The organism is Frigoribacterium sp. AP1 (genome assembly GCF_056680555.1).
In genome coordinates this window covers 1,352,356-1,406,527 of sequence record NZ_CM155288.1, presented here as the reverse complement: position 1 = coordinate 1,406,527, position 54,172 = coordinate 1,352,356, and the positions used below count along the sequence as shown (strand labels likewise).

Annotated in this window: 56 protein-coding genes (2 of these 56 running past the window's edge); 23 read left to right on the top strand and 33 right to left on the bottom strand. The window is 72.6% G+C overall.

Annotated elements, in window-relative coordinates; translation table 11 throughout:
• Both AC1MBW_RS06720 and AC1MBW_RS06715 read left to right on the top strand, forming a co-directional pair.
• Window positions 1-204 carry the 3' end of a hypothetical protein gene (locus AC1MBW_RS06720; protein WP_480025912.1) on the top strand. It extends 957 nt beyond the left edge of the window, so the window shows 204 of its 1,161 coding nt (coding positions 958-1,161); its start codon lies off the left edge, out of view; its stop codon occupies window positions 202-204.
• Window positions 205-367: 163 nt separating this feature from the next.
• Entirely contained in the window at window positions 368-1,423 is a 1,056-nt protein-coding gene (locus AC1MBW_RS06715) for a zinc-dependent alcohol dehydrogenase (RefSeq protein WP_480025911.1), read from the top strand.
• A 62-nt stretch (window positions 1,424-1,485) separates the two neighbouring features.
• On the opposite strand, the gene AC1MBW_RS06710 is transcribed toward AC1MBW_RS06715, so the two are convergent.
• The 5 genes from AC1MBW_RS06710 to AC1MBW_RS06690 form a co-directional block, all read right to left on the bottom strand.
• Window positions 1,486-1,917, bottom strand: coding sequence for a hypothetical protein (locus AC1MBW_RS06710; RefSeq protein ID WP_480025910.1), 432 nt, complete (start codon window positions 1,915-1,917; stop codon window positions 1,486-1,488).
• A gap of 96 nt (window positions 1,918-2,013) precedes the next feature.
• Window positions 2,014-2,325, bottom strand: a complete 312-nt coding sequence (locus tag AC1MBW_RS06705) for a Dabb family protein (RefSeq protein WP_480025909.1) — start codon at window positions 2,323-2,325, stop codon at window positions 2,014-2,016.
• A gap of 97 nt (window positions 2,326-2,422) precedes the next feature.
• A complete protein-coding gene (locus AC1MBW_RS06700) occupies window positions 2,423-2,635 on the bottom strand; it encodes a hypothetical protein (protein WP_054145755.1) in 213 nt (70 codons plus the stop codon).
• 124 nt (window positions 2,636-2,759) lie between these two features.
• On the bottom strand, window positions 2,760-3,038 hold the full coding sequence (locus AC1MBW_RS06695; protein WP_480026084.1) for an aquaporin: 279 nt from the start codon (window positions 3,036-3,038) through the stop codon (window positions 2,760-2,762).
• A 179-nt stretch (window positions 3,039-3,217) separates the two neighbouring features.
• On the bottom strand, window positions 3,218-4,054 hold the full coding sequence (locus AC1MBW_RS06690) for a helix-turn-helix transcriptional regulator (protein ID WP_480025908.1): 837 nt from the start codon (window positions 4,052-4,054) through the stop codon (window positions 3,218-3,220).
• Between the two features lie 177 nt (window positions 4,055-4,231).
• Here AC1MBW_RS06690 and AC1MBW_RS06685 point away from each other — a divergent pair, with 177 nt between their 5' ends.
• Window positions 4,232-5,173, top strand: coding sequence for an SDR family oxidoreductase (locus AC1MBW_RS06685; protein WP_480025907.1), 942 nt, complete (start codon window positions 4,232-4,234; stop codon window positions 5,171-5,173).
• Window positions 5,174-5,293: 120 nt separating this feature from the next.
• On the opposite strand, the gene AC1MBW_RS06680 is transcribed toward AC1MBW_RS06685, so the two are convergent.
• The gene (locus tag AC1MBW_RS06680; RefSeq protein WP_480025906.1) at window positions 5,294-5,929 is read right to left on the bottom strand and encodes a hypothetical protein; all 636 of its coding nucleotides are present in this window, start codon (window positions 5,927-5,929) and stop codon (window positions 5,294-5,296) included.
• A 124-nt stretch (window positions 5,930-6,053) separates the two neighbouring features.
• On the opposite strand from AC1MBW_RS06680, the gene AC1MBW_RS06675 reads away from it, so the two are divergent.
• A complete protein-coding gene (locus tag AC1MBW_RS06675; protein ID WP_480025905.1) occupies window positions 6,054-7,499 on the top strand; it encodes a sugar porter family MFS transporter in 1,446 nt (481 codons plus the stop codon).
• Between the two features lie 51 nt (window positions 7,500-7,550).
• Here the strand turns inward: AC1MBW_RS06675 and AC1MBW_RS06670 are convergent, their stop codons facing one another.
• The 3 genes from AC1MBW_RS06670 to AC1MBW_RS06660 form a co-directional block, all read right to left on the bottom strand.
• The gene (locus AC1MBW_RS06670; RefSeq protein WP_480025904.1) at window positions 7,551-8,036 is read right to left on the bottom strand and encodes a tetratricopeptide repeat protein; all 486 of its coding nucleotides are present in this window, start codon (window positions 8,034-8,036) and stop codon (window positions 7,551-7,553) included.
• Between the two features lie 149 nt (window positions 8,037-8,185).
• The gene (locus AC1MBW_RS06665; RefSeq protein WP_480025903.1) at window positions 8,186-9,178 is read right to left on the bottom strand and encodes an AraC family transcriptional regulator; all 993 of its coding nucleotides are present in this window, start codon (window positions 9,176-9,178) and stop codon (window positions 8,186-8,188) included.
• Window positions 9,179-9,421: 243 nt separating this feature from the next.
• Window positions 9,422-10,357, bottom strand: coding sequence for an NmrA family NAD(P)-binding protein (locus AC1MBW_RS06660; protein ID WP_480025902.1), 936 nt, complete (start codon window positions 10,355-10,357; stop codon window positions 9,422-9,424).
• A 423-nt stretch (window positions 10,358-10,780) separates the two neighbouring features.
• Here AC1MBW_RS06660 and AC1MBW_RS06655 point away from each other — a divergent pair, with 423 nt between their 5' ends.
• A complete protein-coding gene (locus AC1MBW_RS06655) occupies window positions 10,781-11,161 on the top strand; it encodes a hypothetical protein (RefSeq protein ID WP_054145244.1) in 381 nt (126 codons plus the stop codon).
• A 135-nt stretch (window positions 11,162-11,296) separates the two neighbouring features.
• Here the strand turns inward: AC1MBW_RS06655 and AC1MBW_RS06650 are convergent, their stop codons facing one another.
• Together AC1MBW_RS06650 and AC1MBW_RS06645 are read right to left on the bottom strand one after the other, a co-directional pair.
• Window positions 11,297-11,980 (bottom strand): DUF6199 family natural product biosynthesis protein, encoded by a 684-nt coding sequence (locus AC1MBW_RS06650; RefSeq protein WP_480025901.1) that lies wholly within the window; start codon window positions 11,978-11,980, stop codon window positions 11,297-11,299.
• A 250-nt stretch (window positions 11,981-12,230) separates the two neighbouring features.
• Entirely contained in the window at window positions 12,231-13,535 is a 1,305-nt protein-coding gene (locus AC1MBW_RS06645) for a PP2C family protein-serine/threonine phosphatase (RefSeq protein WP_480025900.1), read from the bottom strand.
• 213 nt (window positions 13,536-13,748) lie between these two features.
• Here AC1MBW_RS06645 and AC1MBW_RS06640 point away from each other — a divergent pair, with 213 nt between their 5' ends.
• Together AC1MBW_RS06640 and AC1MBW_RS06635 are read left to right on the top strand one after the other, a co-directional pair.
• Entirely contained in the window at window positions 13,749-14,378 is a 630-nt protein-coding gene (locus AC1MBW_RS06640) for a bifunctional 4-hydroxy-2-oxoglutarate aldolase/2-dehydro-3-deoxy-phosphogluconate aldolase (RefSeq protein ID WP_480025899.1), read from the top strand.
• The gene (locus AC1MBW_RS06635; protein ID WP_480025898.1) at window positions 14,375-15,406 is read left to right on the top strand and encodes a sugar kinase; all 1,032 of its coding nucleotides are present in this window, start codon (window positions 14,375-14,377) and stop codon (window positions 15,404-15,406) included. Before AC1MBW_RS06640 ends, AC1MBW_RS06635 begins: the two co-directional genes overlap by 4 nt.
• A 72-nt stretch (window positions 15,407-15,478) precedes the next feature.
• Here the strand turns inward: AC1MBW_RS06635 and AC1MBW_RS06630 are convergent, their stop codons facing one another.
• The 3 genes from AC1MBW_RS06630 to AC1MBW_RS06620 form a co-directional block, all read right to left on the bottom strand.
• Complete coding sequence (locus tag AC1MBW_RS06630; protein WP_480025897.1) at window positions 15,479-16,579, bottom strand: nuclease-related domain-containing protein; 1,101 nt, start codon at window positions 16,577-16,579, stop codon at window positions 15,479-15,481.
• Window positions 16,580-16,644: 65 nt separating this feature from the next.
• Window positions 16,645-17,844 (bottom strand): chromate efflux transporter, encoded by a 1,200-nt coding sequence (gene chrA, locus AC1MBW_RS06625; protein WP_480026083.1) that lies wholly within the window; start codon window positions 17,842-17,844, stop codon window positions 16,645-16,647.
• Window positions 17,845-18,035: 191 nt separating this feature from the next.
• Window positions 18,036-18,731: a GNAT family N-acetyltransferase gene (locus AC1MBW_RS06620; protein ID WP_480025896.1), complete on the bottom strand. Its 696-nt coding sequence runs from the start codon at window positions 18,729-18,731 to the stop codon at window positions 18,036-18,038.
• Between the two features lie 71 nt (window positions 18,732-18,802).
• Between AC1MBW_RS06620 and AC1MBW_RS06615 the strand changes: the two genes are divergently transcribed.
• Genes AC1MBW_RS06615 through AC1MBW_RS06605 form a run of 3 tightly spaced genes read left to right on the top strand, consistent with a single transcriptional unit; the run spans window position 18,803 to window position 22,718 of the window.
• Complete coding sequence (locus AC1MBW_RS06615; protein WP_480025895.1) at window positions 18,803-20,137, top strand: amidohydrolase; 1,335 nt, start codon at window positions 18,803-18,805, stop codon at window positions 20,135-20,137.
• A gap of 35 nt (window positions 20,138-20,172) precedes the next feature.
• Window positions 20,173-22,017, top strand: coding sequence for an alpha/beta hydrolase (locus AC1MBW_RS06610; RefSeq protein ID WP_480025894.1), 1,845 nt, complete (start codon window positions 20,173-20,175; stop codon window positions 22,015-22,017).
• A gap of 11 nt (window positions 22,018-22,028) precedes the next feature.
• Window positions 22,029-22,718 (top strand): hypothetical protein, encoded by a 690-nt coding sequence (locus AC1MBW_RS06605; RefSeq protein ID WP_480025893.1) that lies wholly within the window; start codon window positions 22,029-22,031, stop codon window positions 22,716-22,718.
• A gap of 385 nt (window positions 22,719-23,103) precedes the next feature.
• Here the strand turns inward: AC1MBW_RS06605 and AC1MBW_RS06600 are convergent, their stop codons facing one another.
• The 4 genes from AC1MBW_RS06600 to AC1MBW_RS06585 form a co-directional block, all read right to left on the bottom strand.
• The gene (locus AC1MBW_RS06600) at window positions 23,104-24,555 is read right to left on the bottom strand and encodes a PTS ascorbate transporter subunit IIC (protein WP_480025892.1); all 1,452 of its coding nucleotides are present in this window, start codon (window positions 24,553-24,555) and stop codon (window positions 23,104-23,106) included.
• Window positions 24,555-24,857 (bottom strand): PTS sugar transporter subunit IIB, encoded by a 303-nt coding sequence (locus AC1MBW_RS06595; RefSeq protein WP_054145253.1) that lies wholly within the window; start codon window positions 24,855-24,857, stop codon window positions 24,555-24,557. Before AC1MBW_RS06595 ends, AC1MBW_RS06600 begins: the two co-directional genes overlap by 1 nt.
• Window positions 24,854-25,309 carry a PTS sugar transporter subunit IIA gene (locus AC1MBW_RS06590; protein ID WP_480025891.1) on the bottom strand — a complete coding sequence of 152 codons (456 nt, stop codon included), beginning with the start codon at window positions 25,307-25,309 and terminating at the stop codon, window positions 24,854-24,856. Before AC1MBW_RS06590 ends, AC1MBW_RS06595 begins: the two co-directional genes overlap by 4 nt.
• Window positions 25,310-25,417: 108 nt before the next feature.
• The gene (locus AC1MBW_RS06585; RefSeq protein ID WP_480025890.1) at window positions 25,418-26,149 is read right to left on the bottom strand and encodes a GntR family transcriptional regulator; all 732 of its coding nucleotides are present in this window, start codon (window positions 26,147-26,149) and stop codon (window positions 25,418-25,420) included.
• Between the two features lie 251 nt (window positions 26,150-26,400).
• Between AC1MBW_RS06585 and tkt the strand changes: the two genes are divergently transcribed.
• Window positions 26,401-28,467: a transketolase gene (tkt, locus tag AC1MBW_RS06580; RefSeq protein WP_480025889.1), complete on the top strand. Its 2,067-nt coding sequence runs from the start codon at window positions 26,401-26,403 to the stop codon at window positions 28,465-28,467.
• 132 nt (window positions 28,468-28,599) lie between these two features.
• Here the strand turns inward: tkt and AC1MBW_RS06575 are convergent, their stop codons facing one another.
• The gene (locus AC1MBW_RS06575; RefSeq protein WP_480025888.1) at window positions 28,600-29,760 is read right to left on the bottom strand and encodes a BMP family lipoprotein; all 1,161 of its coding nucleotides are present in this window, start codon (window positions 29,758-29,760) and stop codon (window positions 28,600-28,602) included.
• A 257-nt stretch (window positions 29,761-30,017) separates the two neighbouring features.
• Window positions 30,018-31,634, bottom strand: coding sequence for an ATP-binding cassette domain-containing protein (locus AC1MBW_RS06570; RefSeq protein ID WP_480025887.1), 1,617 nt, complete (start codon window positions 31,632-31,634; stop codon window positions 30,018-30,020).
• A 544-nt stretch (window positions 31,635-32,178) separates the two neighbouring features.
• On the opposite strand from AC1MBW_RS06570, the gene AC1MBW_RS06565 reads away from it, so the two are divergent.
• Window positions 32,179-32,670: a hypothetical protein gene (locus AC1MBW_RS06565; protein ID WP_480025886.1), complete on the top strand. Its 492-nt coding sequence runs from the start codon at window positions 32,179-32,181 to the stop codon at window positions 32,668-32,670.
• A 63-nt stretch (window positions 32,671-32,733) separates the two neighbouring features.
• Here AC1MBW_RS06565 and AC1MBW_RS06560 read toward each other — a convergent pair whose 3' ends face one another.
• The gene (locus tag AC1MBW_RS06560; RefSeq protein ID WP_480025885.1) at window positions 32,734-33,150 is read right to left on the bottom strand and encodes a hypothetical protein; all 417 of its coding nucleotides are present in this window, start codon (window positions 33,148-33,150) and stop codon (window positions 32,734-32,736) included.
• A 218-nt stretch (window positions 33,151-33,368) separates the two neighbouring features.
• Between AC1MBW_RS06560 and AC1MBW_RS06555 the strand changes: the two genes are divergently transcribed.
• Both AC1MBW_RS06555 and AC1MBW_RS06550 read left to right on the top strand, forming a co-directional pair.
• Window positions 33,369-34,022 (top strand): DnaJ family domain-containing protein, encoded by a 654-nt coding sequence (locus tag AC1MBW_RS06555; RefSeq protein WP_480025884.1) that lies wholly within the window; start codon window positions 33,369-33,371, stop codon window positions 34,020-34,022.
• Window positions 34,023-34,307: 285 nt separating this feature from the next.
• Complete coding sequence (locus AC1MBW_RS06550) at window positions 34,308-35,312, top strand: C40 family peptidase (protein WP_480025883.1); 1,005 nt, start codon at window positions 34,308-34,310, stop codon at window positions 35,310-35,312.
• Between the two features lie 506 nt (window positions 35,313-35,818).
• On the opposite strand, the gene AC1MBW_RS06545 is transcribed toward AC1MBW_RS06550, so the two are convergent.
• Entirely contained in the window at window positions 35,819-37,462 is a 1,644-nt protein-coding gene (locus AC1MBW_RS06545; RefSeq protein ID WP_480025882.1) for a SulP family inorganic anion transporter, read from the bottom strand.
• A gap of 100 nt (window positions 37,463-37,562) precedes the next feature.
• Between AC1MBW_RS06545 and AC1MBW_RS06540 the strand changes: the two genes are divergently transcribed.
• Window positions 37,563-38,030 (top strand): MerR family transcriptional regulator, encoded by a 468-nt coding sequence (locus AC1MBW_RS06540; RefSeq protein WP_480025881.1) that lies wholly within the window; start codon window positions 37,563-37,565, stop codon window positions 38,028-38,030.
• Between the two features lie 10 nt (window positions 38,031-38,040).
• On the opposite strand, the gene AC1MBW_RS06535 is transcribed toward AC1MBW_RS06540, so the two are convergent.
• Window positions 38,041-39,111 carry a glycoside hydrolase family 6 protein gene (locus tag AC1MBW_RS06535; RefSeq protein ID WP_480025880.1) on the bottom strand — a complete coding sequence of 357 codons (1,071 nt, stop codon included), beginning with the start codon at window positions 39,109-39,111 and terminating at the stop codon, window positions 38,041-38,043.
• 323 nt (window positions 39,112-39,434) lie between these two features.
• Here AC1MBW_RS06535 and AC1MBW_RS06530 point away from each other — a divergent pair, with 323 nt between their 5' ends.
• Window positions 39,435-40,727: a peptidoglycan DD-metalloendopeptidase family protein gene (locus AC1MBW_RS06530; protein ID WP_480025879.1), complete on the top strand. Its 1,293-nt coding sequence runs from the start codon at window positions 39,435-39,437 to the stop codon at window positions 40,725-40,727.
• Between the two features lie 10 nt (window positions 40,728-40,737).
• Here the strand turns inward: AC1MBW_RS06530 and AC1MBW_RS06525 are convergent, their stop codons facing one another.
• From AC1MBW_RS06525 to AC1MBW_RS06515, 3 genes are all read right to left on the bottom strand, one after another.
• Window positions 40,738-40,998, bottom strand: a complete 261-nt coding sequence (locus AC1MBW_RS06525) for a Txe/YoeB family addiction module toxin (protein WP_480025878.1) — start codon at window positions 40,996-40,998, stop codon at window positions 40,738-40,740.
• Window positions 40,995-41,246 carry a type II toxin-antitoxin system Phd/YefM family antitoxin gene (locus tag AC1MBW_RS06520; RefSeq protein WP_054145051.1) on the bottom strand — a complete coding sequence of 84 codons (252 nt, stop codon included), beginning with the start codon at window positions 41,244-41,246 and terminating at the stop codon, window positions 40,995-40,997. The genes AC1MBW_RS06525 and AC1MBW_RS06520 overlap by 4 nt, the downstream gene beginning before the upstream one ends.
• A gap of 66 nt (window positions 41,247-41,312) precedes the next feature.
• Window positions 41,313-42,218 (bottom strand): LysR family transcriptional regulator, encoded by a 906-nt coding sequence (locus AC1MBW_RS06515; RefSeq protein WP_480025877.1) that lies wholly within the window; start codon window positions 42,216-42,218, stop codon window positions 41,313-41,315.
• Between the two features lie 71 nt (window positions 42,219-42,289).
• On the opposite strand from AC1MBW_RS06515, the gene AC1MBW_RS06510 reads away from it, so the two are divergent.
• Window positions 42,290-43,261, top strand: coding sequence for an EamA family transporter (locus AC1MBW_RS06510; RefSeq protein WP_480025876.1), 972 nt, complete (start codon window positions 42,290-42,292; stop codon window positions 43,259-43,261).
• On the opposite strand, the gene AC1MBW_RS06505 is transcribed toward AC1MBW_RS06510, so the two are convergent.
• On the bottom strand, window positions 43,251-43,727 hold the full coding sequence (locus AC1MBW_RS06505) for a GNAT family N-acetyltransferase (protein ID WP_480025875.1): 477 nt from the start codon (window positions 43,725-43,727) through the stop codon (window positions 43,251-43,253). The two genes, AC1MBW_RS06510 and AC1MBW_RS06505, sit on opposite strands and share 11 nt — an antisense overlap.
• A 213-nt stretch (window positions 43,728-43,940) precedes the next feature.
• On the opposite strand from AC1MBW_RS06505, the gene AC1MBW_RS06500 reads away from it, so the two are divergent.
• Complete coding sequence (locus tag AC1MBW_RS06500; protein WP_054145055.1) at window positions 43,941-44,618, top strand: ScbR family autoregulator-binding transcription factor; 678 nt, start codon at window positions 43,941-43,943, stop codon at window positions 44,616-44,618.
• Between the two features lie 44 nt (window positions 44,619-44,662).
• Here AC1MBW_RS06500 and AC1MBW_RS06495 read toward each other — a convergent pair whose 3' ends face one another.
• The 4 genes from AC1MBW_RS06495 to AC1MBW_RS06480 all read right to left on the bottom strand — a co-directional run bounded on the left by AC1MBW_RS06495 (window position 44,663) and on the right by AC1MBW_RS06480 (window position 48,423).
• Window positions 44,663-45,550, bottom strand: a complete 888-nt coding sequence (locus tag AC1MBW_RS06495) for a hypothetical protein (protein WP_480025874.1) — start codon at window positions 45,548-45,550, stop codon at window positions 44,663-44,665.
• 89 nt (window positions 45,551-45,639) lie between these two features.
• A complete protein-coding gene (locus AC1MBW_RS06490; protein WP_480025873.1) occupies window positions 45,640-46,377 on the bottom strand; it encodes a response regulator in 738 nt (245 codons plus the stop codon).
• Entirely contained in the window at window positions 46,374-47,633 is a 1,260-nt protein-coding gene (locus AC1MBW_RS06485) for a sensor histidine kinase (RefSeq protein WP_480025872.1), read from the bottom strand. The genes AC1MBW_RS06490 and AC1MBW_RS06485 overlap by 4 nt, the downstream gene beginning before the upstream one ends.
• Window positions 47,634-47,802: 169 nt before the next feature.
• Complete coding sequence (locus AC1MBW_RS06480) at window positions 47,803-48,423, bottom strand: superoxide dismutase (protein ID WP_480025871.1); 621 nt, start codon at window positions 48,421-48,423, stop codon at window positions 47,803-47,805.
• 175 nt (window positions 48,424-48,598) lie between these two features.
• Here AC1MBW_RS06480 and AC1MBW_RS06475 point away from each other — a divergent pair, with 175 nt between their 5' ends.
• Together AC1MBW_RS06475 and AC1MBW_RS06470 are read left to right on the top strand one after the other, a co-directional pair.
• Window positions 48,599-49,177 carry a molybdopterin-dependent oxidoreductase gene (locus AC1MBW_RS06475; RefSeq protein WP_480025870.1) on the top strand — a complete coding sequence of 193 codons (579 nt, stop codon included), beginning with the start codon at window positions 48,599-48,601 and terminating at the stop codon, window positions 49,175-49,177.
• The gene (locus AC1MBW_RS06470; RefSeq protein ID WP_480025869.1) at window positions 49,174-50,136 is read left to right on the top strand and encodes a ferredoxin reductase domain-containing protein; all 963 of its coding nucleotides are present in this window, start codon (window positions 49,174-49,176) and stop codon (window positions 50,134-50,136) included. Before AC1MBW_RS06475 ends, AC1MBW_RS06470 begins: the two co-directional genes overlap by 4 nt.
• Before the next feature lie 244 nt (window positions 50,137-50,380).
• Here AC1MBW_RS06470 and AC1MBW_RS06465 read toward each other — a convergent pair whose 3' ends face one another.
• Window positions 50,381-51,058, bottom strand: a complete 678-nt coding sequence (locus tag AC1MBW_RS06465) for an SDR family NAD(P)-dependent oxidoreductase (protein ID WP_192118255.1) — start codon at window positions 51,056-51,058, stop codon at window positions 50,381-50,383.
• Between the two features lie 192 nt (window positions 51,059-51,250).
• On the opposite strand from AC1MBW_RS06465, the gene AC1MBW_RS06460 reads away from it, so the two are divergent.
• Both AC1MBW_RS06460 and AC1MBW_RS06455 read left to right on the top strand, forming a co-directional pair.
• Window positions 51,251-51,712 carry a DUF3817 domain-containing protein gene (locus tag AC1MBW_RS06460; protein WP_480025868.1) on the top strand — a complete coding sequence of 154 codons (462 nt, stop codon included), beginning with the start codon at window positions 51,251-51,253 and terminating at the stop codon, window positions 51,710-51,712.
• An 81-nt stretch (window positions 51,713-51,793) separates the two neighbouring features.
• The gene (locus AC1MBW_RS06455; protein ID WP_480025867.1) at window positions 51,794-52,639 is read left to right on the top strand and encodes a tryptophan-rich sensory protein; all 846 of its coding nucleotides are present in this window, start codon (window positions 51,794-51,796) and stop codon (window positions 52,637-52,639) included.
• Window positions 52,640-52,801: 162 nt separating this feature from the next.
• Here the strand turns inward: AC1MBW_RS06455 and AC1MBW_RS06450 are convergent, their stop codons facing one another.
• Entirely contained in the window at window positions 52,802-53,839 is a 1,038-nt protein-coding gene (locus tag AC1MBW_RS06450) for an aldo/keto reductase (protein ID WP_480025866.1), read from the bottom strand.
• 181 nt (window positions 53,840-54,020) lie between these two features.
• Here AC1MBW_RS06450 and AC1MBW_RS06445 point away from each other — a divergent pair, with 181 nt between their 5' ends.
• Window positions 54,021-54,172, top strand: partial view of a helix-turn-helix transcriptional regulator gene (locus AC1MBW_RS06445; protein WP_480025865.1) — the beginning only. The gene runs 898 nt beyond the window's last position; 152 of the gene's 1,050 nt are visible here — the first part of the coding sequence; its start codon is at window positions 54,021-54,023; the stop codon falls past the right edge of the window.

Here is a 54,172-nt window from a genome sequence, read left to right as displayed (position 1 = left end):
CTCCAGAGCACGGGACTTGGACACTGGGATTACCTACGGGGTGGTGCCGGATGGCGTGCAGCTGATGAGCTCCCGCGATCGATCATCGTCGATAAAGTCTTCGCCAGTATTCTCGCGGAGCTTGTCCGTCGTGACGTCACGACTGAGGAACATTGGGGGCCGGAAGTACTCGCGCTGCCGCTCTGGCACATTGGCCAGGGGTAGGCCTCATCGCGATCGCTTTCGCGTCTTCCGGCGCAATTCGATGACCCCTACCAAACAAGTCCATTAATGCTGAGCAGCCCCACGACCTGAGGTTGTGGGGCTGCTTCTGAGGCGGCTCCGGCAGACTGAGCAACACCTGTCGCCCACGTCTAGCTTGGTGGGCATGACCGATCTGCCTGCCCGCACCCGTTTCGCCACCGTCGACGCCGAGCGCTCGGTCGCCTTCGCCGAGGTCGACCTCAAGGCTCCGGGGGAGCAGCAGGTCGTGGTGCGCATCCGCTACACGGGGGTGTGCGCGACGGACACGCACGGGTGGGCGTCCGGTGGGCTCATCCCCGCCGCGGTGTTCGGCCACGAGTGGACCGGCACCGTCGTCGCCGCCGGCAGCCGGGTCACGACCGTCGCCGTCGGGGACCGCGTCGTCGCCAGCGTCGGCCCGCCCTGCGGCACGTGCGCGATGTGCCGCGCCGGACACCCCGACCACTGCGACACCGCCTTCGCCGAGGCCAACGGCGTCTCGCCCGACGCCCCCACCCACGGAGCCTTCGCCCAGCACGTCACCGTCCACGAACGCCGCGTCCAGCGCGCCCTCGACGGCCTCACCGACGAACAGCTCGGCCTCGTCGAACCCACCGCCGTCACCTTCCACGCCGTCCGCCGGGCCGGCCAGCGCCTCGGCTCGGTCGTCGTGGTCCAGGGCGCCGGCCCCATCGGCCTGCTCACCGCCCAGCACGCCCACCACGCCGGTGCCGGAGCCGTCGTCATCGTCGAACCGATGGAGGCGCGGCGCGAGACCGCCCGCCGCCTCGGCTTCACCGACGTCCACGCTCCCGGCGAGGGTTTCACGGCTCGCGTGCTCGAACTGACCGACGGGCTCGGGGCGGACGTCCTCTACGAGTGCACCGGCGCCTCCTCGCTATTCCAGTCGAGCGCCGAGCTGGTCCGCCGCGGCGGCACGCTCGCTCTGCTCGGCTACCCGATGACCACCTCGGAGGTGTCGTACGGCGACTGGCAGAGCCGCGAGCTGACGGTCATCGGCAGCCTGGCCTACACGCACTCCGACTTCGTCGGTGCGATGCGTGCGCTCGCCGACGGCTCGGTCGAGGCGGGGCCGCTGATCACGGGGACGGTCGGGCTGGACGAGCTGCCCGGGTTGCTCGTGGAGCTGGACAGCGGGAAGACCGAGCACGCGAAGGTTCTGGTCGCGCCGAACGGGTGAGCGGTGGCGGCTGAAGCGTCAAACCGATCGTGTCTCGAGGAGCCGACCCGCACCTCCTCGGATCACTGCTGGTCGGGCACGCAGGCGTAGTCGTCGCCGAAGGCCTCGGTGACGCGACGGATGGCCTCGGGGGTGCCCCACTGCTCGATGTGTTCGCAGGCGTGGTCGGCCCGGGAGGCGTACATGCCGAAGGCGCCGACGTCGACGTAGCCGTAGTCGTAGCGTTCCGAGGGGCGTCCGCCGGCGCCGGGCTCGTCGGGCAGGTCGATGACGAAGCCGTCGGGGAAGCGCAGCTCGACCCCGTGTGGTGCACAGGTCGGGAGGGTCTCCGTCGTGAGGTCGGCCACGATCACCGGGTCGTAGGTGGTGCAGTACGGGAGGCGCGCGTCGGAGCCGGACAGCACGAGCGGCACGTCCGGATCGGCCCGCACCGCGAGCACCAGCAGCACCGACACGACGAGCAGCGCGGTGACGATGCCGGCCAGGACCTTCATGAGGTGACCGTACCGCCGAGCCGGTGGCCGCGATCGCGGGGGAGGGAGGAACCACAGGAGGCGCTGGTCACCTGCCCCGCGCCTCCTGCGCTTGCGCTACGCCTGGACGTCGAAGACGACGACGCGGGCGGACGCGTCACCGAGGTAGCTTGCGACCGGCTGGTGCGAGGGGTGGGGCAGGTAGCCGTCCCGCGCCGCGGGGTCGCGGAAGCGCACCACGAGCATCCAGTCGAAGCCGGCCTCGAGCTGCTCGGGGCTGACGCTGCCGCCACTCGACACCGACAGGACTCCGTCGATGCCGGTCAGGTGCTCGGTCGACAGCCGCGTCGCCTGCTCGGCCACGTCGGCCGGGGCTCCCTCGGCCCACTCGACCAACACCACGTGCACGATCTCGTTCGTGTCCGCCATCCGCGCATCCCCTCGTCTGCGACGCCACCGGACGCGGCACGCCACGCGATCCTCACATGCACGATCGTCGCCCGCCCGGGACGAGACCGCAGGGACGTCAGGAGGTGAGGTCGACGTCCTGGAGGGACTCACGCCGGAGGGCGCGTCGGCGGCGGTACAGCAAGAAGTCGAGGAACAGCAATGCTGCCCCGACCGCCGCCAGGACGGTCCCCATCGTTTCACCGCGGACGGCGATGACGACACCGCATCCCAGGATCACCACGTGGATGATCGCCTGAACCGACGGGTCCTGAATCCAGCGCATCACCATGCCCGGAGCCTACGGCCCGTAGACGGCACCGTCCGGCCCGAGGTGCGACCGCGGGGAGCAGGGGACCGCAGGAGGCGCGGGTCACGCGACCCGCGCCTCCTGCGGTCCTTGCCGCTCGGGCCGGTCAGGCGCGGCGACGCAGGACGCGGTGGGCGAGGCCCGCGAGGGCGGCGCCGACCAAGGGCGCCACGAAGAAGACCCAGACCTGCGCCAGCGCGTCGGGTCCGCCGTACAGGGCCGCCGCCAGCGAGCGGGCGGGGTTCACCGACGTGTTGCTCACCGGGATGCTGATCAGGTGGATCAGCGCCAGGGTCAGGCCGATCGCCAAGGGTGCCAGGGCCTTGTACTCATTTTTGGCGGTTACCGAGAGGATCACGCCGACGAACACGGCCGTCAGCACGATCTCGGTGACGAGGACGGCTCCGAGGCCGAAGCCGCCGGGTGACGACGCCCCGAAGCCGTTCGACGCGAAGCCCGAGTCACGGGCCGCGGCGAAGTACCCGGCGGGGCCGTCGGACCTGGTGGGCCTGGTTGCACCCGTCTTAGATGGTCTGGCCGCCGGGCCAGGTGCTGACCGAGGCGTCAGCCCAGGGGCTGTGAGCCGATGACCGAGAGCAGCTGCAGCTTCTCGTGGCTCTCGGTCCCCGGCGCCGCCGTGTAGACGAGCAGGTAGTGCGACTGCTCGGGGTCGACCAGCGTCTGGCAGGTCAGGTGCAGGTCTCCGAGCTCGGGGTGCACGAAGTGCTTCGACGCCCTCGGACGCAACCCGATCTCGTGGTGGTCCCAGACGGCACGGAACTCGTCACTGACCTCGAGCAACTCGTCGACGATGCGCCTCGCCCGCGACCCCGGACCTCGACGCGTCGCGACGTCCCGCAGCCCGGAGACCCAGAGGCGCGACAGGAAGTCGTGGTCCTCGTCCGCGTAGAGACGGCGACTGCCGGCGTCCGTGAACCACCGGTAGCCGATGCTGCGCTCGAGACCCGTCAGACCGGCCGTGTCACCGGTCAACGCCACCCCCAGGGGCGTCTGCCGCAGTGTCTCGCCGAGCTCGCTCGTGACCTCGGCCGGGGTGTCCCCGAGCCGGTCCAGGATGCGAAGCAGACCAGGGCTGATGTGGTCACCCGACGGTGGACCGACCGGCGGCTGGTGCCCGGCGAGGCGGAAGAGGTGGTCGCGCTCGCCGAGGGCGAGATGCAGACCCTGTGCGATCGAGGCGATCATCTGCTCGGACGGCTGCGGGCCCGTGCCCCTCTCGAGCCTGGCGTAGTAGTCGGGCGACATGTGGCTGAGCGCCGCGACCTCTTCACGGCGCAGTCCGCTGGTCCGACGCCGTCGACCCCGGGGCAGCCCGACGTCCTCGGGCTGCAGCGCACCACGTCGACGCAGCAGGAAGGCACCCAACGCGTCTCTGTCCATGCGTCAGTTCTAGCGCCTCCTCGGCTCGATCCGGAGACCGCAGCCAGGACTCGACGAGTCCTGGTTGTCACGTCGCGATTCCCTCAGAGTCGTCTGCACCACCACCATCTGCGACCGGCCGACCGACCGCGCCGCCACCGGACGCACGACCACCCGCCCCAGGACCAGGAGCCCAGCATGCCTCGCAGACCCGTCTCTCTCACCCTTCCCGACCTGACCGGGAGGCGCGCCGTCGTCACCGGCGGCAGTGACGGCATCGGCCTGCGCATCGCGGCACGGCTGGCGGCCGCCGGCGCCGACGTCGTGCTCCCGGTGCGCAACGCCGTCAAGGGGGACGCCGCCGTCGCCACGATCCGGCGTGAGACGCCGGCCGCCCGGGTGTCGACGCGACACCTCGACCTCTCGTCGCTGGCCTCGGTCGCCGACCTCGCCGACGAGCTGCTCACCGACGGCCGGCCGATCCACCACCTCGTCGCCAACGCGGGGATCATGACGCCGCCCGAACGGCAGACCACGGACGACGGGTTCGAGTCGCAACTGGGCACGAACCACCTCGGGCACTTCGCGCTCGTCTCACGGCTGCTTCCGTTGTTGCGAGCCGGCCACGCCCGCGTGACCTCGCAGATCAGCGTCGCCGCCGACTCGAACGCCGTCAACTGGGACGACCCGAACTGGGAGCAGAGCTACGACGGCATGCGCGCCTACAGCCAGTCGAAGATCGCCCAGGGCCTCTTCGGCCTCGAGCTCGACCGGCGCAGTCGCGCCCTCGGGTGGGGCATCACCAGCAACCTCTCCCACCCGGGGGTCGCCCCGACCGCCCTGCTCGCCGCACGCCCCGAACTGGGCCGGACCGGCGACACGGTCAGCGTCCGGGTGATCCGCGTGCTGTCGGCCCTCGGCATCACCGGCACCCCGGATTCGGCGGCCCTGCCCGCCCTGTACGCCGCCGTCTCGCCCGACTCCGAGCCGGGCGGGTTCTACGGGCCCTCGGGGCCCGGACACCTCGGTGGGGGCCCGGGTCCCCAGAGGTTGTACCGCAACCTCACCGACGCGGACGCGGCTCACCGCAGCTGGCAGCTCTCCGAACGGCTCACCGGGGTCACGTTCGCGACGTCCTGATCGCGCGCCGCGTCCGCGGTCGGCGTGGGGCGCCGTGTGCGAGGCGGGGGCCGACGAGGGTCGCAGCGGCGATCACCACGAAACCGGTGACCAGCACGACCAGCAGGTCGGCCATCTCCATCAGTCGTCGACCAGGATGCGGAGGGCCTCGACGAGCGCTCGGTTGCCCGCGCGGAGGGCGGCGACCTCGGCCTCGAGGGCGGTGAGGCGGCTGTCGGCGGGTGCGGGTGCGGGTGTGGGAGCGGATGCGGACTCGGGGTCCGGAGTGGGTGCGGGTGCGGGCTCGGGCTGCGGCTCGGGTTCGCTCTCGGGTGTCGGCTCGGGCTCGGGGGCAGGATCGGACACCGCCCAGGGGTCCTGCTCGGGCTCGGGCTGCGGTTCGGGCGCGGCCTCGGTCTGCGGCACGCCCTCGGCCTGCGGCACGGAGTCCGCGTCGGGCTCGGGTCCGCTCTCGGGCTCCGGAGGTGCGGCGGACTGCGGTGCCTCGATCGCCTCGTCGTCCGCGGGGGACTCGACCCGCGCCTCCTTGGTGGTCTTGACGACCTGCGAGAACTTGGGCCGGGGCTTCCGCTTCGGCTTCGCGGACTCGGGCGACGCCTCGTCGACCCAGTCGCTGAGGGTCTGTCGCGGGACGTTGAACTCTTCCGCGACGACGGTGAGGACGTTGCGGTCGGTGGGGTTAGTCATCCGCCGCTGCAACACGCGGGCCGTCGCGGCCTCTCGCGTCTCGTCGTCGTACCACTCGTCGAAAGGCATGCTCCGATTCTAGGGAGCGCGAACCGCAGGAGGCGCGGGTCACCTGACGCGCGCCTCCCCGGAACCGACGGCGTCGCGGTCCTCCGGGACAGGGCAAGCTGGGGCCACAACCGACGGAGGAATCGTGGTCACCAACGCAACGGGCGCGTCGCCCCGGGCTGCCCTGCCCGCCCTGGTCTCGGGGCCGCACACCAGACGACTGGGCGTCGTCGCCGTCATCGCGACCTTCGGCGGGCTGCTCTTCGGCTACGACACCGGCGTCGTCAACGGCGCGCTCGACTCGATGGAGACGAGCCTGGGCCTCACCCCGACGACCGAGGGCGTCATGGTCTCGGCGATCCTCGTCGGCGCGGCTTTCGGGGCGTTCTTCACCGGACGGGTCTCGGACGCGTTCGGACGCAAGCCGACCATCAGGTTCCTGGCGGTCGTCTTCTTCCTCGCCGCGCTCGCGTGCGTCCTCGCCCCCTCGTGGGAGTTCCTCACCGGGGCGCGCTTCGTCCTCGGCCTCGCCGTCGGCGGTGCTTCGGTCACGGTTCCCGTCTACCTCGCCGAGCTGGCCCCCACCGAGCAGCGCGGCGGGCTCGTCAGCCGCAACGAGCTGATGATCGTGTCCGGGCAGCTGGCCGCCTTCACCATCAACGCGGTCATCGGCAGCGTCTGGGGCGAGCACGGGGACGTGTGGCGCTACATGCTGGCCGTCGCCGCGCTGCCGGCGATCGCCCTGTTCGTCGGCATGTTCCGCGTGCCCGAGAGCCCCCGCTGGCTGATCGCCCAGGGGCGGGACGACGACGCGCTCGCCGTGCTGAAGCAGATCCGGTCGGACGACCGGGCCGAGGCCGAGATCGCCGAGGTGCGCGAGCTGGCCCACGAAGCCGAGGTGGCCAAGAGCGCCCGCCTGCGTGACCTCGTCGCCGAGCCCTGGCTGCGCAAGCTGCTGCTGATCGGCCTCGGTCTCGCCGTCGCCCAGCAGTTCACCGGCATCAACTCGATCATGTACTACGGCACCCAGGTGCTGCAGCAGTCCGGCTTCTCGCAGAGCGGTGCGCTGATCGCCAACGTCGGAGCCGGCGTCATCGCCGTCGTCGCCATGCTCGTGGCCCTGCGCGTCGTCAACCGGATCGGCCGTCGCACCCTGCTGATGGCCGGATTCGCCGGCGTCGCGGTCTTCCACCTGCTGATCGGGCTCGCGTCGACGTTCATCCCCGAGGGCATGGGGCGGGCCGTCGTCGTGCTGATCTTCGTGATCGGGTTCGTGGGCACCATGCAGGGCACCATCGGCCCGCTGGTCTGGCTGATGCTCAGCGAGATCTTCCCGCTCAAGCTGCGCGGCGTCGGCATGGGGCTGACGGTGTTCGTCCTCTGGATGACCAACTTCGCGGTCAGCCTGCTCTTCCCGATCGTCGTCGCCGGCATCGGCATCTCGACGACGTTCTTCATCTTCGCGGCGCTCAACGTCGGGTCGTTCGTCTTCGCGGCGACCCGGGTGCCCGAGACGAACGGCCGCTCGCTCGAGCAGCTCGAAGAGGACTTCAGCACCGGGTCGGTGCCCGTCGGAGGTCACGCGCGGTAGTGCGGGTGGCGGCTGCGGCCGGGTCTGCGCGTCGCACGGGCAGCGGCCGGCTCAGCGCTCGGTGAGCGCGGCCGCGTAGGCCCGGACCGAGCGGTGGTACCGGGGCAGGTTCGGCTCGACGGCCTCGATCGCGACCCGGAGGGCCTCGTCGGGACGGCCCGCGCTGTGCAGGGCGAGCGCGAGGAAGACCTTCGGTGCGGCTCCCGTGGCGGGGTGCTCGGGGGCGGCGCGCAGCATGGCGACAGCCTCGTCGACGCGGCCGAGGTTGCGCAGGGTCGAGGCGTGCTGCACGACCATCTGCGCGGCACGGGTCGGATCGACGGCATCGAGGCCGGCCTCGGTCGCCGCCGCGTAGTGCACGTGGGCCTCGGCCTCACGGCCCCCGGAGTCGTGCGCACCGCCCAGCTCGAACTCGCCCAGCGCGGGGTGAGGGGCCTCGGCGGCCAGCGCCGTCATGCGCTCGATGCGCTGCTCGTCGTCGACGGTCTCGTCGGCCCAGAGGGCGGCGACTCGGTCTTCCCAGGCCTCGGTGCTCATGCGGCCACGGTAGCGCGCTCCTCGACCGAGGCGACCCGCGCCTCCTGAGGTCTGGTCCGGTCCGCGCGCGTCAGGCCCGAGGGGTGCGGGCGGCGGAGCGTGCCCGCCGCACGGCCGCCGCCCCGTGGCCCCTGATTCTCGGCCACGGCTCAACGGCCGGACGAGGCGCGCAGCGTGTCGGAGGGGCGCTCGCCGAACCGGTCGGCGTAGGCCGCGGCGAAGCGGCCGTGGTGCGTGAACCCCCAGCGCGCCGAGACGTCGGTGACGCTCGACCGCCCGGGTCCCGCGGCGACCAGGTCGTCGCGCACCCGCTCCAGACGCAGCCGTCGCAGGTAGGCCGTCGGTGTCGTGTCGAGGGTGCGACGGAAGCCCTCTTGCAGGCTGCGGACGCTCGTGGCGGTCGCCACCGCCAGGTCGGCCACGCTCCAGTCGTGGGCCGGATCGGCGCGCAGCAGCTCGATCGCGCGGAAGACCGCCCGACCGCCCGACTGCGGCACGGGAGCGTGCAGCGCCTCGGAGTGGTTGTGGCCCTGGGAGAAGAGCAGGGCGTGGACGAGCGCCCGCTCGAGGGCGCGGACGGCGAGGGGGTGCTGCAGGACACCGTCGGTCCGTCGGGAGGCCTCGTCGACGACCCGGACGGCCTGCAGGACGACCTGCCCACCCGCCGTCAGGTCGAGCGCCGGGTCGAATTCGAGCGGGGCGACGGAGGTCGACTCGAGCAGGTCCTCGAGTTCGCGCTGCAGCTCGGCTCGGGGGATCATCAGCGCGATCTGCGCGAAGCCGTCGCCGCAGTCGAGGTCGACAGGTCGGCCTGGCATGAAGACGCCGCCCGACCGCTGCGTCGCGTCGACTCGTCGCCCGCCGGCCGCGCACAGGGCAGCTCGACCCGCCGTCGGGATGTCGACGTGGTAGTTGTCGGGCTCTGACGTCCGGATGCGGACGGCCCGGTCGAACCTCATGAAGCCCATGGTCAGCCGTCCCGTTCTCACGGCGTTGAGCTGCAGGCCGAGGGGGGCGGATGCGCTCGCCTCCGGGAACTCGACGGGCAGGAAGGCCTCGCCGAGCACACGACGGGCGTCGTCGGCGCCGTGGCACGTCGCGACACGATGGGCCGCGAAGACCTCAGGACCAGCCGCATGCATGCGCCGACCCTACAGACCCGGACGGGTGTCGCGAGGACATCGTCGCGTGAATCGGCCGGGACCCCGCGTCCATCGGATGGTGGGCCGGGGGAGGAGCTGCCTACCGTGGTAGTCCGCCGTCGCTCACCCCGACCGGCGATGAACGGTGGCCCTACCCGTCGGGGGGAGGGGCCACCGTTTTCTCGGGGCCACGGCAGGCGCGGGTGCCGTCCCTGGTGGGCGACCCGTGCCTCCTCGTCCCCGTCAGGCGGACGTCGACGCCGGGGACCCCGACGTGGCGCCGGTCCGCGTCGCGAGGACGTCGCGCACGGTCGTCCAGCGCGCGGGGCCGTAGCGGTCGTTGTCGACGTGGCGCAGCTGCGCGTCGCCGCTGAACATGTTGACGAAGTACTGCATGCCCTGCCAGGCGGGGAAGGTGTCGTCGCCCTTCGACGTGCGACGCATGACGGCCGCCATCGCCGAGAGGGTGCCGGTCGTGCCGGCCCACTGCGGCTTGAACGGCGTGCCGGTGAGCTCGCTCATCGTGCGGGCGACCTGGCGCGCGGTGACCCGGTCCCCGGCGACCTCGACGACTCGGGGAGCCTCGGGGTCGAGCGCGACGCGGGCGACGACGTGGGCGACGTCGTCCTTCGTCGTGAAGTCGAGCACCTGGTCGGCCGACGACCAGAACAGCACCCGCTTCCGGTCGAACAGGACCATCGGCGCGTCCCCGGTCAGCAGGTCGGTGAACATGCCGTTCAGCACGGATGTCGCCCGGATCGGAGCCGCGTCGACGTCGGCCGCGAACTCACGCCGCAGCTCGAAGTTGCGGTTGCTGCCCGGCGGGATGGCGCGGTAGTCGGCCGAGTAGTCCGACGGCACGAACCGCGGCACCCCCGCCGCGACGGCTGCCGTCAGCAGTGCACGCTGCGCGTCGACGATCACCGGGCGGACGCCGCTCACGGCCGACACGACGACGTCGGCGCCACGGGCGGCCTCGGTCAGGGCGGGCACGTCCGTGTAGGAGGCGCTGGTCACCTCGACCCGGTCGTCGTCACCGAACAGGGTGGTCGCGCCGGTGCTGCCGGGGCGGGTCAGGACGCGCAGGTGCACGTCGGCCGTGGTGTCGTGGAGCAGCTCGCGGGAGATGCGCCGGCCGAGGTCGCCGGTCGCGCCGGCGAGGAGGACGGTGGTGGTCATGGGGGAGTGGCTCGTTCCGTCGGGGGTCAGAGGCCAGTCTGCGCGCTCGACGGCGGCGGGGTGCGGCGGGGTGCGCATCGGGTGCGGCGCGGTGCGGCGATTGCGCGGGTGCCGGGGCGCATGACGCCAGGATGTGGACACAGCGCCAGGACGAGGGCTGGCGCTGTGCCCACTTCCTGGCGCGGTGCGCTGGGGGCGGGGCGTCCGCGGGGACGCGACCCGCGCCTCCTCGGGGCCTGCCGCGTCGCTGCTGGGCGCCAGAAAATGGCATGACGCCAGGTTGTGGGCACGGCGCCAGGACAAGGGCTGGCGTCGTGACCACCTCCTGGCGCGGTGGCGTCGGGCGCACCCTCATCATCCGGAGGGGAGCACGATGGCGGGGACCCGTCGCACCCGTGCGCGGGCGAACGGAGAGAGCCGACCATGAGCACCACCGACCCCGACGACTTCGTCACCCGCGCCGCACGACGGGCCCGTGAACTCATCGACACCTCCGACGTCGTGCCGCCCGTCGCCCGGGGTGCGCTGCACGACCTCGCGGGCCGGGCCGAGACCGTGGTGCGCGACGTCACCGACCGGGCCGGGTCGTCGGCCCACGACCTGGTCGACCGCGCCGAGGTGATCGCCGACCGGGCCGAGAAGACCGTGCGCGACGTCGCCGAGACCGTCACGATCGCCGCGATGGAGGCCACGGACCAGGCCCACCAGCGCTACCGCCGCCGGGCGCGCGTCACGAACGCCGTCGGCGCCACCGTCATCACGGGGCTGGTCGTCGCGCTCGTCGCGAGCAGGCGTCGGCAGTAGCGCTGCCGACCTGCTGACGCGCCGACCTGCCACCCCGCCACGAAGTACACATCCCGCCACGGGAAAAGGTGGCGGGATGTGTACTTCGTGGCGGCGTGGAGGCGGTCCGAGGGTGAGGAGGCGCGGCGCGGCCGGTCAGTCGCGCGCCGGCGGGTCGGGCAGCACGAGCTCGCGGTCGCCGAGTGGCGCCGACAGGGGCACGTGCACGATGCGGAGTTCGTCCGCGTCGGGCTTCGTCAGCGGGTTCGACGTACCGCAGCGCAACGGCGCACCCTGGAAGCGGATGGTCGAGACGCCCGTCACCGCCACCGAGACCTCGTCGGCACCCTCTTCGACGAAGACCGTCCCGGGCTGACAGCTGCCCTGCCGCACGGCGACGACGATGTCACCGTCGGCCAGGTCTCCGCCCAGTTCACCGAGGTCGTCACGCCCGACGACCTTCGCCTGCCACACCGGCAGCCCCTGCTGCTCACCTGTGGATCGCGACATCACGCCGGCCACGCTCGTGGTCTGCTCGACATCGGGGTCGAGGTCGATCTGCAGGTCGCTGTAGGACGAGAAGACGCCGATGTCCCAGGCGTCCTGCAACGACTCGCGCGCCTCCGCTTGTCGCTGCGCGGTGAAGCCCCAGAACCCTAAGCCGATCGAGAGCATGATCAGGATCACGCCCGAGACCCGCGTGTACCTGACCAGGAGGTCGCTCGGCTCGGCCCGGTCGCCGTCACGCACCTGCCAGCGCGAGCCGAACAACATGGCCCGGGGCGGCGCGACCAGGCACCAGACTCCGGCCGACACCCCGACGACGGATATCCATAACATGACCGAACCCTATCCAGTCGGTTCGGACGCTGCGCCAGCCAGCCAGCCAGCCAGCCTGCCCGCCCGCCGGCCAGCCCGCCGACCAACCCGCCACGAAGTAAACATGCCGCCACGGGAAAAGGTGGCGGGATGTTCACTTCGTGGCGGCGTGGCGGCGTGGCGGCGTGGCGGCGTGGCGGTGTGGCGGTGTGGCGGTGTGGCGGTGTGCGGTGTGACGGAAGGGCGAGGTGCCGGGCGGGGCGGCCCGGCGTCAGGGGCGCGCCGGCACCGACGTCGGCACGAGCGTCGTGGCGACGACCGTCACGTCGTCGCTGCGCTCGCGCTCGCGGGCCAACCCCTCGACGACCTCGACGATGCGGGCCGGCTCGGGCGTCGCGGCGAGCAGCTGCTCGAGGTCGTGCAGCGCCTCGAGCTCGACCGGGAACAGGTCGAGCACGCCGTCGCTGACGCAGACGAACACGTCGCCCTCGTCGAGCTGCGAGCGGTGCCGATGCCAGGCGGTGCCCACGCCGATCGGCAGGTCGGCCGAGTTGAGACGGTCGACGCCGCCCGCCGCGCGTCGGATGAACGCCAGCCCGTGCCCCGCGTCGGCCCAGAGCACGCCGCCGTCGGCGTCGATGCGGGCGTGGAACGAGGTCGTGAACTGCGTCTCGGTGTCGTACGCGCTCGTCGTCAACCCCACGGAGGCGCGGTGGAAGGCCTCGGCCGGGTCGCCGTCGTCGACGCTGCTGCGGATCACCGAGCGCACCGCGGCCGCGATCATGCCCGCGCCGACGCCCTTGCCCATCACGTCGCCGACGGTCACGGCGATGCCGGACGAGGTCGGGTACCAGTCGAAGAAGTCGCCGCCGACCTCGCGGGCCGGCACGCAGGCCCCGAACACCGCGAAGGCGTCGGGCAGGGTCGAGGCGTCCGGGGGAAGCAGCGACTGCTGTACCACGGCCGCCCGGTTCAGTTCGCGCTCGACGGCGTGCTGCTGGGCCCGCGCCCGCTCGAGGCGCGCCTTCGCCTGCCGGGCCAGCTCGTTGACCGCCGCGGCGACCGTCGCGTAGACGATGAGGGCGAACGCCAGGCGGATCAGTTCGCTGGGGCCACGACCCTCGGACGTGAACAGGTACGGCAGCAGCAAGGTGACACTCGTGCCGACCAGGGGCAGCACGACGTTGCGCCGGCCGGGCCAGGACGCGACCCAGATGACCGCCAGCAGCACGATCGGCAGGAAGACCGATCGCTGGTCGCCCGTGCCGTAGCGCAACAGGCCCACGGCCACGAAGTCGGCGGCGGGGACGAGCATCTCCCACCGGCGCAGCTCGGCGTGCCGGGCCATCAGGGCGGCGAAGGCCAGCGCGGCGACGGCCACCGCGACGCCGAGCCACATCGTGACGGCGTCGGTGACGATCAGCCAGGGCAGGGTCGCACTGAGCGCCGCGGCCAGCACGATGAGCAGGGCGATGAACGACTGCCGGAACAGCGGCACCTTCTCGAGGGGGACGCGCCGCAGGGCCGTGTTGAGTGCTCGCCCGACCGCCTCGGCACCCTCCGTCACGCGTCCCATGCCGATCCCCTCGCCCCTGGATCGTCCGTCGACCACAGGTGTCGTCTTGCCTCGTCGTCCCCCCGACGCTACAGGGTGCGGCCGACGGAACCGAGGACCCGAGGAGGCGCGGTGTGGGCACGACGCGCACCGCGCCTCCTGGGGGCGAGGCGTCGTCCCCAGGCGACGCCCGGGTCGTTGTGTGGTGGGGGCGGGCGATGGTTGGGTGGTGGCATGAGCGCCGTCGACGTCCTCAGCCGCCTCTCCGAGATCCATGTGCTGCCCGTGGTCGTGATCGACGACCCGGGGCAGGCCGTCCCGCTCGCCCGCGCCCTCGTCGCGGGTGGCGTGCCGTGCGCCGAGGTGACCCTCCGCACCCCGGGCGCGATCGAGGCGCTCCGGGCCATGGCGGGGGTGCCCGACTTCGTCGTCGGGTGCGGCACGGCACTGTCGGCCGAGCAGGTCGACGCGTCCGTCGAGGCCGGGGCGACGTTCGTCGTCAGCCCCGGGCTCGACGAGTCGGTCGCCGACCGGTGCCGCGCGCTCGGGGTGCCGCACGTCCCGGGCGTGGCCACGGCCACCGAGGTGATGCGGGCACGCGCGGCGGGGTTCACGGTGCAGAAGTTCTTTCCCGCGGCCCAGCTCGGTGGCGCTGCGGCGATCTCGGCGCTCGCCGGACCGTTCCCCGACCTCCGGTTCGTGCCGAGCGGAGGGGTGGGCCTCGCCGAGGCCGCGTCCTATCGCGGGGACGCCGTGCACTCGATCAGCACGAGCTGGATCACCCCGCGCGACGCCGTCGCCGCCGGCCGCTTCGACCTGGTCACCGACCGTGCCCGGGCGTTCCGCGACGAGGTGACGGCGTGAGCGGGTTCCAGGGCCAGGGCCAGGGCCGCGCCCGGGGCTCGTTCGAGCGCGTCGTCACCGTGGGCGAAGGCCTCGCCGTCTTCCGGTCGGGACCCGACGAGCAGCTCTGGCGGGCCGAGCAGGTGGCCGTCGGCACGGGCGGCGCCGAGGCCAACGTCGCCATGACCCTCGCCCACCTGGGTGTCCCGGTCGTCTGGGCCGGCCGGGTGGCCGCCGACTCGCTCGCCCGCCGCATCGTCCGCGAGCTGCGGGCCGAGGGCGTGACCGTCCGCACGGTCGTCGACCCCGACCGCCCCACCGGCCTGCTCGTCAAGGACGTCCGCACCGACGGCCGCACCGCCGTCTCGTACCACCGCGCCGGCAGCGCGGGTAGCGCCCTCACCGCCGCGGACGTCGACGCGCTCGACCTCGACCTCGCCCCCGGCACCCTCGTGCACGTCACCGGCATCACCGGCTGCCTCTCGGACTCGGCCGCCGAGGCCGTCCGGCATCTCGTCACCCGGGCCCGCGCGGCCGGCGCCCTCGTCGCGTTCGACGTCAACCACCGGCCCCGACTGTGGGGCGACCGGCCCGCCGCCGAGGCACACCGCGAGCTCGCTGAGGCGGCCGACCTCGTCGTCGCGAGCGTCGACGAGGTGCCGTTCCTCGTCGGGTCCTCGTTCGAGTTCGACACCCGGGCGTCAGGCCTCGAGCAGGCCGAGCTCGCCGCCGACGCGTTGGTCGGGGCGGGCCACCAGCACGTCGTGGTCACGGCGGGAGCGGCCGGCGCGTTCGCGGTCGACGGTGGCGACCGGGCCTCGGTCGTCGCGCACGAGATCGACGTGGTCGACACCGTCGGCGCCGGGGACGCGTTCGTCGGGGGCTACCTCGCGGGGTGGGCCCGCGGCGAGGTGCTGACCGGGCGCCTGCGGCTCGCGAGTCTGTCGGGGGCCGCGGCCTGTCGGCACGCGGGCGACTGGGAGGGCGCCGTCGACCTTGACGGGCTCGGCGAGGGCCCGGGGTCGGGCGGCGACCCCGTCATCCGGTGACGGAGCGTCGAGATGTCACGAGTGGCCGCTCACCTCCCGAGATGAGCGGCACGTCGTGACGTCTCGCCGAACTCACTCGGTCGGGTCGGGCAGCTGCACGTCCGGGGCCTTCGGCGCCGACGCGACCCGCGCCTCCTGGGCGTCCGCGGCCTCCGGCGCTGACGCGACCCGCGCCTCCTGCGCTTCCGCGGCCTCCGGAGCCGACGCACCCCGCGCCTCCTGGGCGTACGCGCCGAAGCGCAGCACGTCGGCGCCGTACGATGCGAACAGCCGGGCCAGGTCGTCGACCCGGGCACGGGACAGCTTCTTCGTCGGACGCGAGGTCAGTTCGCGGACGACGCCCGCGAGCTGGGACCGGTGCGACACGATCGCCGTGGCCGCGCCTCCGTCGGTGGCGTCGCGCTCGGTCGCGAAGACCGTCGCGTCGCGGTGCGAGTAGAACACGCAGGTGTCGAACCAGAGCCGGACGCCGGTCTCGCCCTGCACCCGGTCGGACAACCGCTGCGCCTGCCGCCGCACCTGCGAGGCAGGGGCCTCCCGCCCGAGGTGGGTCCGCACGGTGAGCACGGTCGGGGAGTCCTTCACGACCTGCAGCGCGAACGGCGGCGTCATCGTGCTCTCGTCGAACAGGCCCGCGAACGCCGGGAACACGCTGCTCGGGGTCAGGCCGTCGAAGACGATGCCGTTCCAGCCCTTGTTCTCGATCACCATCACGCCGGTCTCGCCGAGCAGGACGTGGTCGACCTGCGCGACGAACCGCGAGGAGGCGCTGGTCGCCACGGGCACGAAGACCACGTTGGTCAGCAGCACGGCGTCCACGCCCAGCTGACGGCAGGCGTCGGCGATGTCGTCGCGCGAGGTGGCCTCCCACTTGAGGCCGGCGGCGACGAGGTCGCGGGCCTGCTTCGCCTCGGTGAGGGCGGCCTGGCGCTCGGCACCCAGGGTGTCGCGCTCGCGGGCGTGGTCGGCGGCGGCCTGGGCGAGGGCGGCGTCGTGGGCCGCGGCGAGGGCCTCGTGCTGCTCGCGGGCGGCACGGGCCTGCTCGGCGGCGGCGGCCGTCGCGGCGGCCAGGGCACGCTTGGCCCGGGCGCGCAGCACGACGGCGACGACGATCAGGGCGACGAGCAGGACGGCGGCGATGATCCACGGGACGAGGCTCTGGTCGAACGGCATGCCCCCAAGCAGAACACGGGGTTCCGGTGGGGCGCGGGTGCCTCGCCGGGCGAGGCCGGGCCGGGTCAGCCGGGCAGCACTGCGAGCAGGAGGCCTCCGGCCGCCGCCACCGCGACGACGGCCCACGGCGGAGTCCGCCACGCGACCAGCAGCACGAAGCAGACGAGGGCGAGGCAGAACGGCCCCGCACCGGTGATCGCCGTCGTGACGACCGGGTCGTAGAGCGCGGCGGCGAGCAGGCCGACGACCGCGGCGTTCGCTCCGCGCATCAGCGCTCGGACCGACGCGCGGTCGCCGAGGGCGTTCCAGAACGGCAGCACCCCGACCAGCAGCAGGAGCCCCGGCGCGAAGATCGCGACGGTCGCGAGCGCAGCCCCGAGCGCGCCTCCTGGTCCGATGTCGGCCACGGCGCCGAGGTAGGTCGCGAAGGTGAAGAGCGGGCCCGGGACGGCCTGGGCGGCGGCATAACCGGTCAAGAAGGTGTCGTCATCGACCAGGCCCGGCTCGACCAGGGCGGCGTGCAACAGGGGCAGGACGACGTGGCCACCGCCGAAGACTAGTGCTCCGGCGCGGTAGAAGACGTCGACGAGCGCGACCGTGCCGGAACCGGTCGCGGCAGCCAGGACGGGGAGGCCGACCAGCAGGGTGGCGAACACCGCGAGGCAGGTGACGCCGGCGGACCGCGTCACGGGGAACCGGAGGGGCTCGGCGTGGTCGGGCGGGGAGGCCGACGCCGTTCCGACCGTCGGCCCGGCCGTCCGACAGAAGACGAACCCGGCCAGCACCCCCAGCGCGATCGCCGACAGCTGTCCGGCCGGTCCGGTCAGAGTCAGCGCGAGGACGGCGGCGGCGACCGCGATGCTCGCGCGCGCCCGATCCGGGGCGAGGGTCCGGCACATGCCCATGACGGCATGTGCCACGATCGCGACCGCGCCGATCTTCAGCCCCGCGACGATCGCCGATCCGACGACGCCGTCGAGCAGGCCGACACCGGTCGCCACGGCGAACATGATCAGCGCAGACGGCAGTGTGAACGTGACGAAGGCGACGAGCGCCCCGACCGGGCCCGCCCGCAGCAGGCCGAGCCCGAACCCGACCTGGCTCGACGCCGGACCCGGCAGGAACTGTGCGAGTGCGACCAGGTCGCCGTACGCTCCGTCGCCCAACCAGCGCCGACGCGTCACGACCTCGGCCCGGAAGTACCCGAGGTGTGCGATCGGACCTCCGAAAGACGTCACCCCGAGCACCGAGAACGCGGACAGCACCTCGCGGACGCGGCTCGGACTGCGGGCCGGGCCACGGGCAGGTCGGCCGCCGGGGTCGGGTGCGCGCTCGGTCACGAGGTCATCGTGGCAGGTGACCGCCCGCGCCGCCGCGAGATGTCACGACGTGCCGCTCGACGACGGAGGTGAGCGGCGGGTCGTGTCACCTCGGTGCCACCAGGAGGCGCGGGTCGTCACCACGGGAGGCCGCGGCCCCGCCACGTACCCAGCTCGGCGACCTCGCGCCAGCCGAGGCTCTGGTAGAGGCGGCGACCGGCGACGCTCGCGAAGAGCAGACCCGTCGTCGCTCCTCGGGCGGCGGCCCCGTGCTCGAGACCGGCCATGACCCGGCGACCCAGCCCGCGCCTCCGGAAGTCGGGTTCGGTCGAGATGCGGTCGAAGACGACGTGCTCGCCGACCACCGCCGCCTGACCACGGGCGGCGACGACGCCGTCGACCTCGACCCGCATGTGCACGACCTGGTCGTCGTCGTCGACGATCACCTCCAGGGGCAGCGGCGTCGCCGACACGGGGGCCGTCATCATGCGCTCGGCGTGCGTCACGGCGTCGAGCCGGGCCAGGGTCTGGCGGGCGACGTCGTCGAGGGGGCCGACCACCGAGAGCCAGACGTCGGTCGTGGTCGTCTCGTCGACGAGGCGGGTGAGTTCGGCCGGCGTCGGCTGCGCCACGATGCGTTCGAGCGACCGGGTCGCGGCCGCCACCTCGACCCGCCAGGCGTCTCCGTCGCGGCGACGCGCGGCACCGCGCGAGAGCGCCCAGCCCTCGACCCACCGGTCGACGAGCGGGATGAGGTCGTCGGGCGTCTCGATCACCCCTCGAGCGTAGGCCGGGTCGGCCGTCACCATGGGCAGCGAGAGGGCGGCGGCCACGTGGCGAGTGACGGGGGTGGTGGGTAGCGTCGTGACGACGAACCACCCACGCACCACCAGAGGAGCACCTCATGACCTCGACCGGCACCGACCAGCCGCGCCCCCTCCCCGACGACGCCTGGCCGCCCGCCGTGGGCGCACCGCTCGGCGAGTTGTACCGGCACCTGCACCGACACCCCGAGTTGTCGTTCCACGAGGACGCGACGGCCGCCATCGTCGCGGCCGAGCTCACCGCCCTCGGCTTCGAGGTGCACACCGGCGTCGGGGGCACGGGTGTGGTCGGCGTCCTGCGCCGCGGGGACGGCCCGACCGTGCTGCTGCGGGCCGACATGGACGGACTGCCCGTCGCCGAGGCCACCGGCCTGGACTACGCCAGCACGGCCCGAGGCACCGACCCCGACGGGCGCGACGTGCCGGTGATGCACGCCTGCGGTCACGACGTGCACGTGACCTGCCTCGTCGGTGCCGCCCGCCGACTGGCGACCGGCGACACCTGGTCGGGCACCCTCGAGGTGCTCTTCCAGCCCGCCGAAGAGCTCGGTGCCGGCGCCCGCGCGCTCGTGGCCGACGGGCTGTTCGACCGCATCCCCACTCCCGACGTCGTCCTCGGCCAGCACGTCGCGCCGTTCCCGGCCGGTTTCGTCGCCCTGCAGTCCGGCCCCGCCTTCGCCGCGCAGGACGGCATCCGCATCACCTTCCACGGTCGCGGTGGGCACGGGTCGCGCCCCGACACGACGGTGGACCCGATCGTCATGGCCGCGGCCGCGGTGCTGAGAGTGCAGACGATCGTCTCGCGCGAGACCGCTGCCGCTGACCGGCTCGTCATCACGGTCGGCTCGATCCACGCGGGCACCAAGAACAACGTGATCCCCGACACCGCCGAGATCCTGATCAGCATGCGGTCGTTCGACGAGCACGTCCGTGAACGGGCGCTCGCCGCCGTCTCGCGCATAGCCGAGGGCGAGGCCGCGGCGGCCGGCGCACCGCAGCCGCCCACGGTCGAGCACTACGAGAGCTTCCCGGCCGTCGTGAACGATCCGTCCGCGGCGGACCGCACCCGCGCCTCCTTGGTGCGTCGTTTCGGCGAGCAGCAGGTCATCTCTCCCGGGCCGGTGACGGGCAGCGAGGACATCGGCATCCTCGCCACCGCGGCCGGTGCCCCGTGCAGCTTCTGGCTGCTCGGGGGTGCCGACCCCGCGTCGTTCGCCGAGGCCGCCTCGCCCGCGGATCTCGCCCGCATCGTCGGACGGCTGCCCTCGAACCACTCGCCGCTCTACGCGCCGGTCGTCGAGCCGACCCTGACGAACGGCATGGACGCACTCGTCGCGGCGGCCCACGAGTGGCTGCTCGACCCCGGGGCACCAGGGGCCAGGGTCCACGGACAGGAGGATGCTAGCTTCCTCTGAACAGACCAGTTGGTTCGCACGGGGGTGTGGTGGGCATGACGACGATCGAGTTCGACTACGGGGTGGCTGACGCGTTGATCGCTGCCGCGGATGGGGCGTCGAGCGGTCTCAGGACGCAGGCGATGGCGAACCGGGTGCAGGTCGAGTCGGCGGTGCTCGACTTCGCGGGTGCCTACGCGACCCTGTTCACCGAGGGCAGCACGGTGCGGTCGGAGGACATGCAGACGCTCGCGGGGGTGCTGTCGGACTTGAGCGGTGCGGTGGGGGAGGCCAAGAGCGATGCCGAGAAGGAGCGGCAACGCCTGCTCGACGTCGACAGCTGGACCGCCCGGGAGGCGGCGCGCGAGCAGCAGCGGGCCGCGGGAGGCTTCTGGGACGATTCGTCGGCGTTCGTCGCCGGGCTGACGGATCCCCGGCCGAGCGACGTCCCGGTGAAGCCGAAGCCCCTCTCGGCGTCGTTCACCGCACGGACGCGTACCCGCACCAGCCGCGGCGGATCGGGCGGCACGTCGTCGGCCGACCCGGACGCTCTGAGGACGTTCGTCGGTGCCAGCCGGGCGGCCGACCTCAGCACGGCCCAGCACGTCATCCAGGTGAAGAACGCCTGGGCGGGTTTCACGTCGTCGTGCTCGTGGGTGCCGATCGAGTCGTCGACGGCGATCACGGGCCTCGATGCGCTGATGACCGAGAACGCGGCCGATGCGACCTGGATCGAAGGCATCGCGGCGGCGTTCGAGACGGCGGGGAGCGGGACGCTCGCGGACGTCCGGCTCGACGGCGTGGCGGTCACCGCGGCGTCGCCGGAGTTGACCAAGCTGCTGCAGCCCGGCCTCACCCCAGCGGAGGTCGCAGAGGCCTACGCCGAACTGCCGCAATCGGACACCTACATCCTCGGCCTGCCGCTCGCGACGAAGTATCTCTTCGCGAACCTCGACGGCATCCCGGCGGCAAAACGCGACGTCGCGTCACGCGCTCTCCTCCACGCCGCGGTCTTGTACCCGGAGAAGGTGTATCAGCTGATGGGGTTGGGCGGCGATCGGAACCGGGGACTCGACGGATTCAAGGCGGATGTGGCCGCTCTGACGGAGGCGGTGGGCCAGGCGGAAGATCGCGCAAGATATCTGCCCGGTGGCGAAGGCAATCAGAAGGCTCAGCTCGTCGGCTTCGGCATGCACGATGGTGCTGTGGTCGCCGCCATCTCACTCGGGAACCTCGATACGGCCTCGAGCGTCACCGTCAACGTGCCGGGGATGAACTCGAACGTGGGCGAGATGAACACTGCCATCAAGTCGGCGGATGAGCTGGTACGAGCCGCAGCCGAAGAAGACGCCGACGGTTCTCATGCCGTGGTCTCGTGGATGGGCTACAACTCGCCGAACCCGGTCGAGGTGGTATCGCCCGCACGCGCGAACTCCGGGGCCGCCGAGCTCGCATCGTTCCTGGACGGTGTGCACGACGCTCGGGCCGACCACCCCGCAGACTCCGTCACCGTGATGGCGCACTCGTACGGTTCGACGACGTCGTCGGAGGCGCTGCTGCTGACCCAGCATCGCGTGGACTCGTTCATCTCGTACGGCTCCGTCGGGCTGACGAACGAGGCGACGGTCGACGACCTCCACGCCGACGAGGTCTACGCGACTCTCGCCGCCGGCGACGGCCTCGCGCCCCTCGGTCTGTTCCTCGGCTCGGATACCCGGACGAATCCCCTGGATGTCGACGGGGTGCACGTATTCTCGGCCGAGGACGGACAGGGCACCGAGGCCGTGACCATGCACGACATGTATGCAGATGCCGACCCTGACGACAAGGGCTACCTCTCGGCGGGCTCTACATCCCTCAAGACCATCTCGCAGATCGTGGCCAACGGAAGACCGGACTGATGAACGAAGTCATGAACCATCGCCTGCACCACGTCGCTGCTCTCGTGGCGACGATCCTGGTGCTCGTGACGACAGGGTGCGCGTCGAGCGCGGAGAACGGAGACGACGTGGCGGGGCAGGATGCACAGGACGTGGCGGGGATGACGCAGGCCCAGGTGGCCGAGTTGTCGTTGGAGGACGAGTTCGGTTCGGCGTCCGAGCGGTACGTGGAGATGCAGGGCGTGCTCGAGGAGGCGCAGCTGCAGATCTCGGACGGGCCGTGGATCTGGATCGGCGGGGACGTACTCCCCGTGCCGGGTGGGGCGAATGCGTTCGGCGAGGCGCCCGAGGGCGCCACCGAGGAGAACAGCTACTACTTCCGGGCCAGCCGCAACGTCGAGCTCGAGGGCGCGACGGGCGCTCGAGCCGATCTCGACCCGATGATCGAGTACTTCGACGAGAAGGGTTGGGAGTCGGTCAGCAGCGAGATCGGGCGGAACCACGAGGCGAGGGCCGACACCGGTGACGGCTGGTGGGTCACCTACACGGTGAGGCCCAACGGGCAGTACACGGTGAACGTGTACAGCGAGGTCTTCTGGACGAACGACTCGGGCGAGTTGGTCTCTGCGATCGCTGATCGTGACCCGGCGGACTTCCCTGAGGAGTCGGTGCCGGGCGAGTATGCGCCGTTCCCGTCGTGGAGCGACCCGGTTCAGCCGTAGGCGCCCTGCTGATCCATCGCCGACCGGACCGCACCGAGCCCGCAGCCGCGTCTCATCTCGGCACGTCGTGACATCTCGTCGACGGGCTCCGGGCGGCCTCAGGGTGTCGCGCCGTCGATCATCGGCAGCACCTGTGCCGGACCACGCACACCTCGAGGCCTGACGCCCTGACGCTCCCGTCGAGTGGTCCCGGATCGTCCTCCACCCCGCCGGGAAGGACGATCTCGGACCACTCGACCGAGCAGTCGGGGCGAGGAGGCGCGGTGATCGTGATCGACGGACGGCCCGGACGTGCGGAAACGGGCGGGTCCGGGGGGGGAGGCGGGCGTCCGAAGACGCCCGGTCCCACCGGACCCGCCCGTTCCTGCGGGGGAGGTCGACAGACCTAGCGAGCCGTGGCGGTCTCACCGACGCGCGTGCCGTCGGCGTCCGTCGCCGCATCGCCCGAGCCGTCGCTGCCGCCGTCGCGGCCGCCGGCGCGGCGGGCACGGGCCCGGACGAACAGGCTCGACGCGTACACCAGCACGAGCGACGCGAGGATCGCGACGATCACGGCGATCTGACCGCCGGCCAGGCTGATCTGGCCGAACAGGATGCCGACCACGCCGTAGTCCGAGTCGGAGAAGGTCGAGTTCGACAGTCCGATGTCGCCGAGCACCGGCAGCAGGAACAGCGGCAGGAAGGTGATCGCGAGACCGTTGGCGAAGGCACCGAGCACGGCACCGCGTCGACCACCCGCGGCGTTGCCGATGACGCCCGAGGCGGCTCCGGTCATGAAGTGCGCGACGACGCCCGGGATCACGATGGCGGTGCCGGCGAAGATCATCACCGACATGCCGACGATGCCGCCGACGAAGCTCGCGAGGAACCCGATCAGCACGGCGTTCGGGGCGAACGTGAACGTGATCGGCACGTCGAGCGCGGGGATCGCGTTCTTGACGAGGCGCTCGCTGATGCCCTTGAACGCGGGCACGATCTCGGCCAGCACGACGCGCACGCCGGCGAGGATCACGAAGACGCCCGCCGAGAAGGTGGCGGCCTGCATCACGACGTAGACGATGTAGTTCTGGCCGTCGCTCAGCTCGGTCTCGACGAACGAGGCCCCGGCGAACAGCGCGACGATCACGTAGATCACGGCCATCGACAGCGCCACGATCACCGTGGTGTCGCGGAGGAAGCCCAGCCCCTTCGGGAACGTGATGTCCTCGGTCGACTTCGACGGCGTCCCCTTGCCCCGGGTCAGGGTGGCGACCAGGCCGCTCAGCGCGACGCCGGCGCCGCCGGTGTGCCCGAGGGCGACGTCGTTCGAGCCGGTGACCTTGCGCATGAACGGCTGCACGATGGCGGGCGACAGTGTCGTGACGAGACCCTGCAGCAGCGCACCCCAGAGCACGACGCCCCAGACCGGGAACCCGGCGACGCCGAGGATCACGGCGATCATCGCGGCCATGTAGAAGGCGACGTGACCCGAGAGGTAGATGTACTTGAAGTGCGTCGTCGCGGCCAGCAGCACGTTGACGATGAACCCGAAGAAGAAGATCAGCGCGGCGGCCGAGCCGTAGTCGAGCAGCACCTGGCCGACGATGGCCTCGTTGTTCGGCACGACGCCCTGGACGTTGAACGCCTCCTGGAACATGGCGCCGAACGGGTCGAGCGAGGCGACGACCACGCCGACACCGGCGGCCAGCACCAGGAACCCGACGAGGGTGCGCACGGTGCCCTTGAGCACGTCGCTGAACGCCTTGCGCTGCAGCAGCAGGCCGACGAGCGAGATCAGCGCGACGATGATCGCGGGCTGGCGGAAGACGTCCAGCAGGACGGAGAGCACGCCCTCCATCAGTTGGCCTCGGCGTCGGGCACGGTCACGCCCTTGCGGATCGCGGTCTCGCGCACCTTGGTGCGCAGCTCGGCCAGGTCGATGATGCTGTCGAGCACCACGACGTCGCCGAGGCCGCCGACCGAGTCGGCGAGGTCGGCGCCGACGAAGATCACGTCGGCGGCACCCGGGCCGACCGAGCCGAGGTCGGCGTGGTCGACGTCGACCCCGGTGATGCCCTGCTCCTTGAGGACCTTCTCGATGTTCATGTGGACCATGAAGCTCGAACCGAGGCCCGAGCTGCAGACGGCGAGGAATTTCATGCGTTCTGTCCGATCTTGGTGAGGACCGCCAGGGTGTCGGCGGGGGTGGAGGAGGCGAGCAGCTCGGCGCGGAGCGTCTCGTCGGAGAGCAGGGTGGCGAGGGCCATCATCGTGTCGAGGTGGCTCTGCGGGTCGGTCGCGGCGAGGCAGAAGAAGAGGTCGATCGGGTGCGCGGGCTCGTCGTTCAGCAGCACCGTCTCGCCGACGCGCAGGCTCGACAGCCCGGTGCGCTCGACGCCGTTCTCGGGCCGGCTGTGCGCGAGGGCGATGCCGAAGCCGAGGTCGATGTAGGTGCCGCCCGCGGCGATCGAGTCGGTCATCGCCGTGACGTAGTGGCTGCTGATGGCGCCGCTGTCGAGCAGCGGCTGCGCGACGCGTTCGACGGCGTCGCGCCAGCCGTCGACGCGGTCGGCGAAGAGGATGGTCTCGGGGGTGAGGAGGTCGGTCAGCACTGTCGTTCCTGGTGGGGGTCGGTGACGTCGGCGTCGGGACGGGCGTCGGTCGCGGTGGTCGGCGGGGTTCAGGAGGCGCGGCTCGGCGGACGAGGAGCGCCCGGTCGGTCAGCCGTGCAGGCCGAAGAAGATCTCGCTGTTCTGCGGGGTGAAGTGGCTGGTGCCGTAGGCGACGGCCCGCTCGTCGCCGTCGAACACGGTCGAGGCGATCTTCAGCAGGGTCGTCCCGAGGGGGACGTCGAGCTCGTCGGCGTGCAGGGTGCTCGCGCCGTCGAGCGAGACGAGCAGGTCCTGCCGGGCGAGCGTGACGCCGTGTTCGCGGTCGAGGTGCCCGTAGAGCGAGCCGTCGGTGAAGTCGACGGTCGCCGTCTCGGGGAACAGCGCGAACGGCAGCCAGGTCACGACGAGGTGGTGCAGCGAGCCGTTGACGAAGCGCAGGCGGGTGAGCTCGACGACCTCGTCGGCCGAGTTGATGTCGAGGTGGCTCGCCACGGTCTCGCCGGCCCGGACGACCTCCTGGCCGAGCACGCGCGTGCTGACCGCGAAGCCCTCGCCCGTCTGCTGCGCGTGGAAGCCCTTGACCTCGTCGGCGAAACGCTCCCGGTAGTGCAGGCGGTACTGCGGCTCGGTGACGAAGGTGCCCCGGCCGTGCTCGCGCACCAGGTGGCCGTCGGCGATCAGGCCGTCGACGGCGTGCCGCAGCGTGATGCGGCTGACACCGTACTCGTCGCAGAGCACGGGCTCGGCGGGCAGCTGCGAGCCGGGCTCGAGCTTCTGGATGCGGGACAGCAGGTGCTCGCGCACGGCCACGTACTTGCTCGTGCCGCTCGTGGTGCTCATCTGGTGCCTCCGCGCCGTTGCTGAAGTGGGTGGTGCCGAAGTGGGTGGTGCCGAAGTGGGTGGTGCTCGACCGGAGTCGACACATCGTCGAGTCATCAGGTCGTCAAGTCGTCATGATGACTTCGACGAGGGTACGTCGCAGGCGGCAGGCATGCAACTCGACAGTCGTCTTGATTCATCATGACGTCCTGATGACTCACGCTACGGTCGTCGGAGACCAGCCCGCCCCACCCCGAACCGGAGCTCCACACGTGACCCACGACCTCGACCACGCCGCCGTCACCACCGCCCGCCTGCTCGCCCTCGACGCCGTCGAGCGTGCCGGGTCCGGCCACCCGGGGACGGCGGCCGCGCTGGCCCCCGTCGCGCACCTCCTCTTCCAGAAGCACCTGCGGCACGACCCGCAGGCACCCGACTGGGCCGGACGCGACCGGTTCGTGCTGAGCTGCGGGCACGCGAGCGTCCTGCTCTACACGCAGCTCTTCCTCACCGGCTACGACGTGTCGCTCGACGACCTCCGGTCGTTCCGGTCGTTCGGGTCGCGCACTCCCGGCCACCCCGAGCTCGGTCACACCCCCGGCGTCGAGACCACGACCGGACCGCTCGGGCAGGGCCTCGCCACGGCCGTCGGCATGGCGATGGCGATGCTGCACGAGCGTGCCGTCGCCGACCCCGACGCCGCCCCCGGAGGGTCCGTCTTCGACCGCCGGGTCTTCGTGCTCGCGTCCGACGGCGACCTGCAGGAGGGCCTCTCGTACGAGGCCGGCGCGCTCGCCGGGCGGCACCGCCTCGGCAACCTCACGGTCATCTACGACGACAACGACATCCAGATCGAGGGCGACACGAGCCTCACCTCGAGCGAGAACGTCGGTGCCCGGTTCGCCGCGCAGGGCTGGCGCGTCGACCACGTCGGGCTCGCCTCGGACGGCGACGTCGACGTCGAGGCCCTCGACGAGGTGCTCTCGACCACCGACCGCCGCGGCGACCGCCCCCACCTCGTCGTGCTCAAGTCGCAGATCGCCTGGCCCGCCCCGAACGCCCGCAACACCTCGGCCTCGCACGGCGCCCCGCTCGGAGCCGCCGAGGTCGCCGCCACCCGGGTCGAGCTCGGCGTCGACTCCGAGCCCTTCAGCGTCGACGACGCCGTGCTCGCCCACACCCGGTCCGTGCTCGAGCGCGGCCGCGCCGCCCGCGAGGCCTGGCAGGTCGCCGCCGACGCCTGGGAGGCCGCCCACCCCGAGGCCGCCGCCGACCTGCGGCGCTCTCGGTCGCGCACCCTGCCCGCGGACCTCGAGTCGCGCCTCCCCGTCTTCTCGCCCGGCGACACCCTCGCCACCCGCGACGCGTCGGGCAAGGTCATCCAGGCGCTCGCCGAGGCGCTGCCCGAGCTGTGGGGCGGCTCGGCCGACCTCGCCGAGCCCAACCGCACGGCGATCGCAGGAGGCGCGTCGTACCTCCCCGAGGAGGCCCCCGGCACCGGCCGCGCCGGTCGCAACGTCCACTGGGGCGTGCGCGAGGGGGCGATGGCCTCGGCCATGAACGGCATCGCGCTGATCGAGGGCTCGCGGTTCTTCGCCGGGACGTTCCTCGTGTTCAGCGACTACCAGCGTCCGGCGATCCGACTGGCGGCGCTCATGCAACTGCCCGTCACCTACCTCTGGTCGCACGACTCGGTCGCCCTCGGCGCCGACGGGCCGACCCACCAGCCGATCGAACACCTGGCGAGCCTGCGCGCGATGCCCGGGTTCTCGGTGGTGCGCCCGGCCGACGGTGCCGAGACCGCCGCGGCGTGGCTGGCGATCCTCGAGAAGGACGGCCCGGCCGGTCTCGTGCTGGCCCGCCAGCCGCTGCCGGTCGCGGCGACCCCGGCCGACGTGGTGCTCGCGGGCGTGCGCCGCGGGGCCTACGTCGTGCAGGACGGCGCTGACGGCGGCACGCCCGACGTGGTCGTCGTCGCCACGGGCAGCGAGGTCGCCCTCGTGCTCGAGTCCGTCGCACAGATCGACGACCTCGCCGTGCGCGTCGTGTCGATGCCCTGCCGCGAGTGGTTCGACGCCGAGTCCGCCGAGTACCGCGAGCAGGTGCTGCCCCGCGCGGCGTCGGCCCGGGTCGTGGTCGAGGCCGCCGCGAGCTTCGGGTGGGAGGGCGTCGCCGGCCCCGACGGCGTCATCGTCGGCATCGACGAGTTCGGCCTGTCGGCCCCCGCGGCCGACGCGTTGCGCGAGCGCGGCATGACGACCGACCGCGTCGTCGCCGCCGTGCGCACCGCTGCCGCCCGGGCCGCTGCTGGCCGGGGCGCGACCTCCGTCGCTTCCTGACCCGCGCCTCCTCGTCCCGTCCCGCGAGTGGGCGGAAGGTGCTGCTCGGCTCACGCGGAGGAGCATCTTCCGCCCACCCGGCGGCACGGCAGGGCAGGGCAGGGCCGAGTGCCGAACGGAGCCCTGGCCCCGCTACGGCTGGCTGGGCGAGGTGACCGTGACGGCTCCGCTGGCGATCTGGTCGCGCAGGGCGTCGAGCTCGGACGACAGCTCGGGGCTGACCGACGACGCCAGGTCGTGGAACGGTGCGAGACCGACGCCACCGTTGTCGAGCGTGCCGACGTAGGGCTCGTCGGTGAACGAGTCGTCTGTCGACGAGACCGCGATCTGCTGGACGGCCTTCTCGGTGTCCTTGATGACGCTGGTCAGCACGATCGGCCGGTACTCGGCGGGCAACGTGTCGTAGCCGTCGTTGTCGACCCAGATCACGTCGACGCCGCCCGTGGCGAGTGCGGCCGACGCCGCTCCCTCGCCGACCTGGCCGGCGACCGGCATGATCACGTCGGCACCCTGGTCGATCAACGCCTGGGCGAGCTGCTTGCCCTTGTTGACGTCCTCGAAGTCGCCGGTGAACGAGCCGTCCTGCGCCTCCTTCGACCAGCCGAGCAGCTGCACGCTCGTGCCGTGCGCGGCGTTGTAGGCGTCGACGCCGTCCGCGAAGCCGTCCATGAACAGGGTGACCGGGGGCTGGTTGCCGCCGCCGAAGGTCGCGACCTTGCCCGTCTTGCTGACGCCCGCCGCGAGGTAGCCCGCGAGGTACGAGGCCTGGGCCGTGTCGAACAGGATCGGCTTGACGTTCGGGGCCTCGACGGTCTCGTCGACGATGGCGAAGTCGATGTCGGGGTTGGCCTTCGCCTGTTCTTCGGTGGCGGGGGCGAGCTCGTAGCCGACCGTCAGCACGAAACCGCAGCCCGAGTCGACGGCCTGCGCGACGTTCGGAGCCAGGTCGTTCTCGGTCGTCGAGACGAGCACGCGGGCCTGGATGCCGTCCTCCTTCTCGGCCTTCTGCAGGCCGGCCCAGCTCGACTGGTTGAACGAGCGGTCGTCGAGCCCGCCGGAGTTCGTCACCATGCGGGCGCAGTCCTCGCCGGCCGCGGACGTGGTGCCGCCTCCCTCGGCGGGAGCGCTGGCGCAGCCGGCCAGCAGGGCGAGACCGGCGAGGCCGCCGGCGACCCCGAGGAGGCGCGGGTGGCGGAGGCGGGACGACGAGCGGTCCCCGAGGCGGGCGGGGCCGGTGGGTGCGGGCCGGGCGGTGCCGGCGGCGTGGGGCGGGGCGACGGGACGGACGGACATGAGGCGGGACCTCCGGGAACGGGTGTGCTGTGGGGTGCCGGCGGTGCGGGCCGGGCGGGTGGACACAGTCAACTGCCTGCGGGCCTCCGTGCCAAGCATGTGACGGGGGCGAGCTGTGTCAGCGGCTCGACCCGCGCCTCCTGCGTTCCCCGCCAGGAGATGGACACAGCGCCAGGACTAGTCGTGGTGTCGTGACCACTTCCAGGCGTCGTGCGACGGGCTGGCGGGCGGGCGCCCGGCCCGGCGCCGCCGCCGCCTCAGCGGACCTCGACCCGGGCGTCGAGCCCGAGCCGCTCGAGGAAGGCCTCGTCGTGGCTGACGATCACGAGTGCCCCGCGGTAGCCGCGCAGCGCCTGGAGCAGGTGGTCGGTGCTCGCCATGTCGAGGTCGTTCGTCGGCTCGTCGAGCACCAGCAGCTCGGGCGGCGGGTCGGCGAGCAGCAGTCCGGCCAGCGCGACCCGGAACCGTTCGCCACCCGAGAGGGTCCCGGCGAGCCGGTCCACGACGTCTCCCCTGATGAGGAACCGCGCGAGGCGGTTGCGCACCTCGCGCGGAGGAACGTCCGGTGCAGCCCGCCGGACGTTCTCGAGCACCGTGAGTCCGTCGTCGAGCGAGTCCTTCTCCTGCCCGAGGTGGGCGACCCGACCGGTCAGCGCGACGGCGTGCGTGTCGGGCAGCGGATGAGGGCGGGCTCCGGGCGCACCGACGAGTTGCTCGAGCAGCGTCGTCTTGCCCGACCCGTTGTCACCGACGACGGCGACGCGTTCCGCCCCCTGGACGATCACGGCGCGGCCCCGCACCGTCAGCTCGGCGAGGCGCCGGGAGGCCGGGACCGCCGGGTCCGGCAGGTCGACCACGATCGTGTCGTCACGACGCAGACGTCGCTCGGCGGTGTCGACCGCGACCCGCGCCTCCTGCTCGGACGACGCGTGTGCCCTGCGCAGCGAACCCGCCGTCGCCTCGGCCTGGCCGCGCAGCTGGTTCGCCATGATCTTCGGCATCGACTCGCCGGCCTTGGCTCCCGCCTTGGCCCGCCGCGCGATGGTCGTCTCGGCCTCGATGCGCTGCCTCCGCTCGGCCTTGAACACCTGCTCGGCGGCCCGGACGTCACGCTCGGCCGCGGCCTGCAGCACCGCGAGCTGCTGCTCGTAGGCCGACCAGGTGCCGCCGAACACGGTCATCGAACCGTCGCGCAGCTCGGCGATCTCGTCGACGTGCTCGAGCAGCTCGCGGTCGTGGCTGACGACGACGAGCGTGCCGCGCCAGCGGTCGACGACGTCGAGCAGCAGGCCGCGCGAGCGTCGGTCGAGGTCGTTCGAGGGCTCGTCGAGCACGGCGATCGGCCGGCTCCGCAAGCGCACGCCGGCGATCGCGACGAGCACGGCCTGCCCCCCGGACAGCGTCGACACCGGGCGGTCGAGGACGGTGCCGGTGCTGCCGGTGCTGGTGCTGGCACCGCCGTCGAGGTGGCCCAGCCCGACGTCGGCGAGGGCCGCGGCGGCGCGCGACTCGACGTCCCAGTCGTCGGCGAGCAGCTCGAACTGCCGTTCGGTCGCGTCGCCGGCGAGGATCGCCCGCAAGGCGAGGAGGCGCGGGCCGACCCCCAGCAGGTCGGCCACGGTGTCGTCGGCGCGGGACCGCAGCCGTTGCGGGAGCAGGTCGACCTCGCCGGTGGTCGTGAGACGTCCGCCGGTGGGGACGAGGTCGCCGGTGACGAGCCGGACGAGCGTGGACTTGCCCGCGCCGTTCGCGCCGACGAGGCCGGTGCGGCCACGCCCGAACGCGGTCGAGAGGTGGTCGATCACCCCCGAGCCGTCGGGCCAGGAGAACGAGAGGTCGGACAGGACGATGGAGGGTGCGGTGATGATGGGCACGAGGGCTCCCGGTGGATGGTGTCGGAGCACGACGACCACCCGTCCCTCGCCGGCGACGGAGGTCGGCTGCGGCGGGGGAGCGACCCGGCCGGAGGCGCGGCGCCTCGAGCGAGGCGGCGCCCGGTTCACGGGGCGGACGGGAGTGGCGTCAGTGCGAGGGCGACTGCTGCGCGAGGGGCGCAGTACCGGTGATGAGACGCAATGCTCTGCCTTCTCTGCGGTGGGCCCCCGTGCCCGCGAGGGCGGTCGACCGGCCGGTGTGTCGGCCGCACCGGTGCCTGCTCTCGCGACGGGGTACCCCGCCACGGTAGGTCGTGGCCGCGTCGGTCCGCAAGGGCCGGGTGCCGGCCGGCCCGCGCCTCCTGCGTTCGCCGCCACGAAGTGAACATGCCGCCACCTTTTTGCGTGGCGGCATGTTTACTTCGTGGCGGGCTGGCGGCGACGCCGACGCCGACGCCGACGGCGGCGACGGTGACGGCGGCGACGGCGGGTGCGGGGGCCGGCGGGTGCGGCGGCGTCCAGGCGGGCGGGGCACACTGTCGGCATGTACCGAGGCCTGCCGACCATCTCGTTGCCCGAACCCGAGCGTCCGCCGTTCGTCGACCGGCTGCGACGGGCGCTCGACCTGGCCGCCGCGGAGGAGAGCGGGCGACTGCGGGTCGTCCACTCGTGGGTCGGCGACGAGGTGCCGGGTGGTGCGATCCGTCGTGCCGGCTGGCAGTCGCGTGTGCTGACGATCACGGGCCCACGTCGGGCGCCGATCGACGTCTGGTTCGACGCCGACGACGGTGACGTCAGCGTGATCGGCGACGTGTCGGTGCCCGACTGGTCCCTGCACGACGCCGAGGCCGAGTCGGCCTGCCTCGCGGCGTCCGGCCAGTTGCTGCACGACCTCGCCGCCGGGCGCCTGCCCCGCGGTCGCCGCTCGGACTTCGTCCGGTCGAGCACCGTGCTCGCCCTGCTCGGTGCCGGGGCCGTCGTCGGCGCGGTCGTCGTCGACGTGCTGCGCGCCCGGGGTCGGGGCCGCTCGGTATGACGACCCGCGCCTCCTGACCTGACGACCCGCGCCTCCTCGCGAGGTCGCGGGGTGCCGGTGCGCCTAGCGCGTGTGCCGCTCGAAGAACGCCGTCGACGACGGCACGAGCATCAACAGGCAGGCGATCAGCGCGCAGATGACGGACGCCCACACGAGCACCCCGCCGCCGCTCGCCCCGCTCACGCCGCCCAGCACCTGCAGGATGGTCAGCACGAGCAGCACGGTGCGCGCCCAGCGGCGACCGTCGCGCATCGACCGCACGACCGCCAGCTGCACGAGGGCGACCACGATCGCGAACACCCCGCCGGCGATGTCGGCCCCGCGCGGGTCCGCCAAGGCCCCACCGGACGTGGACACCCGGGCCGGCCCACCGAACAGCATCAACAGGACGGCACCGACGACCCCCAGGACGACGACGACGATCCACAGGGCGTACGCCGCCGAGATCGTGCGGGGGGCGGGTGGGGCGGCGTCGCGCATCGGGCCTCCTCGAGCGGCGGGCGGGCTTCCAGGGTAGGCCCGGCCACCGTCGGTGGTGCGGCGTACCCTCGACGCCACGAACCCGTGGAGCACGGACGAGCAGAGCACGGACGAGCAGGGCACGGACGAGTAGAGCACGGACGAGCAGAGCACGGACGAGCAGGGACGACGGTCGGACACCGCCTGTCGTCCGACGACGAGCGCAGGAGGCGCGGCGCATGGACCGAGAACCCGAACGACGACCGCAGGGTCGCGACCACCGCGTCGACGCGGCCCGTTACCGGGTCGACGGCGACGTGCCGAGCGACGACGCGCCCCGCGACACCCGCACGGCCGCCGAGATGCGGGCCTGGGCCCGCACCGCCATCGACCTGGCGATCGCCCGCGGCGAGTTCGACGACCTGCCGCTCGCCGGCAAGCCGCTGCCCGGCCTGGCCGGGGGCACGGTCGACCCCGACTGGTGGCTGCGCGGCCTGATCGAGCGCGAGGGGCTCACCGGGCTCGCGCCTCCGGCCCTGTCGTTGCGGGCCGAGAGCACCGGTCTGCACGCCGAGCTCGACCGGTTGCACTCCGAGGCTGCCGTACGGTCGCACCTCGACGACTTCAACGCGCGCATCGTCGAGGCCCGGCGCCAGCTGTCCGGGGGCCCGCCGGTCGTGACGCCCACGCGGGACGTCGACGGCGAGGTGCTGCTCTGGCACGAGCGGCGTCAGGCGCGTCGGGCCGCCGAGGCCGCCGCCGTGCCGCCCCCGCCCCCGAGCTGGCGCGAGCGGCGTGCGCTGCGGCGCGAACTCAAGCGGCGTCGCGGAGTGCCGGGCCCTTCGTCCGGGTCGGGTGACCCGGACTCACCCGACGAGCGATCACCCGAATGATCTCGTGATCGATTCGTGACCTTTTTCCGACGACAACTACACCTCGAGGATGATGCGCGCTAGGGTCGAGTGTTCGCACCACCCCCAGCCGAGAGGACCGCACGCGTGACGAAGCCCGCCTCCCCGACCTCTCCGGATCAGGGTGGCGCGACAGCTGGTCACATCGAAAGTGCTGGTCACGACCGCGCTGGTCAGAACCCCGCTGGTCACGACGGGGCTCGTCCGCTCGGTGAGCGTTCGGCCCGCCTGGCCCTCGAGCGTCGCGAACGCCGCGCCCGTCGCGACGTGCTGCCGACCTCGCACCGCGAGTCGTTCGTCGAGTGCGCCGCCCTCGTCGGTGCCGCCGAGGCCGCGGTCGCCCCGCGCGTCCGACCCCGCCGCGCCGACGCTCCGGTCCAGACCGGCCCGCTGCTCGGCCTCGAGGAGTCCGCCGCGACCGAGGCCGCTCGTCCTGATGTCGCCGCCCGCGCCTCCTCGGCTGCCGCTCGCCCTGCGTCTGTCCGCCCCTCGCGTCGCGCTCGCCGTGCCGCGGTCGTGGCCGCTCGTCCCACGTCGCCGACCCGTGGTGCCGCCGGACGTGCGGGTGCGGCAGGCCGTGCCGGTGCGGCGCGCAGCGTCGGCACCGCCGTGAAGAAGCTCTCCATCGTCACCGCCATCGTCGGTTTCGCCGCCAGTGGCGTGCTGCCCCTGCTCGCGACCACCGGCGACGAGGCCCAGGCCGTCGCCGCGGGTGCGTCGGCGCGATCGTCGCTCGGTTCGCAGACGCTGTCGGTCGACACGGCGTCGCTGACCGACGAGTCCGACGAGACCGCCCGCGACGCCTACTCGGCCACGTCGATGATCGACGTCGTGACGCAGAACCTGCAGAACCGCAGGGCCGCGGCGAACACGACCTACGAGGGGCCGACCACGGCCGACTACCTCGCGAACCCGCTCTACCCCGAACTCGACCGCGACCAGGTGCTCGCCGTGGCGCTGCAGTACATCGGCACGCCGTACGTGCACGGCGGCGAAGACCCCTCGAAGTTCGACTGCTCGGGCCTGATCACCTTCGTCTACGCGCAGTTCGGCATCAAGCTGACCCACTACGTGCCGACGCAGAACACCGAGGGGCGCACGATCCCCGAGTCCGAGGCGGTGCCCGGCGACCTCGTCGTGTTCGACAACCTGGCCCACGACGGCATCTACGCCGGCAACGGCATGATCCTCGACGCCCCGAAGCCCGGCGGCTTCGTGGACGTCCGCCCGATCTGGAACCAGGCGCACCACTTCGTCCGCATCGACGGCTGAGCCGGGCCCCCGGGGTTCGACCGTGTCGGGACGCCGCGCGCCCTGAGCTGACGACCCGCCCCTCCGTGGTGTCGTCGTCGGATGGTGACCTGCACTCCGTGGTGTGGTCATCCTGGGGTGGCGACCCGCGCCTCCGGGTGTCGTCCTGGGGTGGCGACCCGCGCCTCCGGGTGTCGTCCTGGGGTGGCGACCCGCGCCTCCGGTGCTCGGTGGTCCGCCTGAGGTGACGCGTGCCGCCCGGGGCTTCGTCCTGGCGCGACCTCCGCATCGGCGGCTCCACCGTCCGCCCGCTCCGCCCCGGGCCCGTCCCCACCGTGCCGCGTGTGCAATTCGCGACCGGCGAGGAACGATCCCGCGTACCGAACCCGACAACCGGTCGGCGACGCGCCGCTCATGTTCGTCCAGAGCCGTCCGTCCGGCCGCACTTGTCGCGATTTGCACACCGGGAGGGGCGGCGGGCGGGGCGCAGGACCGGGAGGCGCGGGTCGCGCCTCTGGGATGACGCGCTAACCGAGGCGGCCGGTGAGGCGGCCGTGGAACGCCTCGCTGCGGTCGTCCAGCCCGACGAACGTCGCCGTCACGCCGTGCGCCCGGAACTTCTCGTCGACCGAGTCGAGGGCGGCGACGCTCGACGCGTCCCACACCTGGGCGCGGGACAGGTCGACGGTGACCGCCTCGGGGTCGTCTCCGTACGAGAAGTGCTCGACGAGGTCGTTGCTGCTGCCGAAGAAGAGGGGGCCGACGACGTCGTACCGCACCGTCGCGGGGGCCGGGGACCCGGCGACCGCACCCGCGCCTCCTGCGTTCGAAGCGTCCGAGGCGTCCGAGGCGTCGGAGACCTCCGAGGTCTCGTCGAGTGCGCCGCTGCCGGCCACGGCGCCCGGCGTCACGTGCCGCTCGACCGTGATGACGTGGGCCACCCGACGGGCGAACAGCACCATCGCGAGCAGCACGCCGACCGCGACGCCGAGGGCGAGGTTGTTCGTGGCGACGACCACGGCAACCGTGACCACCATGACCAGTGTCTCGGGCACCGGCATGCGCCGCAGGGTCGACGGCTTCAGCGAGTGCCAGTCGACCGTGGTGATCGCGACGATCATCATGACCGCCGCCAGCGCGACCATCGGGATCGCCGACATCACGGCGCTCAGCCCGGTGACGAGGAGCAGCAGGAAGAGCCCGGCCGCGATCGTCGACACCCGGGTGCGGGCCCGTCCGATCTTCACGTTGACGACCGTCTGGCCGATCATGGCGCAGCCGGCGATGCCGCCGTAGAAGCCGGCCGCGATGTTCGCGACGCCGAGGGCCCAGGACTCCTTGCCCTTGTGCGACGGGGTCTCGGTGAGGTCGTCGACGAGCTTGGCGGTCAGCAGGGTCTCCATCAGGCCGACGAAGGCGACGCTGAGGGCGGTGGGCCAGATGATCTGCAGCGTCTCGAGCGTGAACGGGGCGAGCCACGGGGTCAGGCCGGGCAGGCCGCCGCCCATCGGACCCTCGTCGCCGACGGTGTGCACGTCGAGGCGGGCGGCCACGGCGATGACCGTCACGACGACGATGGCGACCAGCGGCGCCGGTACGGCCTTCGTCACCTTCGGCAACAGCACGACGATCGCGATGGTCAGGGCGAACAGCGGGTACACGACCCACGGCTGGTCGATGATGTGCGGCACCTGCGCCACGAAGATCAGCACGCCGAGCGCGTTGACGAAGCCGATCATGACCGAGCGGGGGATGAACCGCATCAGCCGGGCGAGACCGGCGAGCCCGAACGCGAGCTGCACGAGCCCGGCCAGGACGACCGTCGGCAGCACGTAGTCGGTGCCGTGCTCGCGCACCAGCGGTGCGATCACGAGAGCGACCGACCCCGCGGCGGCGGTGACCATGGCCGGGCGGCCGCCGAGCACCGACATGACGAGCGCCAGCACGATCGACGCGACCAGGCTGACCATCGGGTCGACCCCGGCGATCACCGAGAACGAGATGACCTCGGGCACGAGGGCGAGCGTCGTGACGACGCCGGCCAGGGCCTCGCGGGTCAGGAGGCGCGGGTTGCGCAACACCGACAGCACCGTGTCGGCGGGGCGGGCGGGGCGGACCGACCGCGCGGCGGGCTCAGGGCGCGCGCGGTCGGCGTCTGGGGCAGTGGTCACGGAGGACTCCTGGGGGTGTGAGGAAGAATGGGGGAGCCGGCGACACTGCCGTACGATGCAACCCTACCCTTACGTGAGGGTAGAGATGAAACGAGACCTGATGCCCGACGAGACCGCCACGATGCAGATCGGCGAGCTCGCCGACCGCACCGAGATGTCGCTGCGCACGATCCGCCACTACGACGAGGTCGGTCTGCTGACGCCGTCGGGCCGCAGCGAGGGCGGGTTCCGGCTCTACACGCACGACGACTACCTGCGACTCATGGTGATCCGGCGCATGAAGCCGCTGGGGTTCAGCCTCGACGAGATGGCCGAGCTGCTGCGGGTCGTCGACGCGCTCGACCGCGGGGCGGGCGACGCGGCCGGGGCGGGCGACGCGGCCGGGGCGGGTGACGCCGGGGCTGCGGGTGAGGGCGAGCCGGGCGACGAGGGTGACGGGCACGTCCAGGCGACCCGCGCCTCCTTGGCGGTGTTCGTCGACGAGACCGTCGAGCGGCGGGCGAAGCTCGAGCGTCAGCTCGCGATGGCCGACGAGTTCCTCGAGCTGCTGCGCGCCCGCCTGCGCTAGGCGTCGCGGGTCAGCTGCGGGCCCACTCGGGGCGGCGGTCGACGAGCATCTCGGCGTACGACGGGTACCACTCGCCGGCCGGGGGTCCGTCGTTGCAGGTGCCGTCGCTGATGCCCGGCGTCTTGACCCAGAGCAGGGCGTCGAGGCGGCCGTCGTCGGACACCACGCGGGGGTCCTGGCCGAGGCCGACGTCCTCGGGGTTGCACCAGGTCCCCTTCCAGCCGCGGCCGTTGCGTGACACGTCGATCACGTAGCGGCTGCCGCCCGTCATCGCGGCGACCTCTTCGGCGTAGGGCTGTTCGTCGCCCACGGGGTAGAAGCCCGCGACGTTGGTGAAGAAGCCGCGGGCCTGGTCGACGCCCGCCGCCTCGAGTCGCTCGGCCATCACCTCGGGCTCCACCCAGTGCGAGTTGCCGCCGTCGAGGTAGGCGGGCACGCCGGCCGCCGCGAAGTCGGCGACCGCCTGCTTCAGCAACGGGAGGCGCGTGTCGGCCAGCTGCGGACACCGGCTCAGCATCCCGAGCGAGTCAGGCTCGACGATCACGACGGCCCGGTGCCCGGCGAGGGTGGCCGCGACGGTCGCGTTCCAGGCGGGGTAGCGCTCGACGGACAGGCCGCCGGCCGAGTAGTTGCCGCAGTCCCGGTCGGGGATCGCGTACGTGACGAACACGGGCGTCGCACCCTGCTCCTCGGCGGCGGCGAGGTAGTCCGTGATCACCCTCACGAGCTGGGCGTCGTCGTAGCCGTCGCCGATCCACATCGCGACGGGACGCTTCGCGATCAGAGCCGCGGCCCGGGCGGCGTCCGTCTCGCCGTCGGCGCTGAGCGTCGCCTCGGCCCGCACCGCCAGCGAGTTCGGTTCGAGCGCGATGCCGCCGTGGAAGACCGTGCCGGACGGAGCCGTGCGGATCGTCTCGGGCGTCACCCGGGTCGCCTGCGACGTCGGGGTCGGGCTCGGAGTCGCCGACCCGTCGGACGGCGTCGGTCGGGTGGTGTCGCCCGACGAGCAGGCGGTCAGGAGGACGACGGCGGCCGCGGCGAGCAGGCCGAGGGTGGTGCGGGCCGGTCGGGACGATGCCATCTACGCCTCTCTCGGCGCAGTCGGGGGTGCTGCCCCGACGGTGGTGGAAGGGACAGTCGACCACGGATGCACCCCCGCGCACAGGGGCCGAAAGGGGGACACGGCCGTACCTCGTGGGTGCCGGGGCCGCCGCCACGTCGACGTCTCCTCCACAGGGCGTCGGCCACCCCGAGGAGGCGCGGTGCCGGGTGATGGCGCTGATTCCGACCCGGCCCACTCGGTAGGGTGGGTGGTCCGCGAGGCCCGAGCGCGGACGCCCCTGCACCGCAGCGCACCCCCGGGCCTCACCGGACGGGTCGTGCGCATCAGACAGACAGAGAGCCATGCACCACTCCGTCCGCCCCCTTTCCGCCTCGAGCCCCCTCCGCCGACGGACGTCGGCAGCAGCCGTCGTGCTGGCGCTGGCGTTGTTCGCCACCCTGGTCGTCCCCGATCGAGCGAGCGCCGCGGCCCCCACCTGGCAGGCCGTCCTCGCCGCCCGCGACGACGAGTCCGCCAAGAAGAAGGCGCTGGCCGACCTGCAGACGGCGCTCGACGCCGCGTCGGCCCGCGCCGAGGCCGCCCGCACCTCGGCCGACGAGGCCGGACGCGTGCTGGGCGAGGCCCAGGCCGCCGTCGACGAGGCCACGGCCCGGCACGAACAGCTCGAGACGCGTCGGGCCGAGGCCCGCGAGACCGCCGACTCCGCACGACGGGTCGTCGGCCAGGCCGCCGCGCTGATGGCGCGCCCCGGCAGCGGGGGCATGGTGGGCGACCTGCTCGCGTCCGGCGACGGCGCGCAAGAGGTGCTCAAGGGTCTGAGCCTGTCGAGCAAGCTCGGCGAGAACGTCGGGCGGCTGCGTGAACGGGCCCAGACCGCCGACAACCTCGCGACCTCGTTGGCCGACCAGGCGGCCGTGGCGCTCGCCGAGCGCGACCGGCTCGCGGCCGACGCCCAGGCCGCCCTCGACGACGCGGCCGCGGCCAGTGTGACGGCCGAGGCCGACCTCGCGGCCGTCGACGACGAGAAGGCCACCCTCGCCGCGCAGGTCGCCCTGCTCGAGGACGACCGCATGACTCTCGAGCAGGCCTACGCCCAGGCGCAGGCGGCTGCCGCGGCCGCCGCTGCCGCGGCAGCCCGCCCCGCCCCGGCCGCCGGTGGCGGCACCGGTCCCGTGACTCCCGGCACGGGCGGCCCGGGCCCGGGCGTCACGGTGCCCGACCCGGGCACCGGGTGGGTCGCAGCCATCCGCTCGTACAGCTCGTACCAGGCCTACGGCTACCGCATCCACCCGATCACGGGCGAGTACAAGCTGCACGCGGGCGCCGACTTCGGTGCGGCCTGCGGCACGCCGATCTACTCGGTCTCGGCCGGCCGTGTCAGCTACGCCGGGCCGTCGAGCGGTTACGGCAACCTGATCGTCGTGGACCACGGCGGCGGGGTCAGCAGCGCCTACGCCCACATGGAGCGGAACGGCATCTACGTCTCGGTCGGCCAGCAGGTCCAGGCCGGCCAGAACATCGCGGGCGTCGGCACCTCGGGCGGCTCGACCGGCTGCCACCTGCACCTCGAGGTGCGGCAGGGCGGCGTCGCGACCGACCCCGTGGTCTTCCTCGCGACGAAGGGCGTCCGCTGACGATGCGAGTTCAGTCCGAGTAGTGGTAGCGGCACTGCGCGATCAGGACGTCCGTCTCGGTCACCTTGTAGACGAGTCTGTGTTCGTCGGTGACGCGTCGAGACCAGAAGCCGTGGAATCCGTGCTTGAGGGCCTCGGGCTTGCCGATGCCTTCGTTCCCGTGGCGTTCGATGTCCTGGATCAACGTGTTGATGCGTTTCAGCACCTTCCGGTCCTGCGTCTGCCAGTACACGTAGTCGTCCCAGGCGTCGTCGTCGAAGACGATCCTCATCCGTGCAGTTCTCGCTCGCTCCCGCCGCCCTCGCTCAGACGCTCGATCGCGCCGAGCAGGCGCCGTGCGTTGGCCGGGCTGCGCAAGAGGTAGGCCGCTTCTTTCAGCGACTCGTAGTCGTCGAGGGCGACGAGCACGACGGGGTCGTGGCCGGCACGGGTGATGACGACCTCTTCGCGATCGTCGATGACCGCGTCGAGCGTCGCCGCGTAGTTCGCCCGCGACTCGGAATAGGTGAGTGTCTTCATCGTGCCTCCTGAGTACAGGAAATTGTACGTTCGGGAGGTTCGCACCACAAGGCGTGCGGCGAAGGATCACACCTGGATCGACGCGGCTTCGGCCCGGATCTCGTCGACCACGGTGCGGACGGCCGGTCGGGCCGCGCGGTCGGGTCGCATCAGCGCCTCGAGGTGCCGTCCGGCGCGCACGTTCTCGAGCGTCGCCAGGTGGAACCGGCCGGGAGCCCGCGAGGCCGACGTGTGGCGGGGCACGAGTGCCACCCCGTGGCCGGCGGCGACGAGGTTCTCGATCAGCGGCAGGTGCACCGTGCGGTGGACGACCTCGGGTGCCACGCCCGACTGCAGGGCCATCGACACCAGCACGCGGTCGATCGGGTAGCCCTCGGGCACGCCGATCCACGGCTCGCGGATGACGTCGTCGACGGCCACGCGTCCACGGTCGGACAGCCGGTGACCGAGGGGCAGAGCGACCTCGAGCGGTTCGCGCAGCAGGGACACGACGGTCGTCGTCCGCCGGCCAGGCGGCAGCACGCCGTCGGACCGGTGGGCGAGCACCACGTCGAAATCGGCCGTCAGGGGTGCGAATTCGTCCTCGGAGACGTCGCGGTCGGCCACGTCGAGCTCGATGCCCGGGTGCGACCGCATGCGGTGCAGCAGCCCGGGCAGCAGCAGCTCGGCCGCCGACGGGAACAACGACACCCGCACCACACCGCCCGTGCCTCCGCGGACGGCGTCGAACGCCGCCTCGGCCGCGGCGACCGCGGTCGCGACCCCGACCGACGCCCGGGCCAGCGCCCGGCCCTCCTCGGTCAGCGCGACGCCCCGGCCGGCGCGACGGACGAGCTCGACCCCGAGCTGGCGCTGCAGCGTCTTCAACTGCTGCGACACGGCACTGGGCGACCGGTGCGTCGCGGCCGCGACGGCGGTGACGCTGCCGCGGTCGGCGAGTTCTCGCAACAGGTCGAGGTGGGTGAGGTCCATGAAGGCAGCCTACAAAGACCTCGCAGCAATCTGTGCTGGTCCTGAACGGTCCAGCGCGCCACGATGGACAGGTGACCGTCCGCGACCGCCTCCTCGCCCTCGTCGTCGCCGTGTGCTGGGGAATCAACTTCCCCGTGACGGCGATCGCCCTCGAACACTTCCCGCCGTTCCTGCTCGTGGCGCTGCGCTTCACGTTGCTGGCGGTGCCGACCGTGTTGTTGGTGCCGCGTCCGGCGATCCCGTGGTCGCGCCTCCTGCTGGTGGGGGCGACGCTCGGCATGCTGCAGTTCGCGTTCCTCTACCTCGGCATCGCGGCCGGCATGCCCTCGGGTCTCGCCTCGCTCGTGCTGCAGGCCTCGGCCCCGTTCACCGTCGTGATCGCCGGCTTCTGGCTGCGGGAGCGCATCACCCGCCGGCAGGCGATCGGCATCGGCATCGCCGTCGTGGGGCTCGTCGTCATCGCCGGTCACCGGTCGCAGGTCGCGGCGCTGCTGCCCGTCGTACTGACGCTGTGCGGCGCGCTGGGCTGGGCGATCGGCAACGTGGCCGTCCGACGGGCCGCCCCGCCGAACCCGATGCACCTGACGCTGTGGATGTCGATCGTCGCGCCGGTGCCGATGCTCGCCCTGTCGTTCGTCGTCGAGGGCCCCGCGCGCATCGGTGAGAGCCTCGGCACGGTCTTCACACTCGAGGCGCTGCCGTCGGTGCTCTGCCTGCTCTACCTCGTGCTGATCGCCTCGGTCGTCGGCTACGGCATCTGGACGCGCCTGCTCTCGGTCTACCCCTCGGCGACCGTCGCGCCGTTCTCGATGCTGGTGCCCGTGGTCGGCGTGCTGGCCTCGTGGCTGGCGTTCGGCGAGGTGCCCGACCTGGTCGAGCTCGTCGCCGGTGTCGCGGTGGTCGGCGGTGTGCTCTACGCCAGCCGCGTGCCGAGGGCCCGCGCCCGGGACGGCGACCCCGAGGAGGCGCGGGTCGCCTCGCCCGAGCCGGTGCCCGTCCCCGAGACCGGCACCGCGCCTCCCGGGTCGCCCCTCAGGCGGTGACGGGCTTCTTCATCTGCACGGCGGTCGTCTCGTAGCCGAGCGACTCGTAGAGGTGCCGGGCGACCTCGTTGTAGCCGAACACGTTCAGACCGAGGGTCTCGGCGCCGTGACGGGCGGCGGCCTGCTCGGCGAGGAGCATCGTCGCCCGGCCGAGTCCGGCGCCGCGGTGGGCCTCGTCGATCTCGACGTCGAAGACCCACCAGTCCGACGAGCCGGACACGCGGGGTGCGATCCAGAGGATGCCGACGGGCTCACCCGGTCGGGCGTCGTCGATGACGTCGTAGACGAGGTGCCCCTCGGCCGGTGCCCCGTCGGGGAAGGCCTCGCCGAACGAGCGTCGGGCAGCCTCGGCCGCCTGCTCGGGGGTCTCGCCGGCGAGCACGCGGGACTTCTCGTACTCGGCGGTCGAGCGCCGCATCCAGGGCACGAGGCGGGAGGTGGGCATGGGCACGAGGCTGAGCGTCATGCCCGCACGCTAGCGCGCCGTGACCAGGCGCGGCACGCGACGTCACGGGCGGCAGGCGGACCGGTCGGTCGTACCCCGAAACGCTTCGCCACGCGTACCCCGGCAGCTGTCGGAGGGCGCAGGTCGCCCCGGTAACGTGTGCAGCGGTCGACGGGGGACGGCCGTGCGGTGCCTCGCAGGGCGCCGTGTCGACCCGCAGGAGAGACCCACCCGATGCCCCAGCAGAAACGCGCCCAGGCGACCCGCGCCGCCATCATCCGAGGGGCCGCCGTCGTCTTCGACGAGCACGGCTACAGCGACGCCTCGCTCGACCTCGTCGCCGAGACCGCCACGGTGACCAAGGGTGCGCTCTACTTCCACTTCCGCTCCAAGGCCGACCTCGCGAACGCGGTCATCGCCGAGCAGCACGCCCTCTCGCGGGCTTACGCCGACCGGGTGTCCGAGACGGCGGGCAGTGGTGCCGAGGCGCTGATGCTCTCGTGCGCGTCGCTCGCGACGCAGCTGACCACCGAGGTGCTCGTGACGGCGGGCATCCGCCTGACCACCCAGTCGCCGAGCCGCGATCTCCGGGTCGAGCACCCGTACCTCGACTGGCAGGCCCAGATCTCGGGGCTCGTCGAGCGGGCGGTCGCCGACGGGGACTTCCGTGACGACACCGACGTCGAGAGCGTCGCCCGGTTCGTCGTCGGGTCGTACGCCGGCGTGCACATCGTGTCGCAGGCCCTGACCGGCCGAGCCGACCTCTTCGACCGGCTGCGCGACATGTGGGCGTTCGTGCTGCCCACCGTCGTGGCCCCCGGGCGCGAAGGCCTGACCAGCTCGTTGCCCCCGCTGATCAGGCCGTCGGTCGTGCCCCCGTCCCCCGACGTGTCCTCTGTGCATCCAGATTAGATACTGACCGACCTGTTTTCCAGTCCCCTCAAGGAGGGGGCCGGTCAGGACGACGGCCGCGGTGGGGTGAGCTCCGTCAGCACCTGCCGGATCGTGGCGTTGTCGGCCGCGAGGGCCGCGGTGTCGATCTGGGCCAGGAGCTGACCGTCGTCATGGGGCACGGTGAGTTGCCGCTGCCACTCGGCCTCGTAGAGGGCGTCGCGGTAGCCGGAGGACTCGCGGCAGCGGGCGTCGGCCGTCGCGATCTCGATCTCGTCGGCGGTCGGCGACGTGCTCGAGTCGAGCGTCTCGAACCGGTCGGCCATCTCGCGGGTCGGCATGCCCGACGGGTCGGAGGCCACGTCGCCGACCCGGGCGTCCTGCATGCACCCGCGCCAGTCGTCCCAGGTCGCGGTCACCGTGGGGTCGTCGCGAGCCCCGTCGAACGCCGCGTTGTTGAGGCGCACGAGCGACTCGGTCCGGTTGTAGTAGTCGTCCATGGGCGGCACGGTCTCGCGGGCGCGCTGCACGCAGGTGTCGAACCGGTCGGATCTGCCGGTGGTCCAGGGCTGCGCCGAGAACTCCGACCAGGCCGCGGCCCCCGCGTCGATCACCGAGGCGGCGTGGTAGCCCCGGGTCTCGGCCGTCTCCAGGTCGAAGGCCTGCAGGCGGAGCGAACCGTTCGTCGACAGCTCGCCCGCCCGGTCGCCTGCCGCCACGTCCCGCCAGGGCACCACGTAGTCGTCGTAGCCCGCCCCCACCATGCACTGCTGGGCCACGAGGAGCACGGCGTAGGCCGACGAGGTCTCGCCGACGGGCACGTACCGGTCGAGCGGCATCGTCCACGCGTCGACGTCCTTCTCGGGCAGGTCGGGCAGGGCGTAGGCGGCGTTGGCGGGGATGCCGTAGGCGACGACGCCGGCGACCACCGCGACCACGGCGGCGAGCGTCACCCGTTTCGCGCGTCGCTGTCGAGGCGAGACGCTGCCGGGTGGAAGGCTGCCAGGCGCAACTTTGCCGGGCGGAACGCTCTTCTCGTCGGTCATCGCGTGCCCCCCTCGTCGTCGCGGGCCGGTCCCACCAGGTCGTTCTCGTAGGCGAAGACCACGATCTGCACCCGGTTGCGCATGCCGAGCTTCTGCAGCACCGCCCGGACGTGGCTCTTGACCGTCGCCTCGCTCAGCCACGCGCTCTCGGCGATCTCGGCGTTGCTCAGGCCCCGCGCCACGAGCAGGAAGATCTCGCGCTCGCGGGGTGAGAGCACCTCGAGCGGTTCGCTCCGCCGCTTCGGCGACGGGGTCGGCACGGCGAACGCGTGCACGACGTCGAGTGCGGCGGCCGTGGTCGGCACGGGCTCGCCGGCCGCCGCCGCGCGGATCGTCGTCAACACCTCGTCCGGCGTCGCGTCCTTCGTCAGGAACGCGTAGGCCCCGGCCTTCAACGCGCTGAACACGGCCTCGTCGCGCTGGATGGTGGTGAGGGCGACGACGCGCGGGGTCGAGTCGGGGTCGGTGCCGGCCGCCGCGACGATGCGGGTGGTGGCTTCGAGGCCGTTCATCACGGGCATGCGGAGGTCCATCAGCACGACGTCGGGCCGCTCACGCTCGACCAGGGCCACGCCGGCGGCCCCGTCGACGGCCGTGCCCACGCAGACGAGGTCGGGCTGCGCCTCGATCAGCATCTGCAGCCCCGAGGCGAACAGCGGCTGGTCGTCGACGACGACCACCCTCACGAGGGCAGGAGGCGCGGTGCGCGTCGTCGCGGTCGTCACATCGGTCATGCGGGTTGCTCCGTCCAGGACTGCAGGAGTCCGATCGGTTCGGGCGTGGGCAGGAACGCGGTGACGACGAAGACGCCGTCGTCGCCGAGCTCGGCCGTCAGCCAGCCACCGGCGAGCCGGGCACGTTCGGTCATGCTGGCGATGCCGGTGCCCCGGCCGGTGCCGCGGCGGGCGGCGACCAGCGGGTCGTCACCCGACGACGTCACGAGCAGCGCGAGCCCGGGGCCGCGCCAGTCGAGCGCGACGTCGACCGTGCTCGACGAGCCCGAGTGCTTGAGTGCGTTGGTCAGGCTCTCCTGCACGATGCGGAAGACCGCGAGCTCTTGCGAGGGCAACAGCTCGGCGGCGTCGCCGAGGTGCCGCAGGGTGACGGTCATGCCGACGTCGCGCATCGTCGTCGCCAGCCGGTCGAGGTCGGCGAGGGTCTCGCGGGGCGTCGCGTCGTCGGCGTCCTGCTGGATGCGCTCGACCAGGTGTCGCACGTCGACCAGCGAGGTGCGTCCGACGTCGGCGATCGTGCGCAGCGCCTGTTCGACGACCTCCGGACGGGTCGCCGAGAGGGCGAGGGCGCCCTGCGCCTGCGACACGACCACCGCGAGCGAGTGGGCGAGGGCGTCGTGCACGTCCCGCGAGATGCGGGCACGATCGTGGGCGAGGCGCAGCTCGAAGTCCGTCTCGTGGAAGCGCGTCTCGGTGCGTTCGAGGACCTGCCCGATGCGGCGCACGCGCAGCACGCTCGACAGGAAGATGCCGACCGCCCAGGCCGCGGCCGCGGCACCGAAGAGCGAGGCCGCCAGGGTGATCACGTCGGTCTTCGTGCCCTGGCCGCCGCCCACCCACGACGACCAGACGTACGGCCGCGCGAGGGTGGGGACGGCCATCGCGATCGCGGCGAGCCCCGAGGCGAGGCCGGCGGCGGCCAACGCGACCAACCGCACGGCGACCGACCGGGCGAAGGCCGCGAAGAAGGCCACGAACGCGATGGCGAGGTACGTGGGCCACGTGGTGTCCGTCGGGGGCTGCACCCAGCCGGCGAGCTGCAGGGCCGGGATGGCCACCGTCAGGCCGATCGAGGTCCACGGCATCCAGACCGCGAGGCCGACGGCGATGCCGAAGAGGCCGAACAGGACGACGTTCTCGACCAGGTTCCCGCGGCCGGCCTCGGCGATCGTCCACAGCAGCACGAAGACCGCGGCGGCGACGGGGGCCGCGAGACGCGGCACCCAGGTGCGCAGGTCGTCGGGGATGGTGTCCATGTCGACGACCGTAAGGCGTCGCCGACCGGCCGCGCGCGCCTCCTGCGGGGTTTTCATCCTTGAGGACGAACGCGTCGGCGGTGGGGACGAGTCGTCGCGGGCCGAGGGGACACGGCGACGGCGCGCCCCCGGGAGGGGACGCGCCGTCGGCGTGGTGCGGGTGGAGCGACTAGAGCGTGATCAGACCGTCGGTCTTGGTCGTCGCGGCGGCGAGGCGGGCCTCGACGTTGCTCCAGTCGACGATGTTCCAGAAGGCCTTGACGTAGTCGGCGCGCACGTTCTGGTAGTCGAGGTAGTAGGCGTGCTCCCAGACGTCGAGCATCAGCAGGGGGACGAGGCCGAACGGCACGTTGCCCTGCTGGTCGAAGAGCTGGAAGACGCTGAGGCGCTGGCCGAGCACGTCGTAGGCGAGCACCGACCAACCGGAGCCCTGCACGCCGAGCGCGGTGGCGGTGAAGTGGGCCTTGAACTTCTCGAGGTCGCCGAAGTCGCGGCCGATGGCCTCGAGCAGGTCGCCGGTGGGCTCGCTGGTCTCGGGGGTCAGGTTGGTCCAGAAGATCGAGTGGTTGACGTGGCCGCCGAGGTTGAAGGCGAGGTCTTTCTCGAGCTTGTTGACGTTCGCCAGGTCACCCGTCGAGCGGGCCTCGGCGAGGGCGGCGTTGGCCGTGTTCGCGCCGGTGACGTAGGTGTTGTGGTGCTTGGAGTGGTGCAGCTCCATGATCTTCGCGCTGATGTGCGGCGCCAGAGCGGAGTAGTCGTAGGGCAGATCGGGCAGGGTGTACTCAGCCATGTGGGGTCCTTTCGAATTGACCTGCATCCACCGTACGACCTCCACCCATGCCGGGGTCGACGTTCTCCCAGCGCGGACGCAGCCTCGGGGCCCCGCGACGTCGGGGGTCGTGCGTAGGCTGACGGGCGCACGACCCACCCGCGAACGACCCCGCTCCACCCCGAGGAGGCGCACCATGGCAGGATTCACCGGCTTCGGCAGGCGGCGCGCGGCCGACCCGCGACTGCCCCCGGGGCAGTACCTCGAGAGCGGGTTCCCCGTGCTCTCGGCCGGCCCCACGCCGAACATCAAGCGGTGGGAGCTCCAGGTCGCGACCGAGACCGGCCAGCGCTCGCTGAGCTGGGCCGACTTCCAGGCGCTTCCGCACGAGGCGATCGAGAGCGACATCCACTGCGTCACGAGCTGGTCGAAGCTCGGCACGCACTGGCGGGGCGTCTCGCTCGACACGCTCTTCGACGGCCTCGAGACGACGCACGAGTTCGCGATGGCGACCAGCCACGGCGGATACACGACCAACCTGCCGCTCAGCGAGTTGCTGGGGGGCAAAGCCTGGGTGGTCGACACCTACGAGGGGCAGCCGTTGCACGCCGAGCACGGTGGGCCCGCGCGCCTCTTCGTGCCCGGGCTCTACTTCTGGAAGAGCGCGAAGTGGCTGCAGGGCATCCAGACCATGGCCACCGATCGTCGAGGCTTCTGGGAGAGCATGGGCTACCACCCGCACGGCGACCCGTGGAAGGAAGAACGGTACGCGTGAGCGAGCCCGTCGCCGGCGCCGGCGGGGTCACCGGGGTCGCCGGGCCCGACCCCGCGGGTGACCCGTACGCCTGGCTGCCCGCCACGATCGTGTCGTCGGTCGCGCAGACACCGCGCGCCCGGTCGCTGACCCTCGCGGTGCCCGGCCTCCGCCCCGCGCGAGCCGGTCAGCACGTCGACCTGCGCCTGACCGCCGACGACGGTTACACCGCCGTGCGCTCGTACTCGCTGAGCGACGTCCGGGCGTCCGACGTCTCAGGGGCCTCCGACGGTGCGCGAGGCGCAGGAGGCGCGGGTCCGGTCCCGCAGATCGAGGTCACCGTCGAGCGTCTCGACGACGGCGAGGTCTCGCCCTACCTGGTCGACGCGGCCGAAGCGGGCGACCCGATCGAGGTGCGCGGCCCGATCGGCGGCTGGTTCGTCTGGCCGCCGACCGAGTTCGAGCCCGACTCGGCCGTGCACGCGGTGCTGCCCGAGCCCGAGGGTGCGACCCCGCCGACGTCGGCCCCCGTGCAGTTGATCGGCGGGGGGTCGGGTGTCGCACCTCTGATGGCGATGGTGCGGGCACGAGGCCGGGACGCACCCCCGATGCGTCTGCTCGCCTCGGTGCGCGACCCGGGTTCGCGGTGGTTCGTGGCGGAGCTCGACGAGGCCGCACGCGCCTCCTCGGATCACGACGCGGGGGCGACGCCCGACGACGCGGCGGCGACGCCCGACGACGCGGCGGCGACGCCCTTCGCCGTGGACTGGGTCTACAGCCGCGCAGCTCCTGAGGGGCACGGCCGGCCGGCAGGCCGACTCACCCGCGACGAGCTCGAGCGTCTCGTGCTGCCCACCTCCGAGCACCCGCTGGTCTATGTCTGCGGGGCCAACTCGTTCGTGGCGGTCGTCGCCGGGTGGCTGGTCGAGCTCGGGCACGCGCCGACCCGCGTCCGCACCGAGCGCTTCGGCGGAGTCTGAGCCCGCCCGCAGCGGACCGGGCCCGCAGCTGCGGGCCGCAGCTGACCCGGCCCGCAGGTGACCCGGGCCTGCGCTGATCCGAGCCCGCGCCGATCCGAGCCCGCGCTGTGCTGATCCGGTACGTACCGGATCAGCGAAGAACCCCGTTCCGAACGATGAACCCAGAAGAAAACGGGTGCTTCGCTCGAAACGGGGTTCATGGCCGCCCGGCGGAGGTGCCGGCCCTCCGCCCGCACGCCCGGCGTCAGGCGGGCGTGCCCTTCTCGGGCGCGGTGGTGCGGAACTCGCCGCGCGTGACGTGCTGCTGCCAGAGCAGCTCGGCCAGCGCCTCCGGGCTCTTGTCGCTGCTCTCGGGCTCGATGCCGCCGGGGATGATCAGCTGGCCGACGTGGATGCCCTCGCCTGCGAGCTCGTCGTGGAGCAGCTGCGCGTAGGCGGTGAGCCCCGCGAAGGCGATGGAGGTGCCGGTGACCTTCGCCCCGGGCGTGACGGCCGAACCGCCGTTGACGAAGAGGATGGTGCCGCCGCCGTCGGGCAGGAACCGCATGCCGGGCAGCACCTGGTGCACCGCCGCGACCGGCCCGTAGATCGAGAACTCGACCGGGCCGACCAGGTCGGCGGGCATGGTCTCGAGCACCGGGCGCATGAAGTCCTTCTGCGGCAGCGGGCTGTACTGCATCACCTGGATCGGACCGAGTTGCTCGGTCGCCTGCTCGAGCGCGGCCGCGATGCTCGCCGGGTCGCGCACGTCGGCGGTGAAGCCCTGCGCGGTGACGCCGTCGGCCTCGAGCTCGGCCGCGAGGGCGTCGAGCCGGCCCTGGTGCCGTGAGATCAGTGCGACGCTGAAGCCCTCCGCGCCGAATCGTCGGGCCACGGCAGCGCCGAGCCCCTTGCCTGCTCCGATGATCGCGAGTGTCGTCATGCACCCCATCCAACCGAGGAGGCGCGGGTCGGCACCCAGCCAGAGGGGTACGCAGGCCGCGTGGTCGCCGGGCCCGGGCCCGGGCCTGAGCCCGGGCAGGGCACGGCGGGGCGGCACCACGGCGGGGGCGGCACCCAGGCGGGGGCTGCGAGCATGGGTGGGTCCCCGTCGGCCCCTCACCAGGAGCAGCTCGTGTCGCCTCGCACCCTCTTCCGTTCGTTCGCCGTCGCCGAGGTGGTGACCTGGTCGCTGCTGATCGCGGGCATGGTCCTCAAGTACGCGGTGGGTGTCGGCGACTGGCCGGTCAGCGTGGCCGGGCCGATCCACGGCTTCGTGTTCCTCGCGTACCTCGTGGCGGGGGTCGTCGTCGCGGTGAACCAGCGCTGGTCGGGCGGCGTGACCCTGGCCGCCCTGGCCAGCGCCGTGGTGCCGTTCGCCTCCCTGCCCGTCGAGCGCTGGATCGACCGCCGCGGCCTCCTCACCGGCTCCTGGCGCCGCACGGCGACCGACGACCCGCGCGACCGACGTCCGCTCGACCGCCTGTTGCGCTGGATGCTCGGGCACCTCGTCCTCGCCCTCGTGCTGCTGGTCGTGGCGGTGGTCGTCGTCTTCGTGGTGCTGCTGATCGCGGGGCCGCCCGTGCAGGTGGGCTGACCGCCCGGCCGCACCGCGCCTCCCTGACAATCCTCTTAGCAACTAAGAGATCGTCCCTCGGGCGCGACTAGCGTCCCCCTCATGACCACCGACACGAGCACCCGAGCCCCTGCCGACCCCGCGACGTCGCGCGACGTCGTCCGCCAGATCGTCGTGGTCGTCACCGCGGTCCTGGCGATCGTGCTCGCCGCCTACGGTTCGGGCGCCTTCGGCGGCGTCTCGGTGTCCGACGCCGCGGGCGGTGCCCTCAGCGCGACCGCCACCACCGTCGCCCCCGCGGCGACGGCCTTCAGCATCTGGAGCGTCATCTACCTCGGCCTCGTCGCGTACTCCATCCACCAGGCCCTCCCCGGTCAGCGCGCCGTCACCCGGCACCGGCGCCTGGGCTACTGGGTCGCCGCCTCGCTGCTGCTCAACGCGGCGTGGCTGTTCGCCGCCGTGCAGCTCGGCAGCGTGTGGCTGGGTGCCGTCGTCATCGTCGCGCTGCTGCTCGTGCTCGCGCGCATCTTCGTGATCCTGTTCCACACCGCGTCGAGCGGGTGGGTCGACGCGGTCGTCACGGACGGCACGCTCGGCCTCTACCTCGGCTGGGTCAGCGTCGCGACCGTCGCCAACATCGCCGCCGGCCTGGTCGACGCGGGCTTCGACGGCTTCGGTCTCGCGGCCGGGTTCTGGTCGTCGGTGGTGCTCGGTGTGGCCGCACTCGTCGGCGTCGTGCTGGCCTTCGCCGGCCGCGGCCGCATCGCTCCGGCCCTGTCGCTGTCGTGGGGACTCGCCTGGATCGCCGTCGGCCGCCTGACCGGCGAACCCGAGAACGTCGTCGCCGGGGTGGCGGCGATCGTCGCCGCCGCCGTCGTGCTGGTCGTCACGATCGCCGTGCGGGCAGCACGAGGCCGGGTCGGCGCCACCGCCTCGCTGCACCGCTGAGCCCCCTGCCCGCTGAACCGCACCGCACCGCACCGCGAGATGGTCACGGCGCCAGGGGAAAACCTGGCGCGGTGACCATCTCCTGGCGTCGCGTGGGGAGTGCAGGAGGCGCGGTGCCCTCAGGAGGCGCGGTGCCCTCAGGAGGCGCGGTGCGCCTCCTGGTCAGCGGCCGCCGGTGATCTTCCGGTCGCGCTGGGCGACCCCTGCCGTGCCGTAGGGGTAGTCGTCGACCCGAGGTGCGCTCGCCGCGGTGAGGCGGGCGACCTCGTCGTCGGTGAGGACCGCGGCCAGCGCCGACGAACCGAGGTTGTCGTCGAGCTGCTCGACCGTGCGCGCACCGAGGATGACCGACGTGACCGCGGGCTGACGCAGCAACCAGGCCAGCGCGACCTGCGAGGCCGAGGCGTCGTGCGCCGAGGCGATCGAGGTGACCGCGTCGAGGACGGTCCAGGTGCGCTCGTCCGCGTTGCGCGCCTCCCAGGCCTCCATGCCCCGCTTCGGGTCCTCGCCGAGGCGGGTGGCACCGGTGGGTGCCTGGTCGCGGACGTACTTGCCGCTCAACCAGCCGCCGGCCAGCGGCGACCAGGGCAGCAGTCCGATGCCGGCGTCGAGCGAGGCCGGCACGACCTCGTGCTCGATGTCGCGGACGAGCAGGTTGTACTGCGGTTGCAGCGTGACGGGCGGGGCGAACCCGAGGGCCTCGGCGCGTCCGACGGCCTTCGTCACCTGCCAGCCGAGGTAGTTCGAGAAGCCGTAGTAGCCGATCTTGCCGGCGCTGATGGCGTCGTCGAGGAACCGCAGGGTCTCGTCGATCGGGGTGAGGTGGTCCCAGGCGTGCATCTGGTAGAGGTCGACGTGCTCGACGCCGAGCCGGGTGAGCGACGCGTCGAGGGCCTTCGCGAGGTGCCGACGCGAGAGACCGACGTCGTTGGGCCCGTCGCCCATGGGGAAGCGGCCTTTGGTCGCGAGCACCACCTGGTCGGCGTCGGTGGGGTGGCTCGCCAGCCAGCGGCCGACGATGGTCTCGCTGGTGCCGGCGCTGTAGACGTCGGCCGTGTCGACGAGCGTGCCGCCGCCCGCCACGAAGGCGTCGAGGATGTCGTGCGAGGTCGGTTCGTCGGCTTCGGCGCCGAAGGTCATGGTGCCGAGTGTCAGCTCCGACACCGAGGCACCGCTGTTTCCGAGGGTTCTGTAGTCCATGTCCTCGACGCTACGCCCGGCCGCACCACACCGACGGGGCCTTGACAAGCCCCCCCCGTTCGCGGGATGCCTCGCGGCCACCTCGTGGATAATCTCGGGATGGTCGTCCGACGCCGACGTCGGGCCCGACCGGACCGGGACCAACCACCCCGGGTCACCGTCCCACCCGAGGGGAACGACCGTGTCATCAGTCTCACCCGAGGCGGCGGCAACCACCGCCGGATCAGCCTCGACCCACCCGCCCGACTCGTCGTCGTTGCCACTCGCGGCGCACGTCGACCCCCGGGTCCGTAGCGTCACCACCACCGACCGGGACGTCGCGCACGCCCTGAT

What these genes read in the sequence shown, in the direction of transcription:
- AC1MBW_RS06715 (WP_480025911.1), top strand. Translation starts at nt 368, where the DNA reads ATGACCGATCTGCCTGCCCGCACCCGTTTCGCCACCGTCGACGCCGAG.
- AC1MBW_RS06710 (WP_480025910.1), bottom strand. Translation starts at nt 1,917, where the DNA reads ATGAAGGTCCTGGCCGGCATCGTCACCGCGCTGCTCGTCGTGTCGGTG.
- AC1MBW_RS06705 (WP_480025909.1), bottom strand. Translation starts at nt 2,325, where the DNA reads ATGGCGGACACGAACGAGATCGTGCACGTGGTGTTGGTCGAGTGGGCC.
- AC1MBW_RS06700 (WP_054145755.1), bottom strand. Translation starts at nt 2,635, where the DNA reads ATGGTGATGCGCTGGATTCAGGACCCGTCGGTTCAGGCGATCATCCAC.
- AC1MBW_RS06690 (WP_480025908.1), bottom strand. Translation starts at nt 4,054, where the DNA reads ATGGACAGAGACGCGTTGGGTGCCTTCCTGCTGCGTCGACGTGGTGCG.
- AC1MBW_RS06685 (WP_480025907.1), top strand. Translation starts at nt 4,232, where the DNA reads ATGCCTCGCAGACCCGTCTCTCTCACCCTTCCCGACCTGACCGGGAGG.
- AC1MBW_RS06680 (WP_480025906.1), bottom strand. Translation starts at nt 5,929, where the DNA reads ATGCCTTTCGACGAGTGGTACGACGACGAGACGCGAGAGGCCGCGACG.
- AC1MBW_RS06670 (WP_480025904.1), bottom strand. Translation starts at nt 8,036, where the DNA reads ATGAGCACCGAGGCCTGGGAAGACCGAGTCGCCGCCCTCTGGGCCGAC.
- AC1MBW_RS06665 (WP_480025903.1), bottom strand. Translation starts at nt 9,178, where the DNA reads ATGCATGCGGCTGGTCCTGAGGTCTTCGCGGCCCATCGTGTCGCGACG.
- AC1MBW_RS06660 (WP_480025902.1), bottom strand. Translation starts at nt 10,357, where the DNA reads ATGACCACCACCGTCCTCCTCGCCGGCGCGACCGGCGACCTCGGCCGG.
- AC1MBW_RS06655 (WP_054145244.1), top strand. Translation starts at nt 10,781, where the DNA reads ATGAGCACCACCGACCCCGACGACTTCGTCACCCGCGCCGCACGACGG.
- AC1MBW_RS06650 (WP_480025901.1), bottom strand. Translation starts at nt 11,980, where the DNA reads ATGTTATGGATATCCGTCGTCGGGGTGTCGGCCGGAGTCTGGTGCCTG.
- AC1MBW_RS06645 (WP_480025900.1), bottom strand. Translation starts at nt 13,535, where the DNA reads ATGGGACGCGTGACGGAGGGTGCCGAGGCGGTCGGGCGAGCACTCAAC.
- AC1MBW_RS06640 (WP_480025899.1), top strand. Translation starts at nt 13,749, where the DNA reads ATGAGCGCCGTCGACGTCCTCAGCCGCCTCTCCGAGATCCATGTGCTG.
- AC1MBW_RS06630 (WP_480025897.1), bottom strand. Translation starts at nt 16,579, where the DNA reads ATGCCGTTCGACCAGAGCCTCGTCCCGTGGATCATCGCCGCCGTCCTG.
- AC1MBW_RS06615 (WP_480025895.1), top strand. Translation starts at nt 18,803, where the DNA reads ATGACCTCGACCGGCACCGACCAGCCGCGCCCCCTCCCCGACGACGCC.
- AC1MBW_RS06610 (WP_480025894.1), top strand. Translation starts at nt 20,173, where the DNA reads ATGACGACGATCGAGTTCGACTACGGGGTGGCTGACGCGTTGATCGCT.
- AC1MBW_RS06605 (WP_480025893.1), top strand. Translation starts at nt 22,029, where the DNA reads ATGAACCATCGCCTGCACCACGTCGCTGCTCTCGTGGCGACGATCCTG.
- AC1MBW_RS06600 (WP_480025892.1), bottom strand. Translation starts at nt 24,555, where the DNA reads ATGGAGGGCGTGCTCTCCGTCCTGCTGGACGTCTTCCGCCAGCCCGCG.
- AC1MBW_RS06595 (WP_054145253.1), bottom strand. Translation starts at nt 24,857, where the DNA reads ATGAAATTCCTCGCCGTCTGCAGCTCGGGCCTCGGTTCGAGCTTCATG.
- AC1MBW_RS06585 (WP_480025890.1), bottom strand. Translation starts at nt 26,149, where the DNA reads ATGAGCACCACGAGCGGCACGAGCAAGTACGTGGCCGTGCGCGAGCAC.
- AC1MBW_RS06575 (WP_480025888.1), bottom strand. Translation starts at nt 29,760, where the DNA reads ATGTCCGTCCGTCCCGTCGCCCCGCCCCACGCCGCCGGCACCGCCCGG.
- AC1MBW_RS06565 (WP_480025886.1), top strand. Translation starts at nt 32,179, where the DNA reads ATGTACCGAGGCCTGCCGACCATCTCGTTGCCCGAACCCGAGCGTCCG.
- AC1MBW_RS06560 (WP_480025885.1), bottom strand. Translation starts at nt 33,150, where the DNA reads ATGCGCGACGCCGCCCCACCCGCCCCCCGCACGATCTCGGCGGCGTAC.
- AC1MBW_RS06555 (WP_480025884.1), top strand. Translation starts at nt 33,369, where the DNA reads ATGGACCGAGAACCCGAACGACGACCGCAGGGTCGCGACCACCGCGTC.
- AC1MBW_RS06540 (WP_480025881.1), top strand. Translation starts at nt 37,563, where the DNA reads ATGCCCGACGAGACCGCCACGATGCAGATCGGCGAGCTCGCCGACCGC.
- AC1MBW_RS06535 (WP_480025880.1), bottom strand. Translation starts at nt 39,111, where the DNA reads ATGGCATCGTCCCGACCGGCCCGCACCACCCTCGGCCTGCTCGCCGCG.
- AC1MBW_RS06530 (WP_480025879.1), top strand. Translation starts at nt 39,435, where the DNA reads ATGCACCACTCCGTCCGCCCCCTTTCCGCCTCGAGCCCCCTCCGCCGA.
- AC1MBW_RS06525 (WP_480025878.1), bottom strand. Translation starts at nt 40,998, where the DNA reads ATGAGGATCGTCTTCGACGACGACGCCTGGGACGACTACGTGTACTGG.
- AC1MBW_RS06520 (WP_054145051.1), bottom strand. Translation starts at nt 41,246, where the DNA reads ATGAAGACACTCACCTATTCCGAGTCGCGGGCGAACTACGCGGCGACG.
- AC1MBW_RS06515 (WP_480025877.1), bottom strand. Translation starts at nt 42,218, where the DNA reads ATGGACCTCACCCACCTCGACCTGTTGCGAGAACTCGCCGACCGCGGC.
- AC1MBW_RS06505 (WP_480025875.1), bottom strand. Translation starts at nt 43,727, where the DNA reads ATGACGCTCAGCCTCGTGCCCATGCCCACCTCCCGCCTCGTGCCCTGG.
- AC1MBW_RS06500 (WP_054145055.1), top strand. Translation starts at nt 43,941, where the DNA reads ATGCCCCAGCAGAAACGCGCCCAGGCGACCCGCGCCGCCATCATCCGA.
- AC1MBW_RS06490 (WP_480025873.1), bottom strand. Translation starts at nt 46,377, where the DNA reads ATGACCGATGTGACGACCGCGACGACGCGCACCGCGCCTCCTGCCCTC.
- AC1MBW_RS06485 (WP_480025872.1), bottom strand. Translation starts at nt 47,633, where the DNA reads ATGGACACCATCCCCGACGACCTGCGCACCTGGGTGCCGCGTCTCGCG.
- AC1MBW_RS06480 (WP_480025871.1), bottom strand. Translation starts at nt 48,423, where the DNA reads ATGGCTGAGTACACCCTGCCCGATCTGCCCTACGACTACTCCGCTCTG.
- AC1MBW_RS06475 (WP_480025870.1), top strand. Translation starts at nt 48,599, where the DNA reads ATGGCAGGATTCACCGGCTTCGGCAGGCGGCGCGCGGCCGACCCGCGA.
- AC1MBW_RS06465 (WP_192118255.1), bottom strand. Translation starts at nt 51,058, where the DNA reads ATGACGACACTCGCGATCATCGGAGCAGGCAAGGGGCTCGGCGCTGCC.
- AC1MBW_RS06455 (WP_480025867.1), top strand. Translation starts at nt 51,794, where the DNA reads ATGACCACCGACACGAGCACCCGAGCCCCTGCCGACCCCGCGACGTCG.
- AC1MBW_RS06450 (WP_480025866.1), bottom strand. Translation starts at nt 53,839, where the DNA reads ATGGACTACAGAACCCTCGGAAACAGCGGTGCCTCGGTGTCGGAGCTG.